This is a genomic window from Streptomyces malaysiensis subsp. samsunensis (genome assembly GCF_024519315.1).
GTDB classification, from domain to species: domain Bacteria; phylum Actinomycetota; class Actinomycetes; order Streptomycetales; family Streptomycetaceae; genus Streptomyces; species Streptomyces malaysiensis.
The window spans coordinates 1-47,614 of the sequence record NZ_JANIIC010000071.1 but is presented as its reverse complement, the minus strand read 5'-3'; the positions used below and the strand labels follow the sequence as shown (position 1 = coordinate 47,614).

Below are 47,614 nucleotides of genomic sequence, written 5' to 3'. Positions count from 1 at the left end.
CGCCGGAGTGCTGGCCGAGCACCTCGGAGAGCGCGCCACCCGGGTGCCCACACGGGAGCTGAGCGACGAAGAGACGCGTGCGGTCGCCGGCTCCGACCCGTCGGTGCGGGAAGCGGCGGGGCAGGCGGGGAGCGTACCGATCCTGCGCACCGAGAAGGCGCGTTCCGTGTTCGGCTGGACCCCACGTGACACGGAGACGACCATCCTCGACACCGCGGAGAGCCGGTTCCGCCTGGGCCTGGTGCAGGGCTGACCCGCCCCAGGTCCATACCGCCCCGCCGTCCGTCGGTTCTTCCGCCGCCACCGGCTCCTGTCCCGGGCCACCGGCTCCTGTCCCGGTGGGGGCGGTAAGCTCACCGTCATGGAGTGATGACCCGGCACACCGATCCGCAGCGACGCCGTACGAGCCCGTGCTCCGGCGTCCGCTCGGTGTGCCCGCCGCATCCGTCATCCACTTCACACGATCGGATCCGTATGACCGACGACGTGTTTCCCGACACGACCGACGATGTGTTTCCCCGCATGACCGACGCCACGTTTCTCGACGATGTCGCCGAGCGGCTCGCCGCCCTGCCCGCCGTACACGCCGTCACCCTCGGTGGCTCGCGTGCGCAAGGCACCCACACCCCGGAGAGCGACTGGGACCTCGCCCTGTACTACCGGGGTGGTTTCGACCCGGCCGACCTGCGGGCGGTCGGCTGGGAGGGTGAGGTCTCCGAGATCGGCGAATGGGGCGGTGGTGTCTTCAACGGGGGCGCCTGGCTGACGATCGACGGACGGCGCGTGGATGTCCACTACCGCGACCTCGATGTGGTGGGACACGAACTCGCCGAGTCGCGGCAGGGCCGCTTCCACTGGGAGCCGCTGATGTTCCACCTCGCGGGCATCCCCAGCTATCTGGTGGTGGCCGAGCTCGCGCTCAACCAGGTGCTGCGGGGTGCCCTGCCCCGCCCCGAGTACCCGGAGGCGCTGCGTGAGGCGGCGCCCCCGGTGTGGCGGGGGCGCGCGGCCCTGACATTGGAGTACGCCTCGGCCGCGTACGCGGGACGTGGCCAGGCCACCGAGGTCGCGGGGGCGGTGGCGACGGCCGCCCTGCAATCGGCGCACGCGGTGCTCGCGGCGCGCGGTGAGTGGGTCACCAACGAGAAGCGCCTCCTCCAGCGGGCGGGCCTGCGCGAGATCGACACGATCGTGGCGGGACTGCGGCCGGAGCCCGCCGCCCTGGCCGGGGCGATCGCCGACGCGGAGGCGTTGGTCGAGGGCGCGGGCCGAGCGAGGGGCCCGGGGGGGGGGGGGGCCCCGCCGTATCCGCGCCCGGAGCGCGTCGATGCGGGCGTTGGCCCGTACGGCGGCGAAGGCGGCGTCCCGCCAGCACTCGGCGGCCTGCTTGGCGTTCAACTGCTGCCTGCGCAGCTCGGCCTGGGCCTCGGCGGCGCGGATGGCGGCGGCCGCGAGCACCTGCGCCCCGGCCATGGTGGCGCGGCCCACGAGCAGCGCCCCGCTGAGCGAGCCGAGGCCGATCAGGGCGGGCACCATCAGGTCGTGCAGCTGGTCCATGGCCGCGTTCACAGCGTGGCCGCCGGCGTTGTGCACGGCGTCGGCGATGTGCTGGCCGGTCTGTGTGCCCAGGTGGTCCGACAGTCCGGTGCCCTGGACCGCCTGGTGCGGCGCTCCGGTGTTCTGGACGGTGTCCTGCACCGTGCTCTGAACGGTGTGCTGGATGGTCTCGGTGGTCGGAGGCGGGGGGAAGTACACATCCGGCATCACATCGCCGATGCTGGGAATCGCCTGTCCCGAACTCATACGGCCCTCCCTGACGTCGGCGGGGCGGCCGCCCTCCGGCCGCCGGGGTGGAGTCGTCCGCGCAGCTCCGCCACATAGCGGCGCCAGCACCGCGTCCGGTGCCAGGTCCACCAGAGCAGGGCCGCCACCGTGGCCACCGGCCACACCCAGGGCGCGTAGGCCACGGTGGCCCACAACACGGCGATGACCGGGAGGATCAGCAGGCCCTGGACGGGGAAACGGGAGCCGGGGCGGCGGATGAACCGGGCCACGGGGAGCGCACGGTCGATCAGCAGCCCGGCCAGGGAGCGGTCCGGATGGTAGCCGGGGCTGCCGATGCGATACGCGGTCCACAGCTCAAGTGCCAGGACGGCGGCGGCCGCCGGGACGGCCAGCATCCACGCCGTCACCACGGCGCGCTGGGCGGGCCAGCCCACCAGATCGCCCAGGCCGATCACGAAGATCCACGGGAAGACGAGGCCGACGGCTCCGCCGAGGGCCCAGCCGAGGGTGGGCAGCATGTCCTGTCTGCGCACCCACAGCGTGGCCACGTCCAGATCGCGCTCCTGGCGGAGCAGGGCGCGCTCGTCGTCCAGCCGGCCCTGTGTCTCCGAGGACTCCTGCTCGGCGAATCCGGTCAGCCATTCGGCCAGTTGCGTCCGCACCAGGTCATCGGGGTCGCGCACCAGCCTGCCGTACCAGGCCACCTGCTGTGGCAGCGTGTCCTGAACACGGGCGATCCGCTCCTGGAGCCTGCGCCGGTGCGCGGTGGGGGCCGCGGCGAGCGACAGCAGGACGGCGAGCCGGGAGCGGTCGAGCCGGGTGGCGGCGCGCACCTCGGCACGGCGGTCGCGCAGCCAGGGCGAGGCGTGGAGCACCTCGTCGACGGTGTGCTGCCAGCGGGAGCGGGCCGTCAGCCAGCGCTGCTGCACCTCGGCGAGCCCCTCGCCGCCGGGCCGTGCGTCCAGCAGCGGCAGGATGGTGTGGTCCCGCAGGTCCGCCACGACGGAGAGGGCGAACTCGTCCCCGCGCGCGGCCTCCCGCAGCAGGTCCCCCAGCCCCGCGTGGTCCATCGGCACCCCGCGGTAGGACGCGTCGAGGGTGGGGCCGAGCCAGGAGATCAGCCGCACCATCGTGGCCGGCTTCGGCTCACGCGGCGGAGCCGCGGCGTGCTGCGGCTCCAGGAGGGCGAGCAGCGCCGTCAGTTCCTCGCCGTCGCGGTCCGGAGCATTCTCGAACTGCCGTAGCCAGCGGGTGAATTCGCCGCGGCCGCGCCGCCGGGAGAGAAGCTGCCGGGCGGGCCGCCAGTTCTCGCTGAACGCCCTGGCCAGCTGCCTCGGCCGGGTGTAACGCTCATCGAGGAAGGCGAACGGCTCGATGTCCGGGTCGCCCGCCGGGTCCGAGGCACCGGGGGCCGTGCCCGGCTCCCAGGGCGCGGCCGGCGGCGAGCCGCCCACCAGCCACTGCGCCACCTCGTCGGTTCCCCAGCGGTGGTCGGGGTCCCGGGTGAGCAGCCCCCAGCACAGCAGCCGCAGCCGGTGGTCGGTGACCAGGGACAGATCCGGGGCGCGCGAGCTGATCTCCTCCCGGACGAAGTCGTTGTCGGTGAACCGGATGGGGTGACGCCCGCCGGCCATCTCGGCGACGATCATGCCGAGCGACCACCAGTCGGCGGGCGGGTGGATCAGCTGGTGGCGCAGTGACGCCTGCGGGGACATGTAGAGGGCGGTGCCGACCCAGCGCTCGTCCCGGGTGTAGCGCTCGGCGGGCTCATGGGCGGAGACGGCGAAGTCGACGAGGGCCAGGTCCGGGGCGGCCGGGTCGAGGCTGCCGAGCACGATGTTGGCCGGGCTGATGTCCCGGTGGACGATGTCCAGTTCGTGCAGGGTGGTGAGGGCCTCGTGCATCTGCCGTACGACGCTGTGGATGAGCACGGGGTCGGCCGGGCCCGGGTTGTCCCGCAGATATCCGGCGAGGTCGGTCTCGCCGTAGGAGGGCGCCAGGTCGTACGGATGGCCGTCGGCCCCGGTGTCGCTGGTCTCGGTGAAGTGGGTGAGATGGCGGCGCGGCCGGTCCCGCAGCCGCTCCCACACCCGGCGGTCCGGGGCGTGGCCGCGGTGGTACCACTTGAGGATGTGGCTGCCGCTGTCGTCCTCGACGCGGTAGACGGCCGCCTGGTGCGGATGGTCGGGGCGGCGCAGCACGGCCCTCAGCCGGAATCTGCCGCGCAGCGAGACCGGCAGCGTTCCGGTGTCCCCGCGCAGGTCGCGACCCCCGTCCGCGGCCTGCGCGGAGGCCGCCGAGGGGATCTCGTCCTCGGTGGGCCCGGCAGTCGAGGCGCCCGCCGACGGGGGCGGCTCCTCGTGTTCGGTGGGCGGCGGCCCGGTGTCATGGGCGCGCCGCGGCTCTTCGGGCTCCCCGTGGTTGTGGTGGTCCCCGTGGTCCCCGTGGTCCCTGTGGTTCTGGTGGTCCCGGTGTTCCCCTTGGCCTTCGTGAGGCGTGTCGTTCCCGCGGTTCGCCGCGTGGTCGTCGTGGGTCGCGTATTGCCCGTTACCCCCGTAAACCCCGTAGTCCTCGTCGTCCTCGGATTCCGTGGGGGGCGGTTGCTGGTGCGGCTGGGTCACAAAGGTCACCTCGTAGGCGTGCGGGCGGTGTTGGCTTCATCCCGGCGATGACGGCGACCGCGGTCGCCGGGCCGTGGATCAAGAAAGCGGAGCCATGGAAATCGGAAATCTGTTCCAGCATGGGCGAATTACCGGCGGTACAAAGCCCGGCAGGGTGCGGCCGCCGGAGACCGATTTCCTCTTTCCCGGCCGGTCGCTAGCCTGGTGACCATGAGTCAGGAGCCATTTGCGTCAAATTTGCCCACATACGATCAACTCCTGGAAGAACTCAAAAGCATACGCAGACCCGGACTCCCGGATCTGCGCAGAACCGATCGGCCGACGCTGCGCGCCGCGGCCGCGGCGGCCGGCCTCTGCGATGGCTCCGACGACGCCCCGGCCGGTATCGAGGCGCTGCTCAAGGAGGCGGTACGACGGCTCGGCGAGCGGGATCTGCTCGGCCAGGCCGCGGCCCATACCTTCGGGCTGCTCCCCGACCGCCGGGGCGCCCCCGCCCATGACCGCCGTAAGATGGCCGCCGCCGTGTACGGAGTCACCTCCGAGCGGTTCCGCAAACAGCAGGAACCGCAGGTCATCCAGCAGCTCGCCGAGGCCGTACTGACCGTCCTGCGGGAGCCGCCGCCCTTCGCGGGAGGAGGCGGCTCGACGGGGCGGAGCCCCGGACCGGACACCGGAGCACGGAGCTCCGGCGGGCCGAACGCGGCGGGGCCGAGCACGATCGCGCCGAGCGGCCGGATCGGCCAGGAACCTCCGCTGCGGGTCGAGGCCGTACCGGTGGACGCACGGAGCACGTTCACCCTCCATGTCTCGCCCATCGAACTGCTCCGGGACATCGAGGTGCTGGTCTCCTCGGAGAACGTCTACCTGGAGATGTCCAAGACCTTCCGCCCCACCGTCTCCGGCGCGCTGCGCCTGGCCGCCGCCGTACGCGACCCCGCCGGGGAGATCGTCGACGATGTGCTCGCCCGCGAACTGGCCGCGTGGCTGCGCGCCCACGGCCGCCCGGGGCTGCCGATCCGGCCGGGCACGGTGGTGCCCACCTCGCCGGGAGCGCTCGCCGCACGCGGCGTCCGGCGGATCTACCACGCCGCGGTGGCCACACCGCGGGACGATACGTACGAGGTCCGCCCGGAGAGCATCGCCCGCGCGGTCAGCGCGTGCTTCGCGCTCGCCCGCACGGAGCGCGACCGTTACGAGCCCGCCCTGTCCTCGATCTGCTTTCCGCTGCTCGGCGCGGGCCGGGGCGGTCTGGCACCGGCGGTGAGCGCGACCTGGCTGCGCTGGGCGATCCGCGACGAACTCGCCCGGGACTCCCGCTGGCGGGTGCATCTGGTGGTCCGCAACCGGGAGATAGCCGAGGCCGTCGGCGCGCTGTGACCGCGACCGCAGAGGCCACCGCCGCAGGGACCACCGCCGCAGAGACCCCACCCATACAAACCACAACCACCGAGGCCACCGCCGCCGAGCACCCAGCCATAGGCACCACAGCCGCCGCGGCCACCGCCACAGGGTCCTCTGCCACAGGGGCCCCTGCCGCACAGATCGCAGCCGCCGAGGCCACGGCTTCCGGGGCCGCGGCGCGCCCTGCCGCCCGAGCGGGCGCCCCCGCTCAGGGGCGCCAGCTCGCACCGGTGAGGGCGATCCCCGCCCGCCGCAACCGACGCTCCAGCTCGGCCAGTTCGCCGCGCCGCGGCACTCCGTAGAGCCGCACATCGCCCTCCCCCTCGACCACCTGTAGACGCGGCCCGCTCTCCGTCCGGGCCAGATGCTCCTGGTAGCGCGCCCACCCGCGCGCCGTACGCGGCCGTATGCGCTGGTTCGCCGAGCCGCGCCACACCAGCGCGGTGGGCTCGGCCACCCGGAAGCGTCCGGTCACCAGCGCATCGGCGTGGCGGACGGCGGCGGAGCGCGCCGCGTCACGCTCCACTTCGTCCTCCTCGTACCCCGTGTAGAGGAGGATGTCGATCTCGCGGTCCGCCGCCGGGCCGCCCGGTGCCACCGCCTCCGCACGGGCCCGCACCGCCCCGGCCAGCAGGGCCTCCAGAGCGGCGGGCTGGTCGAGCGGCTCCCCACCGCTGACCGTCAGCCCGTCCGCGCCGCGCGCCAACGCCTCGCGCCACAGCCCGAGCAGGGACGACACCGTACGAGAGGCGCCGCCCCGTGGATCCCAGGTGTGCCGGGACATACAGCCGGCGCAGGCCAGTCCGCACCCCTGCGACCAGATGGCCAGGCGCCGCCCCGGACCCAGGGTCTCCACCGGGAAGTGTGTCTGACTGATCCGGAGCGTGGGCTCTGCGCACTCTGGGACGTTCTCCACCGACCCATCTCCTATTCCCCCGAGGTCGTGTTCCGAGATCCATGATCAAAGACACCAGGTCCCCGGAACCGTTCCAGTATGACCCGGCGTCAGGCATCTACGAGGGCGTTCTCCGGTTGACTTCCGGGCGTTTTCAGGAGCGGGCCCTATGGGGAGCATTCCCGGGTACCACCTCACCGATACGGTCTGACAGAGAATCCAATCGACATCCACATCGGCATCGACATCGACATCGACATCGGCTACATCGGCCGCGAACCCTTTGCGGGAGAAAGCGGAATACCACTGTCCGCAATGCGGCTGTCCGGTGCGCGAATTTCCGCACCGGGGAAATCGGGGGATCCATTTCCATGATCACATCTGACAGTGTCAACGGGGTGGTGCGCCGGGGCAGGCTCGGCCGTACCGCCCGCTTCGCGGCCCGCTGGCGGGGCAAGCGCGACGGCGCGCGCGGCGTCCCCCGCATCGTGCTCCCGGAGCCGTCCGGGGAACAGCGGAGCAAAACGCCGCCACCCATCGAGCCACCCGCTCCCGAACTGCTGATCACCCCTTACGTGATGGAGGTGCGGACCGGCGTCCGCCGGACCACCGAGCAGATGCGCTCCGCCCTCATCGGGCGGGAGCACGCCCTGCTCAGCAGGTTGCGCGCCGAGTCGGTGCGCGTGGTCACCCAGTACGACGTCCGCGAGGACCCCCGGCCCGCGGCGCTCGCGCGCTACGGCCACTGGGTGGGTCAGTGGCGCACCAGCGTGGACCGGTGCCGATCGCATGCCCATGCCGTGGTGGACCAGGCCAATCAGCGACTCGCCTGCTACTGGGACGCGGTGCGCGAGACCCACCCCCAGCTCTCCCGCCTCCCCCGGCGCCCGCCCGGGGACTGGCTGCCCGGCCGGGTGGAGCTGGACCGGTCCTGGTACCAGCCCGACGTCTGGCTGCTGGCCGACGACGACAGCACGCGGACGGCCACCTCCCGGGCGCTGCACATACTCGAACGGCAGAACACCGACCGCGTCGACGGGAGGACCGCGTGATGACCGTCCACACTCCCGCTCCGGAGCGCCCGGCCGCCCGGCGGCACGGAAACCGGCGGCGCGCGCTGCCCGCCGCGCTGGTGCTCGCTCTCGCGGCGGCCGCCACGGCCTGCGGCTCCGACGAGCCGTCACGCTACTCGCAGACATGTGGTGTCGTGGTCGACGGCTCCGGTTCGGCCGACGCCTCCCGGACCGGCTTCGACGCGGAGGCCAAGCTCAAGGCCACCCTCCAGACGTTCCTGTCGGACAAGAAGTGCCGCAAGACGTCCTTCGCTCCCATCACCAAGGTTTCCGAGGCGTCGAAGTGCCAGGTCAGCCCGCTCGACCTGGACCCGGACACCTCGAAGACCGCCGACCGCGAGCGGACCCGCACCGCCATGCGTGCCGTCGCCCTCTCCAACGCCCTGAAGCTGCTGCGCTGCGCCCAGAAGGAGGAGCCCGGCTCCGATGTGCTCGGCGGGCTGTCGCGCATCGCGCTGTCCAAGCCGAGCGGTGACGACGCGTCGTTCGACGTCCTGGTGGTCAGCGACTTCGACCAGGGCGACACCGACTTCCGGCTCGGGCGGCAGGACCTGTCCACCGCCAGCAGCCGCCGGAGCGTCATCGACGGCTTTCTCAAGTCGCACGGCAAACCGAAACTGTCCGGCGCCGATGTCTACCCGGTGGGCTACGGCATGAAGTACCACACCGACACCTCCCGGTACGAGCAGTTCAACGCCTTCTGGACGGAGCTTCTGGAAGGGAGGGTCAAGGCACATGTCAACACCACCTATCGCCGGTGACGACCAGACGCCGCGCCGGCTGAGGCTGCGCCGCCGCAGGACCGACGCCGACCGCGGGCGCCGGGGCGGGCGGGCGTCCGCACGGCGGTTCCCCGATGGCGCCCTGCCGCAGCCCGAGCCCGTCGCGTCGGATGTCATCCGGGCCGGTGACAGCACCTGGCTCCGGGATCGGGCACGCAAGCACGGCGCGTCGGCGGCCACCCGGAAGGTCTTCGACCCCTGGGTCCTGGCCGCCCCGGACCGGGTGCCCTACTTCGCCGAACTGGCCAGTCTGCGCAACCGGGTCAAGCACCGGCTCGCCGAGGAGCATGCGCGAGCCGAGGAGGACGGCGCGCTGGAGGCGAGCCGGGTCAAGGCGGCCGCCACCGCGGCCGGAGAGCGGCTGGAGCGGGCCGGGCAGCGGCGGGTCGTCCTGGAGCGGCAGCAGACGGTCACCACCGCCCAGCTGGACCGGCTGGCGCGGCGGGCCGACCGGTGGCAGACCTTCCGCGACACCGTACGGGGCGGTTTCGAGCGCCGGTGGCTGCGCGCCCGTATGCCTGCCGACGGCAGCGACGGGACCGACCCCGGACGGCAGGGCGCCACCCGGCGCGAGGACGAGCCGGAGACCACCGGCCACGCCAGCTGGCAGGCGGTGTCCGAACCCGATCCGGTGGCGGAGGCGGACGCGGCCGACCGCGCCCTGGCCACCAGGGCGGCGTGGGAGGGCGCGGCGGCGCGCCCCGGTATGCCGCGCTGGATGAAGCTCGGTGTGCTGGCCGCGCTGGTCGTGGTGGAACTGCCCGTCTACTACTCGGTGTTCGAGAATCTGCACGGTGTCGGGCGCTTCGCCGATCTGCTCTCCTACAGCCTCATGGTGGCCGTCGCGGTGGCGATGATCCTCGCCCCGCATATCGCGGGCTGGATACTGCGGCGGCGCTCCGCCACCGGTGCGGTCCGGCTGTCGGCCGTGCCCGCCCTCGCCCTGCTGGGCGTCTGGGCGTACGGCGCCTGGGCGCTGGGGGATCTGCGGGCCAAGGTGGCGTTCCGGGAGGAGCCTCCGCTGGATCTGCCGCCCGATGTGGCCGCGGACGTGGGCGACAGCGTGCGCAACCCGCCGAGCCTCCTGGAGTCCCTGCATCTGGACGCGCAGAGCGTGACCTGGATGTTCGTCGCGCTGCTGCTGCTCTCCGGCGGGATCGCCTTCCTGATCGGGCTGGGCGAGGAGCATCCGTATCTCGCGGCGTACCGGACCACGGCCGAGCGGCTGCGGGAGCTGGAGCGGGACATGGAGACGGATCTCGCGGGTTCCGAGCGTGCCAAGGAGGCCGAGGCCACCCTGGGTGCCCGCGCGGAGGCCCGCCGCGCGGCCCATGAGGCGCGGCTCTACGCGGTCGACGATCTGCACGAAGCCGCGGCCCACGCCTATCTGGACGGGGTGGCCATGGAGTCCAGCGATCCGGCGGTCACGGAGGCCGCCATGCGGCTGTCCAAGCAGTGGCCGCTGCTGCCGCGCTGAGCGCGTGCGGCACACCGGAAGCACACGGAAGACCCACGGGGGTGGCGATGGAGCCGGCGGCACCGGCGCAGTACGTACTGATCACTCAGTGCTTGCAGAACGACTTCTTCCTCAACCTGGACTGCCAGTTGTCCCTGCCGGACAGCGCCGTCTCCAAGCTGCTGCTGGACAGCGAGAGCGGTGCGTCCCTCCACACGGAGGGCCACCGCAGGGTCCTGTCCGAGTCGGAGCTGCGCCGTTCGCCGCTGGCCCGTTTCCTCGACGCCACCGTGGGCTCCCGTACGCGCGGACACGGGGACGGGGTTCTGCATCTGATCAACATCCGTGACTGGCATGTCCCGGGAGAGACGTACGACCTGGAGCGCAGGCAGTACGGGGCCCACTGCGAGGCCGACACCTGGGGGGCGGCGTACGTCGACGGGCTCACGGACCTGCTGGCCCCGGATGAGTGCGCGCCCGCGGACGGCGAGGGCGGCTGGGGCGGGAAACTCCATGTCCACCATGTGCGGTCCAACACCCTCTTCGACTTCCAGCACAGCGCCGGCGGACGTCCCGACCTCAGCGAACCGGCGCCGCTGACCACACTGCTGGACGGTCTGCTGGGCGATGGACGTCAGGAGACGACGCATGTCGCGGTGGTCGGCGTCCTCACCGATATCAAGGTCCAGCTGCTGCTGACCGGTATCCGCTCCCGCTACGACGTGCGGCAGCTCGTCGTCTCCGACGCGCTCACCGCCAGCAGGACCCTGGAGCGCCATCTGACGGCGCTGGACTTCTGCCAGCGTGTGCTGCGCACCGAGGTGATGATCGGCCTGGCGGAGCTGGCCCGTTTCCTGGGCTCCCGGCCGGACGACGACCGGCTGTCCCGTGGCGGGGACGAGGAGTTCGTGGGCTACTCCTCATACATCCAGGACAAGCAGGGCATCCTGTCGTACGAGGACGCCAGGATGCGGGACTATCGCATCCAGACCTCGGAACGCCTCCGGCGGACGCAGCACACGGTCGGCTTCGCCAGCAAGTTCCTGCTGGGGCTGGGCACCTGTCTGCTGGTCAGCGCCCTCGTGCTGTCGCTCGTCGGCGTCTTCCTCCCGGGCCGTATCGGCTGGCAGAGCCCCGCCGTGCTCGGGGCGCTCGGGGTGGGGCAGATCGTCACGTTGTTCTTCACCCGGCCGGTCAGATCGGTGCAGGACGCGCTGGCGGAGGAGACCATCTACCGGATGATCCTGGAGAGCCGCAGCCTGAAGGTGGCCCTGGCGCGGTTCCACATCACCACGGCCACCGCGCTCCGACGGCATGACGATGCGAACGGCCAATCCGACGCCCTGGCACGGCAGTTGGAGATCCTGGAGAAGATCGACACGGCCGACTTCGAACGGCTGAAACAGCTGGGGGTGACCCCGCGGGCCGAATCGTCCGGGACGGGGCGGCCCCGCAGAAGAATCCGCTCACAGGTTTCCTGAACACGTCGGCCTGCCGGGCGGGCGCGTGTGAAGCGGGCGCCTTCCGCGCGGGCGTCTCCCGAGCGGGCGCCTTCCGCGCGGGCGTCTCCCGAGCCGACGCCTTCCGAGCGGACTTCTTCCGAGCGGGCGGGCCCGTGTGCGCGGGCCCGCCCGCCCGTCCCTCCGCCGCGGCCCCGCCGTCAGACCTGGACCACCGGTGTCTGGAGTTCCGTGACCCACTCCGCACGGTTCTCCGGGCACTCCAGGGTGATCTCCCGGGGGTAGCCGGTCGACCGGTAGCCGTTGCCGTCGATCCAATGGGCCAGGGCCTGGGCCGTGGGCACCACGGCGTCCATCGGGCCGCGGTGGACGATGGTGGCGGCGTGGTCGATGGGCGGCAGATCGAGGATCCGAAGGTCATCGCCGTCCCGTGGCGGGGCGGACACCTGGACGGCGGCGTGCACACTGATGGCGCCGCCGCCTTCCGGGGCGTCCTCGTAGTACGCGACACCGGGGCCCGTCGGGGTGATGCCCACAGCGTCGAGGCGCCGGAACAGCTCTTCGTAGAGGGGTGTGATGACCGGGCCGATGTCCTGCGGATCGAAGCTGGCGGCGGTCGCGGTGAGCTCCGCCACCCGCACCGCGGGGACCCTCTTGATGACGACGTCGTCGGTGGGCATGTGCCCCTCGCTTTCGATCGACCGGAGCCTCGCCTCGACCTGCACCAGCCGTGCCGCCACGGCTTCCACCGTGGCTTCCAGCTCGGCCCGGCGCAACCGCAGCATGCCGCGCAGCTCCTCGGTGCCGACCTTCTCGTCCACGATGTCCCGCACCTGCTGGAGGGTGAAGCCGAGCTCTTTGAGCGCGATGACCCGGTTCAGGCGGCTGAGCTGGGCGGCCGAGTAGTGGCGGTAGCCGGTGGCGGGGTCGACATGGGCCGGGCGCAGCAGTCCGATGGCGTCGTAGTGGCGCAGCATCCGGACCGAGACACGGCCGTGCCGGGCGAAGTCTCCGATGGTGAACATGATGTCTCCGAGTGCAGCGCCTGACACGGTGTGAGGGTCAAACCCCGTTCGGGTTCTACATTCGACGACGGGGAACTCCCGGTCAAAGCCCCCAGCGGTCGCCACGGGCGCCGACCGGGACGGAGGCGGCCACCTGGTATGCCCCCGCCACCCCACCGGCCGGACCAGCAGCCGCCGATCAGTCCGGCAGTCCCCTGGCCAGCAGCACGGCGCCGTGCAGTGAGGACAGCCCGCCCAGTCGCGCGGGCCGGACCGGTGGCGGTGGATGGCCAGGGCGCCCCAGCTCCGCCGTCCGCTCGGCCACCATCGCCACCAGCTCCGGAATCGCCGCGGCAAACCCTCCGCCGATCAGCACGAGCGAGGGATGGAGCAGTTCGTATACGCCGGTCACGGCCGCGGCCAGGGCCCTGCCGCTCTCCCGCAGCGACGCCACCGCCCACGGCTTTCCGCCGCGCACCGCCTGGCGCAGCTCGGTGAAGGTCACCTCCTCGCCCCGCCTCCGCGCCGCCCTGCGCAGGGTCGCCGGGCCCGAGGCCGCCGCCTGGACGCAGCCGCGCCGGCCGCAGTCGCACAGCGGTCCGTCGCGGTCCACGACCAGGTGGCCGACTTCGCAGGAGCCGCGGCCCACACCGGGCACGGGTTTCCCGTTCAGCACGATGCCACCGCCGATCCCGGTGCCGACGCCGAGATAAAGCAGGTCGGGGCAGCGGGCTTCGTGTGCTTCGGCGAGGGCGGCCAGATCGCCGTCGTCGGCACAGCGCACCTCGGCGTGGCCGAAGAGGGCGGACAGCGCGCCGCGCAGATCCACTCCGGCCCAGCTGGGACGGCCGGGCCAGGTGGTGACCGTGCCGGTGGCGTCGAGGGTGGCGGGCATCGCGACACCGACACCGGTGAGCCGCTCGGGTCGGCCCGCACACAGCTCCCTGATGTGGCGCGCCAGCAGGTCCAGATCGCGGGTGGCGCCACCGGACGTCATGGCGTCCGTACCGTCCGGCTCGGGCCAGCGGAAGGAGGATTCGCTGATGCCGAGGTCGTCGTGTTCGAGGCGCAGCGCCACTTTGGTGCCGCCGACGTCGATTCCCAGATGACCGATGGTCGCCTCCCGGCTCGTCAGCCTTGGCTCGTCAGCCCTCGCGGTGTGGGGTGGCAGTGGCGGGCGCTCAGTCCGGCACCTTGTCGAGCAGGGCGCGGGCGGCGAGCCGGTAGCCCAGGGCGCCGAGCCCGAAGATGACACCCGCGGCCAACGGCCCGGTCACCGACTCATGGCGGAACTGCTCACGGGCCCAGACATTCGACAGATGCACTTCCATCCAGGGTCGCGGATAGTTCGCCAGTGCGTCCCGAAGACCCCATCCGGCCATCATGAGCGCGGCCGGATTGATGATGGCACCGACCGTGTCGTAGTTCCCCTGAATGGTCTGGATGATCTCCGCTTCGCCATCGAACTGGTAGGAATCCACTTTCCAGCCGCGCTCCGCGACCTCTTCTCCGACCCAGCGCTCGATGTCCTGAAGCGTATCCGTGCCGTAGATCTCGGGCTGGCGCTTCCCGAGTATGCCGAGATTCGGTCCGTTCACCAACAACAGCCTGCTCAATGGGCACCTCACCCTGTGGGGTCGGCTGAATTACAGCGGCTCATCACGGAAGTGCATTTATAGCACGGCGCCCTTGGCCTCGACATGATGACTTCGTCAACCGCGTTTTTAAGGGGGATATAGGGGGGCCCTGAGGGGGAATGACGTTTCCCCCACCGTCCGGTTAGCGTGCTAATGCGTCCGCCGCGGACCCGCCTCCATAACGAATTAAGGGAGCAGGGAAATCATGAGCAATGATGTGCGACTGCGATCCGAGCTGCCCGCATGGCCGCAGTACGGCGACGAGGAGCGCGAGGCCCTCATCCGGGCTCTGGATCAGGGGCAATGGTGGCGTATCGGGGGCGGTGAGGTCGACGCCTTCGAGGCGGAGTTCGCCGCGGCCCATGGAAGCGAGCACGCCCTGGCGGTCACCAACGGGACGCACGCGCTGGAGCTCGCCCTCGAAGTGCTCGGGGTCGGCGCCGACTCCGAGGTGATCGTTCCCGCGTTCACCTTCATCTCGTCCTCGCAGGCGGCGCAGCGGCTGGGCGCGGTGGCCGTGCCGGTGGACGTGGACCCGGACACGTACTGCATCGATCCCTCGGCGGTCGAGGCGGCCATCGGCCCGAAAACCCGCGCGATCATGCCGGTGCACATGGCGGGCCAGATGTGCGACATGGACGCGCTGGGCAAGCTGTCCGCCGACTCGGGGGTGCCGCTGATCCAGGACGCGGCCCATGCGCACGGTGCGCGGTGGCGCGGTCAGAAGGTCGGTGAGCTGGGCTCGGTCGCCGCGTTCAGCTTCCAGAACGGAAAGCTGATGACGGCCGGTGAGGGCGGCGCCGTGCTCTTCCCCGATGCCGAGATGTACGAGAGGGGCTTCGTCCGGCACAGCTGTGGACGTCCGCGCACCGACCGCGGCTACTTCCACCGCACCTCGGGCTCCAACTTCCGGCTGAACGAGTTCTCCGCATCCGTACTGCGCGCCCAACTCGCCCGCCTGGACGGCCAGATCACCACGCGTGAGCAGCGCTGGCCGGTGCTGAGCCGGCTGCTCGCCGAGATCCCCGGTGTCGTACCGCAGTCGCGCGACGACCGCGGTGACCGCAATCCGCACTACATGGCGATGTTCCGGGTGCCGGGCATCACCGAGGAGCGCCGCGCGAAGGTCGTCGACACCCTCATCGAGCGCGGAGTGCCCGCGTTCGTCGCCTTCCGCGCGGTCTACCGTACGGACGCCTTCTGGGAGGTCGCGGCGCCGGATCTGACGGTGGACGAACTCGCCCGCCGCTGCCCGCACTCCGAGGCGCTCACCCGCGACTGCCTTTGGCTGCACCACCGGGTGCTGCTGGGCAGCGAGGAGCAGATACACGAAGTGGCCGCCGTCGTCGCCGATGTGCTCGCGGGCGCATGAGCGCCCCGTCCATCGGCGAGCCGCCGATCAGGACCGCCGTGGTGGGGCTGGGATGGGCGGCCCGCTCGATCTGGCTGCCCCGGCTCCGCCACAACCCCGCCTTCACCGTGACCGCCGCGGTGGATCCCGACGAGCGCGGCCGCGCGGCCGTCGCCGAGGCGGAGGGCATGGACCGGCTGCCGGTACTGGCGGCGGTCCATGACCTCGATCCCGCCGAGGTGGACCTGGCGGTGGTCGCGGTGCCCAACCATCTGCACTGTGCGGTCGCCGCCGAGCTGCTGGCCAAGGGCATTCCGGTGTTCCTGGAGAAGCCGGTGTGCCTGACCTCCGAGGAGGCCGAGCGGCTGGCCGAAGCGGAGCGCTCCGGCGGCGCGATGCTGCTGGCCGGCAGCGCGGCGCGGTACCGCGCCGATGTGCGCGGGCTGTACCGGATCGCCGCCCGGCTGGGCCATATCCGCCATGTCGAGCTCGCCTGGGTGCGGTCGCGCGGTGTGCCCGACCGGGGCGGCTGGTTCACCCAGCGGTCGCTCGCGGGCGGCGGGGCGCTGGTCGACCTGGGCTGGCATCTGTTCGACATCGCGGTTCCGCTGCTGGGCACCGCCGCATTCCGGCACGCCATCGGGACCGTGTCCTCCGACTTCATCGTCCAGCGGTCCTCCCGGGCCGCGTGGCGCGGCGACGACGGCGACGGCCCGGCGCTCCTGGGCGCCAACGGGGGTGCCACCGATGTCGAGGACACCGCGCGCGGATTCCTCATCACCGACGACGGCCGTTCGGTCGTGCTGCACGCGAGCTGGGCCTCGCACGAGGAACTGGACACCACCCGGGTGACGATCGACGGCAGCGCGGGCAGCGCCACCCTGCGCTGCACCTTCGGATTCAGCCCGAACCGCCTCGAGAAGTCCACCCTGACCCGCACCGTCGACGGTACGACCCGGCCGGTGGCCGTACCCACCGAACCGGTCGGCACCGAGTACGACCGGCAGCTCGACATGCTTCCCGCGCAACTGCGCGACCCGGCCGGGCGGGGCCGGGTGATCGATGAGGTCCGCCGGACCATCGGCGCCATCGAACGGGTCTACGCCTCGGCGCGGATCCCCCGGAAGGTCCGGGAGTCGGCGTCGGTGTGACCGCACCGGCCGACCGCCCCGCCGCACCGGCTCCGCTCCCATTCGCCCCTTCCCTTCCCTCGCCATCCCTTTCGTCGTCCTCCCCTTCTCCGGACCGCGTTCTTTCGGACCGCGTTCTTCGGACCGCACCCGAGACCCGGACCGGCGGTCCGCCGTACCGGCCCGCACCACGGGAGTGCTCAATGAACACCCATCCGATCAGTCATGGCGGCCCGCTCTCCGGCGCGGGTGTCGCCCCCATCACCTCGGTGGTCTTCGACCTCGACGGTGTCCTCGTCAACAGCTTCGCGGTGATGCGCGAGGCGTTCACCCTCGCCTACGCCGAGGTCGTCGGCGACGGTGAGCCACCCTTCGAGGAGTACAACCGGCATCTGGGCCGCTACTTCCCCGACATCATGCGGATCATGGGTCTTCCGCTGGAGATGGAGGGCCCGTTCGTCCGCGAGAGCTACCGGCTCGCCCACCTGGTGGAGATGTTCGACGGTGTGCCAGAGCTGCTGTCGGAGCTGCGCCACCGCGGGTTACGACTGGCCGTGGCCACCGGGAAGAGCGGACCCCGGGCGCGTTCGCTGCTCGACACCCTCGGCATCCGTGGGCAGTTCCACGTGGTCCTCGGCTCGGACGAGGTGGCCCGGCCCAAGCCCGCGCCGGACATCGTGCTGAAGGCGATGGACATGATGGACGCGGACCCCGACCGGACCGTGATGGTCGGGGACGCGGTGACCGACCTGGCCAGCGCGCGGGGGGCCGGGATCACCGCCGTGGCCGCGATGTGGGGTGAGACCGACGAGAAGACCCTGCTCGCGGCGGAGCCCGATGTGATCCTGCACAAGCCGGCGGAACTGCTGTCGCTGTGCCCCGAGGTGACGGTTCCATAGTCCCGTGCCACGTCCGGATCGATGTCCGTCCCCGCCGTCTCCCGGCGGTGTGGCCGATCGCTGATACGGGGCGTGGCAGGCGACGGCCACCGATGGGCCGCCGCCCGCCACGCCCCGGAACACCGTTGGGCTCAGCCCGCCAACGGCACCGGACCCGCGGCCTTCTCGGCCGCGGCCAGCAGCGCGGAGATGTCCTCACGGGCGCGGGCCACGCGCGAGCGTACGGTGCCGATGGGGCAGCCGGTCGCGGTCGCGGCGTCCGCGTACGGCAGGCCGAGCACCTTGGTGAGGAGAAACATCTCACGGCGTGCCGGGGCGAGCGCCGCCAGCAGGTCCATCAGCGCCACCCCCTCGTCGAACCCGGGGAGCCCGGCGGGCTGCGCCCGTTCGGCCGCCTCCTGCCAGTCGTCCGCGTCCAACGTACGGGGACGGGCGGCGGCCGTGCGGTAGCGGTCGACGACCACACGCCGGGCGATCGACAGCAGCCACGTCCGGGCCGATGAGCGACCGGCGAAGCGCGGCAGCCCGGTCAGCGCCCGCAGATACGTTTCCTGGGCCAGGTCCTCACAACCATGCGGATCGGCGCTGAGGTGGAGCACGAAACGGCGCACATCGCGGTAGGTGGCACGGATGAAGTGGTCGACCGCCTCGCGGTCGCCGTCCCGGGCGGCCAGCGCCCATTCGGTGACCTGGTGGTCGTTCGCCGCGGTGGCAAGGCCGTGCACGGCTCTTATCGGTGCGGCGGGCAGCGTGGCAGAAGGCATCGTCAAAACGTCCTTCGGAAGGCGGTGAGCGGCACACCGGCACGCGCCACCGGCCGCGCGAGTGTGCGGCGGGGCGACGAGGGCCGACGGTGCCGATGGGTGGGGGGCGACGCCGCGCTGGCGCCGGTACTCCGCCCGTCACCGGTGCTCACCCCAGGTCGGGGCGGGGGAAGGACGGGCGGTTCAGCGGATGGCGAACCGCCTCGGTGGCCCTCTGCGCAGGATGACGTGCCGTAGCAGGACTCCGCGCGGCCGGCGGGCGACGGCCGGTGCGGAGGGCCATGCGGGCGGCGGAGTGACACCCGCGCCCAGGATGCGCAGGGCGAGGACGAGCGGGACGAACAGCAGGGCCGCGAGCGCGCGACCGAGCCGGAAGGCGGCCCGTTCGCCGCGCCACAGCCACAGCCCGCAGATCAGGGCGGCGAGCAGGTGGGCCGTGGCCATGCCCGCCCCGCCCGGACCCGCCCAGGGCCACGGCAGATGGCTCATGGACGGCGCGGCGGAGGAGATCGCGTCCGCGCCATGGCGCATATGGCCCATGCCATCGTGCATATGACCCATGGCGGCGCCGCTCATCGGGGCGGCGCCCATGCCGCCCCGCATGCCGGACGTCCCGTCGCCCATGGCGCTTCCCGCCGCTGGGGCGACTGCCGTCTCCGCGAACCGGAAGGCCATATGGAGGCCGAATTGCGCGACCACCGTCGCCCCGGTCACGGCCAGCGCTCCGCGCTCGCGCCCCGCAACCCACCACGCACCGGCCGCCGTTCCGGCGAAGGCGGCGGCCACGGCCCACACCGGCAGCGTGTCACCGGACATCAGCACGTGTCCGAGCGCCGTCACCACGACGCACATCGCCGCGAACACGGCGGCTCGTGCGAGACGGAAGGGCGGCCCGGCGGACATGGCAGCCATGGTGCCAGCCGTTGCCGGTATGCGTGACGATGGCTCAATCTTCATCACGCCGATGACAAGCGCGGCTCGTGGACCGCCACCACATGGCCCCATGTGAGCCAGTTCACAGAAAATGCCCGGAACTCGGCGATGCCCGCATCCGACGACTCAACCGGCGCGCGTCCGCCTGCCGCCGTTGCCCCGAGCCAGGAGTCGTCCATGTCCGCTGAACCCCTCGCCCCGGCCACCCCGTGGCGCATGGCGACGGGTGCCGCTGTACGTCCTCGTCCCGCTGGCCGCGGCCATCGCCGTGATCGGCTACTACCTGCCCCTGCTCGGCATCCCCCTCGCCGCGTTCCTGGCCGTCGACATCGCCGTGAGCGAGATCGCCCGCCGCCGCGCCACCACCCCGGCCGCCTGACCCCGGTTGCCATCTCGGCAATATATTTTGCCCCCGTGCAGGGTGGGCTCGCATGGTTGCCGTGGAGGTGGTCAAGGTGGCCGATGAGCTGAAGAACGCCTATGACGTGGTGGTGATCGGCGGTGGCGCCGCTGGGCTGAGCGGGGCGCTGATGCTGGCCCGGTCGCGGCGTTCGGTGGTGGTGATCGACGCGGGCGCCCCGCGCAACGCCCCGGCCTCGGGGGTGCACGGACTGCTGGCCCGGGACGGGATGCCTCCGGCCGAGTTGGTTGCGCGGGGCCGGGCCGAGGTCCGCGGCTACGGCGGTCAGGTGGTGTCCGGCGAGGTGGGCGCCGTGACCCGGGAGGAGTCCGGCGGCTTCCAGGTGGCCCTGGCCGATGGCCGGACCGTGCGTGCGCGCCGGTTGCTGCTGGCCACCGGGCTGGTCGACGAGTTGCCGGACATCCCGGGGCTGCGGTCCCGGTGGGGCCGGGATGTGCTGCACTGTCCTTACTGCCACGGCTGGGAGGTCCGCGACCAGGCCATCGGCGTACTGGGGAGCGGGCCGCTGTCGGTACACCAGGCGCTGCTGTTCCGTCAGTGGAGCGACGATGTCACCTTCTTCCCCCACACCCTGCCGTCGCCGTCCGGCGAGGAGGCGGAGCAGCTGGCCGCCCGCGGCATCCGTGTGGTGGACGGTGAGGTGGCGTCCCTGGAGATCGTCGAGGACCGCCTCGTCGGCGTGCGGCTGGGCGACGGCGGCGTGGTCGAGCGCGAGGCGCTGGCCGTCGCGCCGCGGATGGTGGCGCACGCCGGTCTCCTGGCGGGGCTCGGGCTGCGGCCGGTGGAGCATCCGAGCGGTGGCGGTGAGCACATCCCGTCCGACGCGACCGGGCGCACCGAGGTGTCCGGGGTGTGGGTCGCGGGCAATGTCACCGATCTGGCGGCCCAGGTGGGCAGCGCCGCGGCGGCGGGGGCGACCGCGGCCGCCCATATCAACGCGGACCTGATCGCCGAGGAGACCCGGCAGGCCGTCGCCGCCCGGGCCCGCGGCGAGATGCCGTTCTCCCCGGAGATGGAATCGCGGGTCTGTGAAGCGGTGTTGGGCGGCCGCCGCCACGGCCTGTGACGGCACCCGGCCCGGCGACGCGTCACCCGGCGGCCCGACCCGGCGAGGCGCCACGCGACGGCCCGACCCGGCGACACGCCACGCGGCGGCTCGGTCGGGCAGCGTGCCATGGGGCGGCCCGGCCCGGCGAGGCATCGCACGGCGGCCCGGCCACGCGACGCGCCACGAGACCATCACGGCCGGTAGGCCGTGTCAGTAGACGGTGAGGCCGTAGGCGCTCAGCACCTCCTGGATCGGCTGGTAGAAGGTGGTGCCTCCGGTCGCGCAGTCCCCGGAGCCGCCCGAGAGAATGCCGATGATCTTGTCGCCCGCGTAGAGCGGACCGCCGCTGTCGCCCGGGACACCACCGCGCTGCGGGTGCTGTCCGACCGGGCCGAGCAGGCCGGTGAGCGGCTGAAGCTGCTGTCCGACGCCGGGGTGCGGATCAGCTCCAGCCTGGAGCTGACGGGCACCGCGGAGAAGCTGGTGGACGTGGCCGTCCCCCGGTTCGCCGACATCGTCTCCGTCGAACTGCTGGAGCCCGTGCTGCGCGGCGAGGAGCCCGAGCCGCCGTACGAGCCACTGGCGCCGCACCGGACCGCCGTCGGCGGAGATCCCCCCGACGGCCTCGTCTTCCGCGTGGGCGAGCGAGTCGTCTACGCACCCTCCACACCGCAGAGCCGGGCCGTGAAGGCCGGAGCCGCCGTCCTCCTGGCCGATCTGACGGGCCCCGCCGAGTCGCCGATCGGCCACTCCGCCCCGTACCAGGCCCCCGGGCAATCGGCCACGTACAGTGCCGAGACCCGGCGCCTCCTCGACCACGGGGTCCACTCGCTGATCACCGTCCCGCTGCGGTTCCGCGGGGTCACCCTCGGCCTGGCCACCTTCTGGCGGACCCGGCCCGGTGAGCCGTTCGACGAAGCGGATCTGGCGATCGCCGGGGAGCTGGCCGTGCGCACCGCCGTATGTGTCGACAACGCCCGCCGCTACGCCCGCGAACACACCATGGTCACCACCTTGCAGCGCACCCTCCTCCCCAGCGGCCTGCCCGATCAGGACGCCGTGCGGGTGGCGTCCCGCTATCTGCCCGCACAGGGGGAGGCGGGCGGATCCTGGTTCGATGTGATCCCTCTCCCCGGCGCCCGGGTCGCGCTGGTCGTCGGGAAGGTGGCCGGGCAGGGCCTGCACACCGCGGCCACGATGGGGCGGCTGCGCACCGCGGTGCAGAACTTCTCGGCCCTGGACGTGCCCCCGGATGAGCTCCTCTCCCATCTGGACGAGCTGGTCACCCGTCTCGACCTGGAGCGCGAGGCCGATTCGGACGACGTCCGGATCACGGGCGCCACCTGCCTGTACGCGATCCACGACTCGGTGTCCGGCCATTGCGCCATGGCCCGGGCCGGCGATCCGGGCATCGCCGTGACCCACCCGGACGGCACCGTGGACATCCCCGCGGTGCCCATCGGCCCGGCCCTGGGCATGGGCGGGGAGCCGTTCGAGGCGGTCGGCCTCTCGCTGCCCGCCGCAAGCCGGCTGGTGCTGTACACCAACGGCCTCCTCGAAGGCGAAGGCCAAGCCGCCGACACCGGCCTCGACCTGCTGCGCCGCACCCTCGCGGCCGAGCCGGACCTCGGCCCGGACGAGACCTGCCGGAGCCTTTTCGACACCGTGCTTCCGGCCCACCCGAGCGACGATGTGGCGCTGCTGGTGGCCCGAACCCGCCTGCTCGCCCCGGAGAACGTGGCCGAGTGGGATGTGCCGTTCGACCTGGCGGCGGTCGCCCCGCTGCGCGCCACCTGCACCCGGAAACTGCGGGCGTGGGGCCTGGAGGACGCCGCGTACACCGCCGAGCTGATCATCAGTGAACTGATCACCAACGCCCTGCGGTACGGCTCCCCGCCCGTACGCATACGGCTGCTGCGCGGCCGCAGCCTGATCTTCGAGGTCTCCGACGGCAGCAGCACCGCACCCCATCTGCGGCGGGCCGCGATCACCGACGAGGGCGGACGCGGGTTGTTCCTCGTCGCCCAGTTCGCCCAGCGCTGGGGCACCCGCTACACCCCGCACGGCAAGGTCATCTGGGCCGAGGCGGCCCTGGACGGCGCCCTCTGAGCGGACGTGTGCGGGGCTCGGCGGCAGTGCTGAGCGACGCAACCCCCCACCGGGAGCAAGGAGTTCACCGAACGCGGCGGGCAGGCAGCGGGGCCGGGCCTGGCTTTCCCCGGCCGCGTCATCGAGACTGTGATCATGCACGAGGGACAGGGCCACCAGGAGTACATCGTCACGTCCGACCCCGAGGCGGTGGCCCGTGTCCGGGCCTCCTTGCTGCGCACCCTGCCGGTGGCCGCATGGGCCGGAGTGGCCAGTGCCGTGGTCATCGTCTCGGCCGTGGCCCTCGTCCTCTTCGCCCTCGGCCACAGCGCCTCCCGGCTGTGGGTCCTGGTGTTCGCCTGGCCCGCGGCGTTCCTCGGCTACGACGCCAGGCGCCGATTCGCCGATATACGGCGGCTGAAGCGGACCTGGGCGGCGACAGAGGTGTCCCCGGTGGCGATGCGCCTCTCCGCCGAGGGCCTGCGCTGCGCCATCGACTCCGCCCCGGAGCCCGTTTTCCTCCCCTGGTCCGCGATCACCCAGGTGCGGGTGACGGGCCAGGGCCTCAGCACGGTGCGGGTCGATCTCGCCCCCGGCATGTCCGCCGCCACCCCCGGGGTCAGCGGACTGGAGCAGCCCGAGGCCCGGATGCGCATGCGGCGCACCTGGAACGGCGGGATGCGGCTGTGCTTCACCGTCTACGCCCTCCGCCAGCCGATCAGCGAGATCGACCAGGCTCTCGGCCACTTCTCGAACGGGCGGATCGGTATCCGCTGACGCGGGGCGCCCGAAACGCCATGTCCGAATCCCGCCAGCTTTCCGTGTCCGAAAGACGCATGCTGGGAGCAACGCACCACAGAACGGCGAGAAGAAGAGAGAGACCACAGCCATGACGGTCCACACGACGATCGACAGCCCGCTCGGCGAGCTGCTGCTGGTGGGCGAGGAGTCCGCCACCGCGCCCGGGGGCACCGCACTCGTCTCCCTGTCCGTGCCCGGCCAGAAGGGCGGGGCCGTCGTCCAGGACGGTTGGAGCGAGGATGCCGAGGCGTTCACCGAGATCGTCTCCCAGTTGCACTCCTACTTCGACGGCGAGCGCACCCGCTTCGACATCGAGTGCGTCGAGGGCGGTACGGACTTCCAGCGCAGGGTCTGGCAGGCGCTGGAGGCCATTCCGTACGGCACCACCGTCAGCTACGGCGACATCGCCCGGCAGATCGGCGCCCCGCGCACGGCCGTCCGCTCCGTCGGCACCGCGATCGGCCGCAATCCACTGCTGGTCGTACGGCCCTGCCACCGGGTCATCGGCGCCACCGGCGCACTGACCGGCTATGCGGGCGGACTGGAGCGCAAGCAGCGGCTCCTCGTTCACGAGGGCGCCCTCCAGACCGCCTGAGCGCGGGCCTCGCACCGCCCGGTGCCGGGGCCCGCACCGCAGACTTCCCGGATCCCGGAGAACACCGATGAGCACCACGAACGACACCGCACGCATCCACCAGCGCGTGGCCGCGGCCGACTGGCCACAGCTGGCCGAGGAGCTGGACACCTACGGGTGCGCGCTCACTCCACGGCTGCTGACCCCCGCCCAGTGCGCCCGCATCGCCGGGCTGTACGGGCGGGATGAGCAGTTCAGGAACACGATCGACATGGCCCGCCACCGCTTCGGCTCCGGTCAGTACCGCTACTTCACCCATGACCTGCCCGAACCGGTGGCCGAGCTGCGCGCCGCGCTCTATCCGCGGCTGCTGACCATCGCGCGTGACTGGGCGGAGCGGCTCGGCCGCCCGGCGCCCTGGCCGGACAGCCTCGAGAAGTGGCTGGCCATGTGTCATGAGGCCGGACAGGACCGCTCCGCACAGATCCTGCTGCGCTACGGCCCCGGCGACTGGAACGCCCTGCACCGGGACGTCTTCGGCGACATGCTCTTCCCGCTCCAGGTGGTGATCGGGCTCGACGCGTACGGCACGGACTACACGGGCGGGGAGTTCCTGCTGGTCGAGCAGCGCCCCCGCGCCCAGTCCCGGGGCACCACGACCGTCCTCCAGCAGGGCCACGGCCTGATCTTCACCACCCGTGACCGTCCCGTGGCCACCAAGCGCGGCTGGTCGGCCGGTGTGATGCGGCACGGGGTCAGCACGGTGCGCTCCGGGCGCCGCCACGCATTGGGGCTGGTCTTCCACGACGCCGCCTGACGTCACCGTCCGGCATCCTGGCATGGCAGCCCTCCACCCGCCCGCGGAGAAGGCGGAGAACGCGGAGAACTCCGTATGAACGCCCTGATCCCCCGTCCACGCCTCGAGGTGGCCCCCGGCGCCGTCCATGTGCCGGGCTGGCTCACCCTCGAACAACAGCGGGAGCTGGTCGTCGCCTGCCGGGGCTGGGCCACCGGCCCGGTCCCGATCCGGCACACCAAGCTGCCGCGCGGGGGCGTCATGTCGGTGCGCACGGTGTGCGTCGGATGGCACTGGCGGCCCTATGCGTACACCCGCACCGCCGACGATGTGAACGGCGCCCGGGTCGCCGAATTCCCCGACTGGATGGTCGAGTTGGGCCGTCGCGCCCTGGTCGACGCGTACGACGACGAGACGGCCGGTGAGGGGTACACCCCCGACACCGCGCTCATCAACTTCTACGACGCCCAGGCGAAGCTCGGCATGCACCAGGACAAGGACGAGAGGTCATCCGCTCCGGTGGTCTCGCTCACCATCGGCGACAGCTGTGTCTTCCGCTTCGGCAACACCGAGACCCGTACCAAGCCGTACACCGACCTCGAACTCGCCTCCGGGGATCTGTTCGTCTTCGGAGGCCCCTCCCGCTACGCCTATCACGCCGTCCCCAGGATCCTGCCCGGAACCGGTGACCCGGCCACCGGGCTGAAGTCCGGGCGGCTGAACATCACCTTGCGGGTCACCGGTCTGGCCGATCCCCGGTCGTCAGTTGTCCCGTGATCACCCTGCCACGGGCTGCTGAGCCTCGAACTCGACGGGCAGCGCGGTCAGCGAGCGGATGAACGGGTTCTTGCTGTGGCTGATCTCGGAGGCGGGAACGCTCAGCCGAAGCCCGGGGAACCGCCGCACCAGGCTCTCCAGGGCGATCTGCCCCTCCACCCTGGCCAGTGGCGCGCCGATGCAGTAGTGGATGCCGTGGCCGAACTGGAGGTGTATGGCCGAGTCCCTCGTGAGGTCCAGCCGCTCGCCGTCGGTGAAGTGCGCCGGGTCGGAGTGTGCGGCGTCCATGTCCAGGAGCACCTGGTCGCCGGCGCGGATGGATACGGAGCCGATCTCCACGTCCTCGTTGGCGAAACGCACGATGAGAATGCCCGGCCCGGCGTGCCGGAGCAGCTCCTCCAGACCACGCCCGGCCAGCTCGGGGTCCTTGCGCAGCAGCTCCATCTGGTCCGGGCTGGGACAGCAGCGAGAAAACCGCGTTGCTGATGAAGCTGCCGGTCAGCTCGTACCCGGCGATCAGCATCATCCGGGCGGTGGCGACCACCTCGCGGTGGCTGAGCCGGTCGTCCTCGTGTGCGGACATCAGATCGCTGATCAGGTCGTCCTCCGGGGCCTTCCGCCTGGCCTCGGCGAGGTCCTCCATATACGTCCACAGCTTGGCGGAGGCGTCCTGGGAACGCGCGGCGGTGTCCGGGTCCAGCGGGGGCGTGAGCATCAGATCGGCCCACTGGTGGAATTCGGTGCGGTCGGCGATGGGCACACCGAGGAGTTCGCAGATCACCTGCATGGGCAGCGGAATGGCCAGCGCGCTGACGAGGTCGGCCCGGCCGTCAGCGGCGATCCGGTCCAGCAGTGTGTCGGTGATCTCCTGCACCCGTGGCCGCAGGCTCTCCACTCTGCGCGCCGTGAACGCCTTGGCCAGCAGCCTGCGCAGCCGGGTGTGCTGGGGCGGATTGGTACCGGCCACCGTGTCCTCGAACAGCCCGCTCACCGGATTGGTCTGGCCCTGGGAGGCGGCGTAGGCGGCGGCCGGGCTCATTCCGGAGTGTCCGAGACAATCCCGGACCTCCTCGTACCGGGAGACGAGCCACGCCGTGGTGCCGTGCATCGTGATCTGCCGAGGCGGGCCGTGCGGAGTTCTTCTTCGGGGGTGTCAGCCATGGGGTACCGCGTTCTCCTTGGTCGAAGTGGCACCCGGACGCGCGGGATGTCAGCTCTGGCTCCGGGCGGGGATGATGTAGTCGGGGTCGGCCGTCCGTGGCGGCTCGCGCCGTGCCATGGCGGCGTCGATGGCGGGCTGGAGCCGGGCCGTCTTCAGCCGTACGGCGGCCTCATCGCGCTCCTTGAACTCGGGCATCACCTCGTTGGCGAAGAGCTCCAGAGATTCGCGGATGTGCTCGTGCCGGGTGCCACCGCCCTGGACGAGGAAGATCGCCTGGTCCAGTCCGGCCTCCTCGTGCAGCCGCAGGAAGTCGCGTATCTGGTGCGGAGTACCCACCGCGCCCCGGGCCGGATTGCCCAGCGGCATTCCGGGCTTGCCGAAGGAGGAGCCGCCCATGCCGTGCTTGTCGCGGTCGCGCTGGAACTCCTCCCACAGCCGGGTGCGGGCCGGTGCGGCGGTACCGAAGCCCGCGTAGAAGCCGAGGCCGAAGTTGAAGAACTGGACGCCGTCGACGGCACGTTCCACGGCCGTGGTCTCGTCCCGGTGGCAGAACATCGGGATGGTCGCGGCGATCTGTGCGTTGACGGCGAACGCGGCGGGCACACAGTCCGCCGACTCGATGCCCGAGTAGTAGGCGTCGACCCACTTCTTGGTCTCCGCCGGCCCGAAGAAGGAGAAGTTCAGCGCGCCGAGCCCCTTGGCGGCCGCGGTGCGGATCGCGTCCCGGTTCCCGCAGGCCATCCACATCGGCGGATGTGGCTTCTGCCGCGTCTTGGGCAGCACATTGCGGATCGGGGCGGACACGTACTTGCCCTCGTATCCGGCGAAGGGCTCCTCGACGAACATCCGGGCGACGGCGTCCACCGCCTCTGCCCACTGGTCCCGTTTCACGGAGCGCTCCACGCCGAATCCGCCCAGCTCGGTGGGGGTGGTGGACTCGCCCGTGCCGAAGTCCACCCGGCCGTCGGAGAGCAGATCCAGCGTGGCGATCCGCTCGGCGACCCGTGCCGTCGGATTGAACGCCGGAGGCATCAGGGCCACCGCGTGGCCGATGCGGATGCGGCTGGTGCGCTGGCTGACCGCGCCGAGGAACGCCTCCGGCGCGGACATGTGCGAGTACTCCTCCAGGAAGTGGTGCTCAGGACACCACACATGGTCGAAGCCCAGCCGGTCGGCCAGCTCGATCTCGTCCAACATCTCGTTGAACAGGCGGTGTTCGGAGTCCTGGGTCCAGGGTCGGGGCAGCTGCGCCCCGTACAGCAAACCGAATTTCATGGCGCATCACTCTCATCTGCTGGTCGTCGGCCACGGGCCGGGACGGGGATGGCGGCACCGGCTCGGTCAGTCGCGACCGTCCCAGTACGTGTCGAACACCTGGGCGCGCCGTTCCGGATCGACGAGGAGGGTGACCTTCTCATGGCCGTTCTCCACGATCGTGAACATGTTGTTGGTGAGGAAGACCTGCCCCTTGTCGATGGCGCGCCTGCGCCGGCGCATCGCCGCCAGGATGGCCGGGCCATTGCCCTCGCCGACCCCGGCCCAGGCGTCATAGGTCCTGGGCTGGGTGGTGAAGCGGTAGGTGGTGCGCCAGTCGTGGTCCAGGGTCTTGGCCAGGAGCACGAGATAGCCATCCCGCCGGATCAGCCGGAACGCACAGCCGTACTGCCACTGCACCTCCTCGGACAGGCGCAGCGGCTCGGTGAAACAGAGACCGGCGTGCCCCACATCGGCCAGCCACTCCTGCCCCTCGATACGGACGAGCATCAGCATGTGCTCGGGGTCGGGGGCGAAGATGTCACCGGGCAGATACGTGCCTCCGCTGATGACGTCCAGGTCATAGCCCAGCTCGCGGAGCAACTGGGCGAACAGGGTGTTCAGCTCCAGACACATGCCACCGGCGCCGGTCGGCACGATGGCCTCGAATGCCTTGTCGATATCGATGTCGGCCATGTTCTCCGCGCTGAGGCGGTGGGTGTGGTTGGTGTCGTAAGGGACCGCCATCAGATGGCCGCGGTGCAACTGCCGGAGGTTCGGCAGGGTGGGGGCGGGCGGCTGGGAAAGCCCCAGATGCGCCAGGTACGTGTCCGTGCTGAACATGTGCGATCCCTTTCTTGCCGCTTCGGTCGGTGCCGGTCTGCCGAGTGGAGTTGTGCTGGGCTGGGCAGGGCTCACTCCTGGGCGGCTCCGGAGGGCGGGGTGGGAGCGGGTGGCAGGGTGGCTCCGACCGAGTGGGCCAGTTTCCGCAGCCCGGTGTGGAGGGGGTACGCCATCGCCGCCCAGTTCGTCAGGGGGCGGAGGTCCTCGGTTCCAGGGCCGATGCCCTGGTGGGCGCGGGTGCGCAGGGCGTCGAGCAGGGCGGTCAGCTCATCGAGCGCACCGGCCCGGACCAGGCCGAGCACCAGTTCGGAGACCTCCCGCCGGTCCAGGTGGCCCGCGGTGAAGTCGCCTAACTGGGGGCGGAGATGACGGACGGCGACCTGCGGTTTCAGCTGCCACTCCAGCCGGCTGAGCCGGGCGCGGATCCGTGCCGCGGTGGGGGCGTCGGCCCGGGTGCGCTGAGCGAGGTCCAGACAGCTGAGCGCGGTGCCCACATCGCCGGTCGCCAACGCCTCGTCGGAGGCCGCCACCAGCACCTCGGTGGCGCAGTCGGCATCGGGGTCCCCGGCGGCCATCAGCTGCCCGGCCACCGTCAGCGCGGGCGCTCCGGCCTCGTGCAGCAGCTCGGCGGCGGCGCGGTGCAGTGCGGCCCGGCTGTCGGCGGGCATGTCGTCCAGTACGGCGGTGGCGGCCACCGGATGGCGGAACGCGTGGCCCTGGGTGAGCAGTCCGGCGCTGACCAGGGCGTGCAGGGCCCAGCCGGTCACCGTGGCGTCCACTCCGGCCAGCCGGGCCACGTCCGCCACCGGCGCCGCACCGCCGAGCACGGCGAGGGCGCGTACCACGGCCGGCATCGACGGCCGGGAGTGCGCCACGAGGTCGAGCAGTGCCTGTCCGTAGCCTTCGGGGTAGCATGCGCCACCCGCCTGCTGATCAATGATCAGGGCCTGGACGGCCAGCGGATTGCCGCCACTGACGCGGTGGAGCTCGGCGGTGAGCCGGGGGGAGGCGGTGTGCGGTCCGAGCAGCCGGATGGCCAGGGCGTCGACTCCGCGGCGGCTCAGGGGGCGCACGGCGATCCGGTGTGCGTTGGGGCTCTGCGAGAGCAGCCCGGCCAGCAGGGGTGAACGCGGCCACCGCAGGGTGTGGTCATCGGTGATCAGCAGCAGGATACGGGCGGAGTGCAGCCATGGGACGAGCCCGGCGAGGAAGTGCAGGGAGGGCGGGTCCAGGTAGTGGGCGTTGTCGACACAGATCACCAAGGGGGTGGTCTCGGACAGATGGGCCAGCTCCATGGTGAGCTTCTGGAAGGCGTCGACGACCTGCACCTCCCAGTCGCCGTCGGTTAACTCCCCTTCGATGACGGTTTGTTCGACCGCCGAGGCGAGCAGCTCGCGCACCCGGTCCCGGCCGGGCGGCGGAATCGTCATGCCGTGGAAGAGCTGGGTCACCACACCGAACGGCAGCAGGTGCTCCCGGAGCGAGGCGGTGGCCCTCAGAACGCGGACGCCGCCCGGTTCCAGGGCTTCGAGGAACTCGTGCACCAGCCTGCTCTTGCCAGTGCCCAGCGGCCCGTCCACGACGGCCAGCTGCCCCTTGCCCCTCGACGCGTCGGCGAGCAGCCGGCCCAGACCGGCCAGGATGTTGTCACGCTCGACAAGGTCGGGCGGTGACCCGCCGGGCCCGCGACCCCCCTCGCCTCCCCGGTCCTCCTGGTCCCTCCGGAAACCGATCGCCGGCCGACCGGCGCCGGCCGTGGAATCGTGGCATTCCATCAAGCTCACAGGCACCCCAGCTTTCTGCGATTCCTCCATCCGCGCGGCCGCGCACAGCGGCGTGTCTCCGCGCGAAAGCCCATGACGAACAGGCAGAACTCCTCGGCGGCGCAGGTGCGTTGCCCATCCTCAATGCCCATGACAGAGGCCGGGAGAGAATGGATGGGAGAAAGACGCGAGCCGGGTAGGAGCCTTGTGTATCAACAGCATGTAAACAGCGTGTGGCTGCGGCATGCACCGGATAGGGCACTCTCGGGTCCTACGCGTAGATCCCGGCGCGCCGCACTGTCAAGCGAATGAGTCGTACATCACGAAACGATCACGCCGTGTCCTTCGACCGATATGGCGCGGCCCTCGTGGCCATGGGAACGGACCGTACGGACGACGTGGGCAAGGGCGTGGGGGCCGGTGATTGGGCCGAAAGTCGACGGTCCTCGGTGGACCCCGCACAGGGGGGCTCGGCGCACTGTCGCCGGAGGTGGCCGGCGGCGAGGGTTCGCCGCCCGGCGCGGAGAGGGATCCGGTCACCGCGTATGAAGTGGCCTGATCCCATGAATGTGGACGCCTTACATCACCCCACTGTGGTCAGACCAGCTGTACCGCCTGCTCGTACGAGGGGCGCGGCAGCCGCTCCCGGAAGGCTTCGGCGCCCGGGTAGCCGATGTTGACCAGCAGAATCGACCGCCACCTGCCATCGGGAAAGAACTCCTTGTCCACCGCCTCGGCGTTGAAACCCTTCATCGGTCCTGCGGCCAGCCCCGCCGCGCGGACGGCCAGCACGAAGTAGCCTGCCTGGAGCGTCGAGTTGAAGTCCCCGTGGGACTCGCGCAGCTCCTGGTTGGCCTCCAGCATCGGCCGTAACTGCGGGTTGGACGGGGCGAGGAGCGGCACATATTCCGGGTATCCGGTGTCCAGGGCCAGCACCGCGGTGACCGGGGCCGAGGCGGTCTGCTCCTGATTGGGCTGTGCCACCCCGGTCAGCAGCCGCTGCTTTCCTTCCTCGGTGCGCACATACAAAATCCGCAGCGGATTGATATTCGCCGACGTCGGGGCCCATTTGAACAGTTCGTAGATGGCCCGCAGACGGTCATCGCCCACCGGCTTGTCGCTGAAATCGTACGCCGTCTTGGCCTCGGTGAAGAGAAGTTTCCGCCCTTCGGGAGAGAGCGCGTACAGGGCCTGATCGCTATCGGGGGCCAGGGTGCTGTCCGTCACGGCCGTTCCAACTCCATACTCACGTATGGCGATACGCGCGTATGGCGATCGCGGAACTCAGCGTACGCTTACGAGGTGTGCGGTGGCCGGGGACTCGGTCAGGTGGGCCGGTGGTGTGGTCTACCGCCGCGTGGTCTACCGCCGCGAGGATCATGTGTGGCACGCTCTTGGCATGGTGCTGGCGGCGCTTCCCCCCGCGATGCAGGTGTTCCGTTGAGGGCCGCCGTGCTGACGGAGCCGGGTGCGCTGTCCGTGGTGTCCGTGCCGGAGCCGTCCTGCGGCCCGGAGGACGTGCTGATCCGTATGCGGGGCACGGGGCTGTGCGGCTCGGATCTCGCCGTGCACGCGGGACACCGGCGGCCACCGAACCTGCCCTGGATCCTGGGCCACGAGGGGACGGGGCGGATCGTCGGGCTGGGCAGCCGGGTCAGCGGTCTGCGCACCGGCCAGGACGTGGTCATCGAACCGGACTACTGCTGTCTGACCTGCGCCCCCTGCCGGGCCGGGCGGACCTCGGCCTGCGAAGGCCGGGCCGCCGTGGGACTGACCGTTCCCGGTCTGCTGAGCGAGTACGTCGTGGCACCGGCCGCGTTCGTGTGGCCCGTCGCCCGGCGACTGCCCGTGGCGGATCTGGTCTGTGTGGAGCCCGCCACCGTGGCCCGGGCGGCGATGCGGCGCTCGGGCATCGTGCCCGGGCAGAGCTGCCTGGTGACCGGGGCCGGTTCCCAAGGGCTGCTGCTGTGCCAGGCGCTGGTGGACCACGGTGTGACGGTGTTCGTCCAGGAGCCCAACGAGGCACGGCTGGACCGCGCGTGTGCCCTCGGCGCGACGGCCCTGCCACCGGACGCGGACGGGCTCCCCTGTCTCTTCGAGACCTCCGGAGCCCCCGGCGTCGTCGAGCAGGGGCTGCGACGGCTCGCCAAACACGGCACCGCCGTGCTGATCGGGATGGACACCTCCCCGCTCGGGGTCTCGCCGCGCGATCTGGTGGCGGGGCAGATCACCCTCATCGGCAGCATGATCTACGACCATCCGGTGGACTTCGCACGGACCGTCGGCGCCCTGGAGTCGCGGACGCCACCCCGGCTCGGCGCGGTGGTCAGCGACGGCTACGCCCTGGAGGACGTCCAGGAGGCGTTCACCGCCGCGTACACCGCGTCGGGAAAGGTGTGGGTGGACCTCTCCTGAGCCACCGCTCCGGCCGTGTCTCACCCGGCGGGCGCGGTCAGCCGCAGCACACTCCCCTCCCCGTTGGCCGATACGAGGAGGGCCCCGTCCGGGGCCACGGCGAGCCCGGCGAACTGGCGCGGGCGGCCGGGGACTCCGGGAATCGGCTCGGGTTCGGTGCGCGTGATCCCGGGCGGCAGGCCGACCGCCAGCTGCTCGGCGTCGATCCTGCTCGCCCCCGTGGCCAGGGAGATCGCCCGCAGCCGCCGGTGCTCGACCTCCACCGTGAACAGCTCGTCACCGCGCACGGCCAGCCCCTGCGGTGCGCCCAGCCCGTCCGCGACGACCACCGCCTCGCCGTCCTCCAGCCGGAGCACCGCGCCACGCCGGTCGTCGCTGACGTAGCAGCGCCGCCGGCCGTCGAAGGCGACGTCCAGGGGGTGGTCGAGCCCCTCGGCGAGCACACTGACGGTGTCGGCGTCGTCGATGCGCAGAACGCGGCCGGCCCCGGTCTCGGCGACCACGAGAGCGCCGTCCGGGGCGACGGCGATCCCGGTGGGCTGGTCCAGCCCGGTGGCGCGTACCCGTGTGGTCCGGTGGACGGGGTCGTGGGTGCGCACATCGCCGAGTTGTGAGGTGAGGTGCAGCAGACCGTCGTCGGCGGTGACGTTGTGCACGGCGTACATCAGCTCGTGGGTGACGACACCGGGCTCATGACCGTCCTCTACGGCGCCGGGGCCCGAATCGACGGCGGCACCGGAAGCGGTACCGGAGCCGGGGACAGCCGGGCTCGCCAGGCTGAAGTGGTCGGCGGCGTACACCGTGCCGCCGAGGTCGACCGTGATGCCGAAGGGCCCGTCGAACCCCTGGGGGACCACCACCCGGGTCCTGCCGTCGGTGTCCACCTCCGCGATCCCGCCACTGGCGAAGCTGGAGACGAACATCCGGTTCTCATGGTCGAACGCGGCGTTGTCCAGCCCCACGATGCCGGTGGCGACGACCGACCGGGCCCCGGTGGCCAGATCGATGCGGGTCACCAGCCCGGCCATGCCACGGGACAGGACGACGAGGGCGCCGCCCCGGTCGAACCGCACCGCGACCGGGTCGTCCACCTCCTCGGCGACCAGCTCGGGCACCCCTCCGTCGGGCGGGATCCGCCAGACCTCGTTGCGCATCATCTGCGGGTAGTACAGACATCCGTCGGGGCCGAGTTGCATCGCGTTGCCCAGGGCCAGCCCGTCGGTCAGCACCGCCGGGTCGCCACCGCCCGGGAACAGTTCCATCAGGCGGCCGTTCATCTTCATCTCGTTGACGAAGAGGCGGTCGCCGACGCAGGTGATGCCGTTGGGCACCGACACCTGGTCGGAGACGAGGGTGTACTCACCCCCGGGGCCACGCCGCCACACCCGGCCGGGCGTCAGATCGGCGATGTACATCGAGCCGTCCGCCCCGAAGGCCAGGTCGTCCGGGGCCTCCACCGGGCCGTCGAGCGGCACCACCACCTCGATGTCACGCGAGACGGGGTCCACGGCACTGATCTGCCCGGCGAGGAACTGCGCCACGTACAGCCGCCCGTCCGGGCCGAATGTGACGCCGTTGGAACCCCACAGCCGGTTCGCCCTGGTGAGTCGGCGCACCTCCAGACGGTCGCTCGTGGTCCGTGTGCGGCCGGTGTCGTCGAACCGGCTTGGGTACATCGTCGCTCCTCGGGCATGGGTGGCACATCTGTCGGCACAGCGCACAGCAGCACGGCGGCGGATCGGTCTCAGACGACCAGCACATCGTCCATGCCGCCGTCCGCGCGCCAGCGCCTGAGCAGTTCATGGAAGGCGATCGGCCCGTCGCCGAAGGACTCGCTGCGCTCCCGTGGCATGCCCTCGTTGTTGTAGTAGCCGGGGGTGCACTCGGCCTGGAAGTCGTACAGGTCAGCCGCCTTCTCACGGATGGTGGCGCGCCAGGCCGCCTCGGCCTCGACCGTCGGTTCGACATACCGGGCCCGGCGCCTGCGTGCCTCGGCGAGCACCTCGGCGACATGGATCGCCTGCTCATCGAGGATGTGCACATAGTTGACCGAGCTGGCGTTCTGGAGCGGGCCGAGCTGGAAGAGGTTGGGGAAGCCATGGCTGTAGAAGCCGTGGAGGGTCTTCGGGCCGTCGCGCCAGGCTTCGGTCAGGGTGACACCGCCCCGGCCGTGGACCGGGAGGAACCCTGAGGTGACCCCGGAGACGCCGACCTCGAAGCCGGTGGCGAAGATGACGCAGTCGACCTCGTACTCGACACCGCCGACCACGACGGCGTTCTCGGTGATGCGCTCGACACCCCCGTGGTCGGCCGTGTCCACCAGCGTGACATTGGGCCGGTTGAAGGTGTCCAGATAGGTGTCGCTGAAGGTGGGGCGCTTGCACATGTAGCGGTACCAGGGCTTGAGCGCCTCGGCGGTCGCGGTGTCCCCGACGGTGGAGTCCACTCGGTCGCGGATCCCGTTCATCTTCTGGAAGTCGGCGATCTCGTAGAGGCGTTCGCGCTCCTGGGGCGGGAGGTCCGCGTAGCTGTCGCTCGGGATGAGCTTCTGCTGGAGCCGCGCGGTGCTGGTCCAGCCGTCGTTCACCAGGTCCTCGTCCGCCTGGCCACCGGTGACGATGGTGAGGAAGTTGTCCCTGCGGCGCCGCTGCCAGCCGGGTGCCAGCGAGGCGGCCCACCCGGGGTCGGTGGGGCGGTTGCCGCGCACATCGACCGAGGACGGTGTGCGCTGGAACACATACAGCCGCTCGGCGTCCCGGCCCAGATGTGGCACGACCTGGATGGCGGTGGCGCCGGTGCCGATGAGGGCCACGCGCTTGTCGGCGAGTCGGTGCAGACCGCCGCCGGCGTCGCCGCCGGTGTAGTCGTAGTCCCAGCGGCTGGTGTGGAACGTATGGCCCTTGAAGGTCTCGATCCCGGGGATGCCGGGGAGTTTCGCCCGGCTGAGTGTGCCGCTGGAGATCACCACATGGCGCGCCCGGATCCGGTCGTCCCGGTCGGTGTGTACGGCCCACTCCAACTCGGTGTCGTCCCAGCGGAGTTCGGTCACCTGGGTCTGGAAGCAGACATCGCGGTAGAGGTCGAAGTGGCGCCCGATCGCCCGTGCGTGCTGCCGGATCTCCTCGCCCGGCGCGTAGCGCCACCGCGGCACGTAGCCGATCTCTTCGAGCAGGGGCAGATAGACGTAGGACTCGATATCGCACTGGACACCGGGATAGCGGTTCCAGTACCACGTGCCGCCGAAGTCCCCGCCCTGTTCGATCATGCGGATATCCCGCACACCTGCCTGCCGCAGCCGGGCGCCGGCGAGCAGTCCGCCGAATCCGCCCCCGATGACCAGCACCTCGACCCGGTCGTGCAGCGGCTCCCGGGTGAACTCCGGCTCCACGTACGGGTCCTGGGCGTAGGAGTCGAGGTCCCCGGCGATGCGCCGGTACTGCTTCTTGCCGTCGGGGCGGATCCGGCGGTCACGCTCGGCCCGGTACTTCGCGCGCAGGGCGTCCGGATCGAATCCCAGCTCCTCGGGGTCCATGGACGTGGCGGAGGTGGGCGGGTGGTGGGAAGTGGGCATGGGGGGGTCCTTGTGCCTCTGGCGTCGGAAGGGTCCGGAAAGGGGCGGAAGGTCTATGGGTTCGGATGCCGCCCGGGGTCCGTTGATCGGCGGCGCGGGCTCAGCCTCACAGAAAACGTTCCCAATGCGCAACCTTTCCCAGTGGGCAAGAATCAGCCTTCTCGCGTATGCTCATCCGCGATGACTACCGGCCTGCGTGAGCGCAAGAAGGCGGCGACCCGCCAGTCACTGCACGACGCCGCCGTGCGCCTCGCCGCCGAGCACGGCGTCGAGCACCTCACGGTGGAGGCCATCGCCGATGCCGCCACCGTCTCCCGGCGCACCTTCTCCAACTACTTCACCAGCAAGGAGCAGGCGCTGCTGCACCGCGACAGGGCGCACACGGTCCGGCTGGTCGAGCTCATCCGCGCCCGCCCGGCGCGGGAGTCCCTGATGACGGCGGTCATCGGCGCCGCCGAGCAGCACTCCGCCGAGTTCGCCACCGATCCGGCGCAGGAGGAGGGCTACCGGAGCCTGCGTCTGCATCCGGCGCTGCTGCCCGAACTGGTCGCCACCTACGCCGCCGCCGAACGCGACCTCGCCGAGGCCGTCGAAGAGCGTCTCCCCGCCGGACCGGACACCCCGCTGCGGGCCCAGATCCTCGCCGCGACCCTCCTGGCCACCTTCCGCGTCGTCGGGCAGACGGCTCTCGAGCGGCGTGAACGCGATGCCGTGGACCTCCTCCGCCAGGCCATCACGATCACCCGCGAGGGCTTCCACTGACCGTTTTTCCCTGACCGCTTTCCCTGGCCGCGTGGACGGCGAGGTCAAGCCTGGCCTGATCTGTGCGGTCCTCGATAGCCAGGGCCTATTGAGATGATCAGAATCATATCTTGGCCCTTTTGACCCGCCCGGTTCTAACGTCGTGTCCATGGCATTGACAACGCGGCCGGAGCAGCGTCCGACGCAGGCGGAGCGGCGGCCGTCCATAGCGCTCTCATTCTGGCAATCGACCCTCGGCAAGAAGATCGTCATGGGCGTGACCGGTCTGATCATGATCGGTTACCTCTGCGTCCACATGCTCGGGAACACGAAGATCTTCTTCGGCCCGGAGGAGTTCAACGCCTACGGACACTGGCTGCGCGTCATGGGGGCGCCCGTTCTGCACCATCAGTGGGGCCTGTGGATCGCCCGTGTGGTCCTTCTCGCCTCGGTGATCCTGCACGGTGTGTCCGCCTACCAGCTGAGCAGGCGGGACATCAAGGCCCGCCCGCAGAAGTACGTCCACACCAAGCCACGGATGAGCTATGCGACCCGGACCATGCGCTGGGGCGGGGTGATCCTGGGTCTGTTCATCGTCTGGCACGTCCTGGACCTCACCACCGGCACCACGCACTCCGGCGGATTCCAGGAGGGCCATCCGTACCAGAACGTGGTGGACACCTTCTCCACCTGGTACGGGAACGTCATCTACATCGTGGCGATGCTGGCCATGGGCCTGCACGTCCGGCATGGCTTCTGGAGCGCCGCACAGACCCTCGGCGCGGGCAACCGCACCCGTGACCGTGCCCTCAAGGCCATCGCCAACGCCCTGGCGATCGTTCTGACCGTCGGGTTCATCTCCGTGCCCGTCGGTGTCATGACCGGAGTGGTGAGCTGACCATGCCCTCGTACAGCGAATACACCGAGTACGCCGAATACACTGTCGGCGAGCCGATCAAGGACGAGCGGGCCCCCGCCGGGCCGGTCAACGAGCGCTGGGACACCCGCCGCTTCGAGGCCAAGCTGGTCAACCCCGCCAACCGCCGCAAGCACACCATCATCGTGGTGGGCACCGGTCTGGCCGGTGGCGCCGCCGGCGCCACCCTGGCCGAACAGGGCTACCACGTGGTCCAGTTCTGCTACCAGGACTCGCCGCGCCGGGCCCACTCCATCGCCGCCCAGGGCGGGATCAACGCGGCGAAGAACTACCGCAACGACGGCGACTCCATCCACCGGCTGTTCTACGACACCGTCAAGGGCGGCGACTTCCGCGCCCGCGAGTCCAATGTCCACCGCCTGGCGCAGATCTCGGTGGAGATCATCGACCAGTGTGTGGCCCAGGGTGTGCCCTTCGCCCGGGAGTACGGCGGTCTGCTGGACACCCGCTCCTTCGGCGGTGTGCAGGTCTCGCGCACCTTCTACGCCCGTGGCCAGACGGGCCAGCAGCTGCTGCTCGGCGCCTACCAGGCGCTGTCCCGCCAGATCGCGGCGGGCAATGTGGAGATGCACGCCCGCACCGAGATGCTGGACCTGATCATGGTCGACGGCCGGGCACGTGGCATCGTCGCCCGCGATCTGGTGACGGGCGAGATCTCCACGTACTTCGCCGACGCGGTGGTGCTGGCCAGCGGCGGCTACGGCAACGTCTTCTACCTCTCGACGAACGCCATGAACTCCAATGCCACCGCCATCTGGCGGGCGCACCGGCGCGGCGCGTACTTCGCCAACCCCTGCTTCACCCAGATCCACCCGACCTGCATCCCGCGCTCCGGGGACCACCAGTCCAAGCTGACGCTGATGAGCGAGTCGCTGCGCAACGACGGCCGGATCTGGGTGCCCAAGGCGAAGGGCGATACCCGTCCCGCGGCGGAGATCCCCGAGGAGGAGCGCGACTACTACCTGGAGCGGATCTATCCGTCGTTCGGCAATCTGGTGCCGCGCGATATCGCCTCCCGCGCCGCGAAGAACGTCTGCGACGAGGGCCGCGGGGTCGGACCCGGTGGCCAGGGCGTCTATCTGGACTTCGCCGACGCCATCGCCCGGATGGGCCGCAAGGCGGTCGAGGAGAAGTACGGCAACCTCTTCGACATGTACGAGCGGATCACGGCGGAGAACCCGTACGAGGTCCCGATGCGCATCTACCCCGCGATCCACTACACGATGGGCGGGCTGTGGGTCGACTACGACCTTCAGACCACCGTGCCGGGGCTGTTCGCGATCGGCGAGGCCAACTTCTCCGACCACGGCGCCAACCGGCTCGGCGCCTCCGCGCTGATGCAGGGCCTGGCCGACGGCTACTTCGTCCTGCCGTCGACGATCAACGACTACCTGGCCCGCAACCCGCACAAGGACGAGGTCGACGCCTCGCACCCGGCGGCCGTGGAGGCGGTACGGGAGACCGAGGACCGGCTGACCAGGCTGCTGGCCGTGGACGGCGACCGCACCCCCGACTCCTTCCACCGCGAGATCGGCGAGCTGGTCTGGGAGTTCTGCGGCATGGCCCGCACCGACGAGGGGCTGCGCAAGGCACTGGACCGCCTCCCGCAGATCCGCGAGGAGTTCTGGCGGCGGATCAAGGTGCCGGGCACCGGCGAGGAGTTCAACCAGTCGCTGGAGAAGGCCAACCGGATCGTGGACTATCTGGAGCTGGCCGAGCTGATGTGCCTGGACGCCCTGCACCGGGCCGAGTCCTGCGGCGGCCACTTCCGCGAGGAGTCCCAGACCCCCGACGGCGAGGCCGCCCGCGAGGACGAGGAGTTCTCCTACGCCGCGGCCTGGGAGTTCACCGACACCGGCGCCGCCCCCGTGCTCCACAAGGAGCAGCTGACCTTTGAGTACGTCCATCCCACTCAGCGGAGCTACGCATGAAGCTCACCCTGCGCGTCTGGCGCCAGCAGAACGCCGACTCCCCCGGCGCCATGGCCACCTACCAGGTCGACGACGTCTCCCAGGACATGTCCTTCCTGGAGATGCTCGACGTCCTCAACGAGGAACTCATCCTCAAGGGCGAGGAGCCGGTGGCCTTCGACCACGACTGCCGTGAGGGCATCTGCGGTGCGTGCAGCCTGGTGATCAACGGTGACGCCCACGGTCCGGAGCGCACCACCACCTGCCAGCTCCATATGCGGTCCTTCCAGGACGGCGACACCATCGACATCGAGCCATGGCGCGCCGCCGCCTTCCCGGTCATCAAGGACCTGGTGGTGGACCGCTCCGCGTTCGACCGGGTGATCCAGGCGGGTGGCTACATCACCGCCCCGACCGGCTCCGCGCCGGAAGCACACGCCACTCCGGTGCCCAAGGCGGACGCGGACTACGCCTTCGAGCACGCCGAGTGCATCGGCTGCGGCGCCTGCGTGGCGGCCTGCCCCAACGGTGCGGCGATGCTGTTCACCTCGGCCAAGGTCAACCATCTCAATGTGCTGCCCCAGGGCTCTCCGGAGCGGGAGACCCGGGTGCTGGACATGGTGTCCCAGATGGACGCGGAGGGCTTCGGCGGCTGCACCCTCACCGGTGAGTGCGCCACGGCCTGTCCCAAGGGCATCCCCCTGTTCTCCATCACCGCGATGAACAAGGAGTGGCTGCGGGCGTCCCGCAAGGTCAAGCGCTGATCGCACTCCCCCAGGAACGGCACCCCTCGACAACGCTCCGTGGACGGGTGCCCCGGTGGCGGAGGTCTTACGGACGCAAGACCTCCGCCACCGCTCGGCCGAACCGCGGCGGTGATTCCGGTGCCACCGGCTCATCCGCCCACCGCCCGGCCGCTAGGTTGAGCACATGTATGCCATGCGAGTCTCCCGGCGTGTGAACGCCCCGCGCCCGGCCGTCTACCGGGCGCTCCTCGATGCGAGCGCCATCGCGACCTGGCGGGTGCCCGACGGCATGACCTGCCGGGTGCATGAGTTCGAGCCCCGCGAAGGGGGCGCCTTCCGCATCTCGCTCAGCTACGACGACCCGGCGGGCACCGGCAAGTCGGGCGCCCATACGGACACCTACCACGGCCGTTTCACCCGGCTGGTGCCGGATGAGCAGGTGGTCGAGGTGTCCGAGTTCGAGACCACGGATGCCGCCCTCCGCTCCACGATGACCATCACGACCACGCTCACCGACGCGGAGGGCGGTGGTACGGACGTCCTCATCGTGCACGAGGGGATCCCCGACGTGGTCCCGGTCGCCGACAACGAGCTGGGGACCCGCATGTCCCTGGACAAGCTGGCCGCGCTCGTGGAGACGGGCCTTTAGGCCACACCGGCCGGGGCCTCGAATCCACCGCACGGCGAACGCGCTGCCCGCCGTCGCCGGGCACGACTTCCGCGGGCTCATACGGGCCGATCGTCATCGTCGCCGAAGGAGTCCAGATGGGCGGTGAGGTCGTCGACGAAGCGCGCGAGCAGGCGGCCGAAGACCTCGCGGTCCTGCGGGCTCCAGCCGGCGAGGGCGTCGCTGAACCATCCGAGGACCGTCCGCATATAGCGTTCGGTCGCCGCCGCCCCCTCGGCGGTCGGCTCGATGAGCCGAGCGCGCTGATCGTCCGGATCGGTGACCCGGCGGACCAGGCCGCGCCGCGCCAACTCGTTAACCTGCCGGGTGACATGGGGCCCGACGACCTGCATCCGTGCGGCGATCTCCCCCACGCGCAGCGGGCCGCCCGCCACATGCAGGGAGACGAGGACCGACATCGCGGGCCGGTCCACGGCCACACCGGCGGCCTCCATGGCGCGCTCGGTCAGCCGGCCCCGGTTCACGGCGCCGCTGAGCTGCGTCAGCCGGGGCAGCATGGCCAGCAGATCGTGTTCGCCGTCGCCGCCCTGCCCGGCCTCCGGTCCCTCGGCGGTCATCTCCCGCCCTCCACATCTACCTAAGTTAGGTATATAGTCGTGCTCATCGGCTCTGCACCCAGAGCCTTTCACGCCATCAAAAAGGATACCTGAGTTAGGTATACATCAGGCCCTCCTCAGGGGAGGGCCGGAGAGGAACGCCCATGGGCGGCCTGAACACCGCGTCGAAACGCACGGTCCTGGTCGCCGGCGCCAGCATCGCCGGCCCCGCGCTGGCCTACTGGCTCCGCCGGTACGGCTTCGCGGTCACACTCGTCGAGAAGGCGCCCGCCCTGCGCGGGGGCGGCTACCCCATCGACATCCGCGGCACCGCGGTCGAGGTCGTCCGGCGCATGGGGGTGCTCCCCCGGCTCCGGGAGGCCCATGTCGGCGTCCGTCGGATCTCCTTCCTCGACGAGAAGGGCCACCCGATAGCCGCCATCCGGCCCGAAACCATCTCCGGCGGCGAGGAGGGCCATGACCTCGAAATCCCCCGCGGTGAGCTGGCCGAGATCCTCTACGGTGCGATCGGCGACGACGTCGAGCTCCTCTTCAACGACTCCATCGCCACCCTCCATGACCACGACGGCGGGGTGGACGTGGCCTTCCGCGGCGGCGCCCGGCGCACCTTCGACCTGGTCATCGGCGCCGACGGAATCCACTCGCACACCAGGAGCCTGGCCTTCGGCCCCGAGGAGCGCTACCACCGCTACCTCGACTACTGCTTCGCCGGCTTCACCATGCCCAACCATCTGGGGCTCGCACACGAGGGTCTCACCTGGAACGTCCCGGGCCGGACCGCCGTCCTCTACGCACCCCGCGACGGCGACCGGGTCCACGCCTTCCTCAGCTTCCTGCGCACCGAGCCGCCCTTCGACGCCTTCCGCGACCCCGCCGCCCAACGCGACCTCGTGGCCGGGGTGTTCTCCGGATACGGCTGGGAGGTGCCGCGTATGGTCGCCGCCATGCGGGACAGCGACGACCTCTTCTTCGACGTGGTCAGCCAGATCCATATGCCACGGTGGTCCGCGGGCCGGGTCGCCCTGGTGGGCGACGCCGCCTACGCACCGTCGTTCTTCTCCGGCCAGGGGTCGAGCCTGGCGCTGGTCGGCGCGTACGTCCTCGCCGGTGAACTGGCCGCGGGACTGGCCGCGGGCGCCCACCACGGCGACGCCTTCGAAGGCTATGAGCGCACCGTGCGGTCCTTCGTGGAGATGAACCAGGCGCTCGCCACCGAAGGAAGCGCGGGTCTGTCCCCGCGCACCGCCGAGGACCTGGCCCGGCGCAACGAGGCGCTGCGCGACCCGTCCGCCGTGTTCAGCGGCGCGGGCCGGCATGCGCACTCGGCGCTGACCCTCCCCGGCTACGACGGCCACGACAGGCAAGACGGCCACGAGGCCGGGTGAGGGCGTGGCGCGCCGCCCCGCCTCGTCAGCCGGTGGTGCCGATGGCCGAGGTGGGGCCCGAGCCGGAGCTCACGATGGACGGCACCCGGTCGGCGGGGTCGAGGGAGTAGGAGTAGTACGCCTTCGGGTCGAAGGCGGTGCCACCGCTCTCGTTGCGGCCACTGGTGTTGACGAAGAGGTTGCCGCGCTGGACCAGGGTGGCCGTGCTGTCCTTGATGACGGGGTTCTTGAAGCCCTGGAAGTAGCTGTTCTCCAGCACCATCTTGGTGTCCCCCCGGGCGTAGTTGCCATAGGAGGAGTTGATGTCCGTGCCGGGGTCGTCCTGTAGGTAGTTGTTGTACAGATGCGCATGGGCGATGTTGTCGGCGGACGGGTTGCGGGGTAGGTCGACTCGATGTGGTTCCACACCTCGCCCAGCGGCTGCACCAGGTTCGTGGGCGGGTTCCAGTCGTCCGCGGCGCGCGAGGGGGCGGCCGTCGCGACACCGGGCGCGGCGACCAGCGCGGCCAAGGCGGCCAGCACGGTGGCCAGGCGCGCGAGGAATGAGCGCACTGTGAACTCCCTTGGATAGCTGACAGGTTGTCAGCCTCAGGTCGCCGCCACCGCCGCTCGGGTTGCCGGCCGTGGGTCCACGATCCACCGTGAGCAAGCAGTCCGCCATACGCCCGCGATCCGCCGCGTACCGCGTGGGGCTCACACCGGCCGGGTGGCCACCACCAGCCGGCAGCGGGGGCTGCCGTCCGCCCGTCGGCCGAGTTCCTCCAGTGCCCGCAGCTCGACCTCGAACCCGGTCCGGATCAGCTCCTCCCGTACCTCGGCGAGCCGGAAGGTCCGGTAGTACATCACGAAACGCGGCCACCACAGCGCGTTACGCACCCGCATCGCGGTGTCGAACGCCAGGAGCGACCAGTAGGGCCGGGACCCGGGGCGGGCCGGTGCCACGATCGGGAAGGCGAACCGGCCGCCCGGCCGGAGCGCGGAGTGGACCTGGGCGAAGAGTCCCGGGCGCTCCCGGGGCAGGAAGTGGCCGAACGCCCCGAAGCTCACCGCCAGGTCGAAGACCGGCCCGAACGGGAGGGCGCGCGCGTCGGCGCGTACCCAGTCCGGGTGCGGGGCGCCTGGCACCTCCGGCGTACGGGCCCGGGCGACGGCCAGCATGCCCGCGCTGAAGTCGACGCCGGTGATCCGCTCCCGGCACACCTGCCGCAGCGCCCCCATCCCCGCGCCGGTTCCGCAGCACACGTCGAGGCCGCGGTCGAAGGGGCCGAGCCCGCGCAGGGCACCCGCCACGGAGTCCAGCACCGCCGCCGGGGTCCGGTACGCGGTGTGGTCGAACTTCGGGGCCAGCAGGTCGTAGCCATGCTCGACGGAGGACAGCGCCTGGACGACGAGCTCGCGACAGGTGGGGCCCTGGGGTGCGGACATCGCGCTCAGCATAGAGCCCATGGCGGCAAGGCGGTCTGCCGAACTCCTGGACAGCGCGCCGGTGGCGTGCTGTGATGCGCGACAACGATGTCAGGCACGACCCGTCTTCCTCGGCACTCCACCGACAGGAGCCGCACGATGCCCCTCGACCGACGTCGCTTCCTCCGCACCGGCGCCCTCACCCTCGGCGCCCCCGCGCTCGCCGGACACCTGGCCCCGGCCGCCGTGGCGTCCACGGCCCGGCGGCCGAGGGCCCCGCTCCCCGACTCCTTCGACCGGCTGCCGTCCGGGAGCGTCAGCCCGCGCGGCTGGCTGGCCGAGCAGCTGCGTCTCCAACTCCACGGACTCTGCGGCCGGTACGAGGAGCGCTCGCACTTCCTCGACTTCGACACCACCGGATGGACCCATCCGGACCGGGGCGGCTGGGAGGAGGTGCCCTACTGGCTGCGTGGCTATGTCCCGCTGGCCGTGGCCACCCGTGACCAGGCCGCGCTCGCGAACTCCCGCAAATGGATCGACGCCATCCTCGCCACCCAGCAGAGCGACGGCTTCTTCGGGCCGCGCTCCCTGCGCACACAGCTTAACGGCGGCCCCGACTTCTGGCCGTTCCTCCCCCTGCTCATGGCCCTGCGCACGCATGAGGAATTCACCGGCGACGAGCGTGTGGTCCCCTTCCTCACCCGCTTCCTGAGCTTCATGAACGCGCAGGGGCCGGGCGCCTTCGACTCCAGCTGGGTCTCCTACCGCTGGGGCGACGGGCTCGACACGGCCATATGGCTGTACCGCCGCACCGGCGAGGCGTTCCTCCTCGACCTCGCCCGCAAGATGCATACGTACGGCGCCAATTGGGTCGACAACCTGCCGAGCCCGCACAACGTCAACATCGCCCAGGGCTTCCGCGAGCCGACCCAGTACGCCCAGCTGACCGGCTCCGCCGAGCTCAGACAGGCGACCTATCGCACCTATGCGTCGGTGCTCGGCGCATACGGCCAGTTCCCGGGCGGTGGCTTCGCGGGGGACGAGAACTACCGGCCGGGTTTCGGCGACCCCCGGCAGGGCTTCGAGACCTGCGGCATCGTCGAGTTCATGGCCAGCCATGAACTGCTGACGCGGATCACCGGCGACCCGGTGTGGGCGGACCGCTGCGAGGACCTGGCGTTCAACATGCTGCCCGCCGCCCTCGACCCACAGGGCACCGGCACCCACTACATCACCAGCGCGAACACCATCGATCTGAACAACGCGGTGAAGTCCCAGGGGCAGTTCCAGAACGGCTTCGCGATGCAGTCCTACCAGCCGGGCGTCGACCAGTACCGCTGCTGTCCGCACAACTACGGCATGGGCTGGCCGTACTGCGGGACATGCGCGCCTACCTCGGCCACCTCGACGAGGGCGCGCAGGGCGCCGCCCCACTGCGCGACCTCTTCCGGCGCAACGCGGAGCGCCTGGAGCGGGAGATGGCCCTCATGGAGGTCCGGCTGCGCTATCTGCGGCTCAAGGCGGACATGTGGGACGCGCGCGAGCGCGGCGACCCCGACGCTGAGCGCCGGGCGGTCGAAGAGGTCACGGACGTCATGGACGCACTGTGAGAAGCAACCGGCCAGTTCAAAGAAATCCACAGCGGTCCATGGAAGGCAAGACGATCCCCGTGTCCACTGACGCCGATATCAACAACGACACCAAAATCAACAACAACGATTCCGACGGTGGCGAACTCGTCCTGGTCACCGGAGGCAATGGCTATGTCGGCACCCATGTGATCAGCCGTCTGCTGCGGAGCGGCCATCGGGTCCGCACCACCGTCCGTTCGCACGGCCGGGCCGCGAGCGCCGAAGCGAGCGTACGGTCGGGCCGCGAGCGCCGAAGCGAGCGTACGGTCGGCCATAGCGGCCGCCGGTGTCGATCCCGGCGGGCGGCTCGATGTCGTCAGCGCCGATCTGACCTCGGATGACGGCTGGGACGACGCGGTGGCGGACTGTACCCGCGTCCTTCATGTCGCGTCACCGTTCCCCTCCGTCCAGCCGGAGAACGCGGACGACCTGATCGTCCCCGCACGGGACGGCACCCTTCGTGTGCTGAGGGCCGCACGGGACCACGGTGTGAAGAGGGTCGTGATGACGTCCTCGTTCGCGGCGGTGGGATACAGCGCGAAGGATGGGAACGAGTACGACGAGAGCGACTGGACCGACCCCGCAGACGACAACGCCCCCTACATCCGGTCGAAGACCATCGCGGAACTGGCCGCCTGGGAATTCGCGGAGAAGGAGGGGGACGGCCTCGAATTCACGGTGATCAACCCGACCGGGATCTTCGGCCCGACGCTCGGCCCCCGGCTGTCCGCCTCGACGGAGCTCGTGCGGGCGATGCTGGCGGGAGAGATGTCCGCCGTCCCCCGTACGCACTTCGGCGTGGTGGACGTGCGCGATGTGGCCGACCTCCATCTGCGGGCCATGGCCCATCCCGCGGCGGCGGGACAGCGCTTCCTCGCCAGCGGCGACCGGGCCGTCAGCTTCCTGTGGAT

Annotated in this window: 39 protein-coding genes and 7 pseudogenes; 28 read left to right on the top strand and 18 right to left on the bottom strand. The window is 71.0% G+C overall.

Features of this window, described 5'->3' with window-relative positions; translation table 11 throughout:
• Both NQU54_RS40635 and NQU54_RS40630 read left to right on the top strand, forming a co-directional pair.
• A pseudogene (locus NQU54_RS40635) lies at positions 1 to 253 on the top strand (aldehyde reductase); the annotation flags it as partial.
• Positions 254 to 522: 269 nt separating this feature from the next.
• A pseudogene (locus tag NQU54_RS40630) lies at positions 523 to 1,266 on the top strand (nucleotidyltransferase domain-containing protein); the annotation flags it as partial.
• Between the two features lie 533 nt (positions 1,267 to 1,799).
• Here the strand turns inward: NQU54_RS40630 and NQU54_RS40625 are convergent.
• Positions 1,800 to 4,406, bottom strand: coding sequence for a protein kinase domain-containing protein (locus NQU54_RS40625; protein WP_257635369.1), 2,607 nt, complete (start codon positions 4,404 to 4,406; stop codon positions 1,800 to 1,802).
• A 237-nt stretch (positions 4,407 to 4,643) separates the two neighbouring features.
• Between NQU54_RS40625 and NQU54_RS40620 the strand changes: the two genes are divergently transcribed.
• On the top strand, positions 4,644 to 5,783 hold the full coding sequence (locus NQU54_RS40620; RefSeq protein ID WP_257635368.1) for a macro domain-containing protein: 1,140 nt from the start codon (positions 4,644 to 4,646) through the stop codon (positions 5,781 to 5,783).
• A 232-nt stretch (positions 5,784 to 6,015) separates the two neighbouring features.
• Here NQU54_RS40620 and NQU54_RS40615 read toward each other — a convergent pair whose 3' ends face one another.
• Positions 6,016 to 6,723 carry a 4Fe-4S cluster-binding domain-containing protein gene (locus tag NQU54_RS40615; RefSeq protein ID WP_257635367.1) on the bottom strand — a complete coding sequence of 236 codons (708 nt, stop codon included), beginning with the start codon at positions 6,721 to 6,723 and terminating at the stop codon, positions 6,016 to 6,018.
• 350 nt (positions 6,724 to 7,073) lie between these two features.
• Here NQU54_RS40615 and NQU54_RS40610 point away from each other — a divergent pair, with 350 nt between their 5' ends.
• Genes NQU54_RS40610 through NQU54_RS40595 form a run of 4 tightly spaced genes read left to right on the top strand, consistent with a single transcriptional unit; the run spans position 7,074 to position 11,494 of the window.
• Positions 7,074 to 7,754 carry a hypothetical protein gene (locus NQU54_RS40610; protein WP_069867638.1) on the top strand — a complete coding sequence of 227 codons (681 nt, stop codon included), beginning with the start codon at positions 7,074 to 7,076 and terminating at the stop codon, positions 7,752 to 7,754.
• On the top strand, positions 7,754 to 8,536 hold the full coding sequence (locus tag NQU54_RS40605; RefSeq protein ID WP_257635366.1) for a hypothetical protein: 783 nt from the start codon (positions 7,754 to 7,756) through the stop codon (positions 8,534 to 8,536). Before NQU54_RS40610 ends, NQU54_RS40605 begins: the two co-directional genes overlap by 1 nt.
• The gene (locus NQU54_RS40600; RefSeq protein WP_257635365.1) at positions 8,511 to 10,034 is read left to right on the top strand and encodes a hypothetical protein; all 1,524 of its coding nucleotides are present in this window, start codon (positions 8,511 to 8,513) and stop codon (positions 10,032 to 10,034) included. Before NQU54_RS40605 ends, NQU54_RS40600 begins: the two co-directional genes overlap by 26 nt.
• Before the next feature lie 41 nt (positions 10,035 to 10,075).
• Positions 10,076 to 11,494 (top strand): hypothetical protein, encoded by a 1,419-nt coding sequence (locus tag NQU54_RS40595; RefSeq protein ID WP_257635364.1) that lies wholly within the window; start codon positions 10,076 to 10,078, stop codon positions 11,492 to 11,494.
• Positions 11,495 to 11,673: 179 nt separating this feature from the next.
• Here NQU54_RS40595 and NQU54_RS40585 read toward each other — a convergent pair whose 3' ends face one another.
• The 3 genes from NQU54_RS40585 to NQU54_RS40575 form a co-directional block, all read right to left on the bottom strand.
• Positions 11,674 to 12,498 carry a MerR family transcriptional regulator gene (locus NQU54_RS40585; protein ID WP_257635363.1) on the bottom strand — a complete coding sequence of 275 codons (825 nt, stop codon included), beginning with the start codon at positions 12,496 to 12,498 and terminating at the stop codon, positions 11,674 to 11,676.
• A 178-nt stretch (positions 12,499 to 12,676) separates the two neighbouring features.
• Entirely contained in the window at positions 12,677 to 13,576 is a 900-nt protein-coding gene (locus NQU54_RS40580; RefSeq protein ID WP_308408532.1) for an ROK family protein, read from the bottom strand.
• Positions 13,577 to 13,658: 82 nt separating this feature from the next.
• Complete coding sequence (locus NQU54_RS40575) at positions 13,659 to 14,093, bottom strand: type II 3-dehydroquinate dehydratase (RefSeq protein WP_257635361.1); 435 nt, start codon at positions 14,091 to 14,093, stop codon at positions 13,659 to 13,661.
• Between the two features lie 226 nt (positions 14,094 to 14,319).
• On the opposite strand from NQU54_RS40575, the gene NQU54_RS40570 reads away from it, so the two are divergent.
• The 3 genes from NQU54_RS40570 to NQU54_RS40560 all read left to right on the top strand — a co-directional run bounded on the left by NQU54_RS40570 (position 14,320) and on the right by NQU54_RS40560 (position 17,494).
• Positions 14,320 to 15,486, top strand: a complete 1,167-nt coding sequence (locus NQU54_RS40570) for a DegT/DnrJ/EryC1/StrS family aminotransferase (RefSeq protein ID WP_257635360.1) — start codon at positions 14,320 to 14,322, stop codon at positions 15,484 to 15,486.
• On the top strand, positions 15,483 to 16,616 hold the full coding sequence (locus NQU54_RS40565) for a Gfo/Idh/MocA family protein (protein ID WP_257635359.1): 1,134 nt from the start codon (positions 15,483 to 15,485) through the stop codon (positions 16,614 to 16,616). The genes NQU54_RS40570 and NQU54_RS40565 overlap by 4 nt, the downstream gene beginning before the upstream one ends.
• Before the next feature lie 182 nt (positions 16,617 to 16,798).
• Positions 16,799 to 17,494 (top strand): HAD-IA family hydrolase, encoded by a 696-nt coding sequence (locus NQU54_RS40560; RefSeq protein WP_087684153.1) that lies wholly within the window; start codon positions 16,799 to 16,801, stop codon positions 17,492 to 17,494.
• A 131-nt stretch (positions 17,495 to 17,625) separates the two neighbouring features.
• Here NQU54_RS40560 and NQU54_RS40555 read toward each other — a convergent pair whose 3' ends face one another.
• Together NQU54_RS40555 and NQU54_RS40550 are read right to left on the bottom strand one after the other, a co-directional pair.
• Positions 17,626 to 18,258 (bottom strand): sigma-70 family RNA polymerase sigma factor, encoded by a 633-nt coding sequence (locus NQU54_RS40555; RefSeq protein WP_099012600.1) that lies wholly within the window; start codon positions 18,256 to 18,258, stop codon positions 17,626 to 17,628.
• A 183-nt stretch (positions 18,259 to 18,441) separates the two neighbouring features.
• Positions 18,442 to 19,161 carry a hypothetical protein gene (locus NQU54_RS40550; RefSeq protein WP_257635358.1) on the bottom strand — a complete coding sequence of 240 codons (720 nt, stop codon included), beginning with the start codon at positions 19,159 to 19,161 and terminating at the stop codon, positions 18,442 to 18,444.
• 235 nt (positions 19,162 to 19,396) lie between these two features.
• On the opposite strand from NQU54_RS40550, the pseudogene NQU54_RS40545 reads away from it, so the two are divergent.
• A pseudogene (locus NQU54_RS40545) lies at positions 19,397 to 19,570 on the top strand (PepSY domain-containing protein); the annotation flags it as partial.
• Between the two features lie 52 nt (positions 19,571 to 19,622).
• A complete protein-coding gene (locus NQU54_RS40540) occupies positions 19,623 to 20,678 on the top strand; it encodes an NAD(P)/FAD-dependent oxidoreductase (protein ID WP_257635357.1) in 1,056 nt (351 codons plus the stop codon).
• A 192-nt stretch (positions 20,679 to 20,870) separates the two neighbouring features.
• On the opposite strand, the pseudogene NQU54_RS40535 reads toward NQU54_RS40540, so the two are convergent.
• Positions 20,871 to 21,017: pseudogene (locus NQU54_RS40535) on the bottom strand (trypsin-like serine protease); the annotation flags it as partial.
• Between NQU54_RS40535 and NQU54_RS40530 the strand changes: the two are divergent.
• The 5 genes and pseudogenes from NQU54_RS40530 to NQU54_RS40510 all read left to right on the top strand — a co-directional run.
• Positions 21,012 to 22,769, top strand: a pseudogene (locus tag NQU54_RS40530) (ATP-binding SpoIIE family protein phosphatase); the annotation flags it as partial. The pseudogenes NQU54_RS40535 and NQU54_RS40530 sit on opposite strands and share 6 nt — an antisense overlap.
• Positions 22,770 to 22,904: 135 nt before the next feature.
• Complete coding sequence (locus tag NQU54_RS40525; protein WP_257635356.1) at positions 22,905 to 23,525, top strand: hypothetical protein; 621 nt, start codon at positions 22,905 to 22,907, stop codon at positions 23,523 to 23,525.
• A gap of 112 nt (positions 23,526 to 23,637) precedes the next feature.
• On the top strand, positions 23,638 to 24,144 hold the full coding sequence (locus tag NQU54_RS40520) for a methylated-DNA--[protein]-cysteine S-methyltransferase (RefSeq protein WP_257635355.1): 507 nt from the start codon (positions 23,638 to 23,640) through the stop codon (positions 24,142 to 24,144).
• A gap of 67 nt (positions 24,145 to 24,211) precedes the next feature.
• On the top strand, positions 24,212 to 24,940 hold the full coding sequence (locus tag NQU54_RS40515) for a 2OG-Fe(II) oxygenase (RefSeq protein ID WP_147965203.1): 729 nt from the start codon (positions 24,212 to 24,214) through the stop codon (positions 24,938 to 24,940).
• Between the two features lie 75 nt (positions 24,941 to 25,015).
• Complete coding sequence (locus tag NQU54_RS40510; protein ID WP_257635354.1) at positions 25,016 to 25,696, top strand: alpha-ketoglutarate-dependent dioxygenase AlkB family protein; 681 nt, start codon at positions 25,016 to 25,018, stop codon at positions 25,694 to 25,696.
• Here the strand turns inward: NQU54_RS40510 and NQU54_RS40505 are convergent, their stop codons facing one another.
• The gene (locus tag NQU54_RS40505) at positions 25,697 to 26,140 is read right to left on the bottom strand and encodes a cytochrome P450 (protein WP_257635353.1); all 444 of its coding nucleotides are present in this window, start codon (positions 26,138 to 26,140) and stop codon (positions 25,697 to 25,699) included.
• Between the two features lie 41 nt (positions 26,141 to 26,181).
• On the opposite strand from NQU54_RS40505, the gene NQU54_RS40500 reads away from it, so the two are divergent.
• The gene (locus tag NQU54_RS40500; protein ID WP_257635352.1) at positions 26,182 to 26,718 is read left to right on the top strand and encodes a hypothetical protein; all 537 of its coding nucleotides are present in this window, start codon (positions 26,182 to 26,184) and stop codon (positions 26,716 to 26,718) included.
• A gap of 188 nt (positions 26,719 to 26,906) precedes the next feature.
• On the opposite strand, the gene NQU54_RS40495 is transcribed toward NQU54_RS40500, so the two are convergent.
• The 4 genes from NQU54_RS40495 to NQU54_RS40480 all read right to left on the bottom strand — a co-directional run bounded on the left by NQU54_RS40495 (position 26,907) and on the right by NQU54_RS40480 (position 31,945).
• Positions 26,907 to 28,133, bottom strand: a complete 1,227-nt coding sequence (locus NQU54_RS40495) for an LLM class flavin-dependent oxidoreductase (RefSeq protein ID WP_257635351.1) — start codon at positions 28,131 to 28,133, stop codon at positions 26,907 to 26,909.
• A gap of 66 nt (positions 28,134 to 28,199) precedes the next feature.
• Positions 28,200 to 28,955, bottom strand: coding sequence for an arylamine N-acetyltransferase family protein (locus tag NQU54_RS40490; RefSeq protein ID WP_257635350.1), 756 nt, complete (start codon positions 28,953 to 28,955; stop codon positions 28,200 to 28,202).
• A gap of 71 nt (positions 28,956 to 29,026) precedes the next feature.
• Positions 29,027 to 30,745 carry an ATP-binding protein gene (locus NQU54_RS40485; protein WP_257635349.1) on the bottom strand — a complete coding sequence of 573 codons (1,719 nt, stop codon included), beginning with the start codon at positions 30,743 to 30,745 and terminating at the stop codon, positions 29,027 to 29,029.
• Between the two features lie 570 nt (positions 30,746 to 31,315).
• Entirely contained in the window at positions 31,316 to 31,945 is a 630-nt protein-coding gene (locus NQU54_RS40480; protein WP_257635348.1) for a malonic semialdehyde reductase, read from the bottom strand.
• A gap of 225 nt (positions 31,946 to 32,170) precedes the next feature.
• Between NQU54_RS40480 and NQU54_RS40475 the strand changes: the two genes are divergently transcribed.
• Positions 32,171 to 33,133: a zinc-dependent alcohol dehydrogenase gene (locus NQU54_RS40475; protein WP_257635347.1), complete on the top strand. Its 963-nt coding sequence runs from the start codon at positions 32,171 to 32,173 to the stop codon at positions 33,131 to 33,133.
• A 20-nt stretch (positions 33,134 to 33,153) separates the two neighbouring features.
• On the opposite strand, the gene NQU54_RS40470 is transcribed toward NQU54_RS40475, so the two are convergent.
• Both NQU54_RS40470 and NQU54_RS40465 read right to left on the bottom strand, forming a co-directional pair.
• Positions 33,154 to 34,809, bottom strand: coding sequence for an NHL repeat-containing protein (locus tag NQU54_RS40470; RefSeq protein WP_257635346.1), 1,656 nt, complete (start codon positions 34,807 to 34,809; stop codon positions 33,154 to 33,156).
• Positions 34,810 to 34,877: 68 nt separating this feature from the next.
• Positions 34,878 to 36,704 (bottom strand): flavin-containing monooxygenase, encoded by a 1,827-nt coding sequence (locus tag NQU54_RS40465; RefSeq protein WP_257635345.1) that lies wholly within the window; start codon positions 36,702 to 36,704, stop codon positions 34,878 to 34,880.
• Between the two features lie 180 nt (positions 36,705 to 36,884).
• On the opposite strand from NQU54_RS40465, the gene NQU54_RS40460 reads away from it, so the two are divergent.
• The 5 genes from NQU54_RS40460 (at position 36,885) to NQU54_RS40440 (ending at position 41,687) form a co-directional block, all read left to right on the top strand.
• Positions 36,885 to 37,466, top strand: coding sequence for a TetR/AcrR family transcriptional regulator (locus tag NQU54_RS40460; RefSeq protein WP_257635344.1), 582 nt, complete (start codon positions 36,885 to 36,887; stop codon positions 37,464 to 37,466).
• A 148-nt stretch (positions 37,467 to 37,614) separates the two neighbouring features.
• Positions 37,615 to 38,343 carry a succinate dehydrogenase gene (locus tag NQU54_RS40455; protein WP_257635343.1) on the top strand — a complete coding sequence of 243 codons (729 nt, stop codon included), beginning with the start codon at positions 37,615 to 37,617 and terminating at the stop codon, positions 38,341 to 38,343.
• Between the two features lie 2 nt (positions 38,344 to 38,345).
• Entirely contained in the window at positions 38,346 to 40,313 is a 1,968-nt protein-coding gene (locus tag NQU54_RS40450) for a fumarate reductase/succinate dehydrogenase flavoprotein subunit (RefSeq protein ID WP_257635342.1), read from the top strand.
• Positions 40,310 to 41,056 (top strand): succinate dehydrogenase/fumarate reductase iron-sulfur subunit, encoded by a 747-nt coding sequence (locus NQU54_RS40445; RefSeq protein WP_093701238.1) that lies wholly within the window; start codon positions 40,310 to 40,312, stop codon positions 41,054 to 41,056. Before NQU54_RS40450 ends, NQU54_RS40445 begins: the two co-directional genes overlap by 4 nt.
• Before the next feature lie 166 nt (positions 41,057 to 41,222).
• A complete protein-coding gene (locus NQU54_RS40440) occupies positions 41,223 to 41,687 on the top strand; it encodes an SRPBCC domain-containing protein (RefSeq protein WP_257635341.1) in 465 nt (154 codons plus the stop codon).
• A gap of 77 nt (positions 41,688 to 41,764) precedes the next feature.
• On the opposite strand, the gene NQU54_RS40435 is transcribed toward NQU54_RS40440, so the two are convergent.
• Positions 41,765 to 42,283: a MarR family winged helix-turn-helix transcriptional regulator gene (locus NQU54_RS40435; protein WP_257635340.1), complete on the bottom strand. Its 519-nt coding sequence runs from the start codon at positions 42,281 to 42,283 to the stop codon at positions 41,765 to 41,767.
• Between the two features lie 143 nt (positions 42,284 to 42,426).
• On the opposite strand from NQU54_RS40435, the gene NQU54_RS40430 reads away from it, so the two are divergent.
• Positions 42,427 to 43,668, top strand: a complete 1,242-nt coding sequence (locus NQU54_RS40430; RefSeq protein ID WP_257635339.1) for an FAD-dependent monooxygenase — start codon at positions 42,427 to 42,429, stop codon at positions 43,666 to 43,668.
• A gap of 31 nt (positions 43,669 to 43,699) precedes the next feature.
• Here the strand turns inward: NQU54_RS40430 and NQU54_RS40425 are convergent.
• Positions 43,700 to 44,047, bottom strand: a pseudogene (locus NQU54_RS40425) (pectate lyase family protein); the annotation flags it as partial.
• 314 nt (positions 44,048 to 44,361) lie between these two features.
• Positions 44,362 to 45,093, bottom strand: coding sequence for a class I SAM-dependent methyltransferase (locus NQU54_RS40420; protein ID WP_257635338.1), 732 nt, complete (start codon positions 45,091 to 45,093; stop codon positions 44,362 to 44,364).
• 138 nt (positions 45,094 to 45,231) lie between these two features.
• Here NQU54_RS40420 and NQU54_RS40415 point away from each other — a divergent pair.
• The 3 genes and pseudogenes from NQU54_RS40415 to NQU54_RS40405 all read left to right on the top strand — a co-directional run.
• Positions 45,232 to 46,446 (top strand): annotated as a pseudogene (locus NQU54_RS40415) (beta-L-arabinofuranosidase domain-containing protein); the annotation flags it as partial.
• A 295-nt stretch (positions 46,447 to 46,741) separates the two neighbouring features.
• Positions 46,742 to 47,044, top strand: a complete 303-nt coding sequence (locus tag NQU54_RS40410) for an NAD-dependent epimerase/dehydratase family protein (protein ID WP_257635337.1) — start codon at positions 46,742 to 46,744, stop codon at positions 47,042 to 47,044.
• On the top strand, positions 46,977 to 47,614 hold a 638-nt coding region (locus NQU54_RS40405; protein WP_257635370.1), incomplete at its 3' end, for an NAD-dependent epimerase/dehydratase family protein. The genes NQU54_RS40410 and NQU54_RS40405, both read left to right, overlap by 68 nt.

Coding starts and splice junctions, on each gene's coding strand:
- NQU54_RS40520 (WP_257635355.1), top strand. CDS start 23,638: ATGACGGTCCACACGACGATCGACAGCCCGCTCGGCGAGCTGCTGCTG.
- NQU54_RS40455 (WP_257635343.1), top strand. CDS start 37,615: ATGGCATTGACAACGCGGCCGGAGCAGCGTCCGACGCAGGCGGAGCGG.
- NQU54_RS40505 (WP_257635353.1), bottom strand. CDS start 26,140: ATGGAGCTGCTGCGCAAGGACCCCGAGCTGGCCGGGCGTGGTCTGGAG.
- NQU54_RS40430 (WP_257635339.1), top strand. CDS start 42,427: ATGGGCGGCCTGAACACCGCGTCGAAACGCACGGTCCTGGTCGCCGGC.
- NQU54_RS40525 (WP_257635356.1), top strand. CDS start 22,905: ATGCACGAGGGACAGGGCCACCAGGAGTACATCGTCACGTCCGACCCC.
- NQU54_RS40605 (WP_257635366.1), top strand. CDS start 7,754: ATGACCGTCCACACTCCCGCTCCGGAGCGCCCGGCCGCCCGGCGGCAC.
- NQU54_RS40560 (WP_087684153.1), top strand. CDS start 16,799: ATGAACACCCATCCGATCAGTCATGGCGGCCCGCTCTCCGGCGCGGGT.
- NQU54_RS40465 (WP_257635345.1), bottom strand. CDS start 36,704: ATGCCCACTTCCCACCACCCGCCCACCTCCGCCACGTCCATGGACCCC.
- NQU54_RS40555 (WP_099012600.1), bottom strand. CDS start 18,258: ATGCCTTCTGCCACGCTGCCCGCCGCACCGATAAGAGCCGTGCACGGC.
- NQU54_RS40420 (WP_257635338.1), bottom strand. CDS start 45,093: ATGTCCGCACCCCAGGGCCCCACCTGTCGCGAGCTCGTCGTCCAGGCG.
- NQU54_RS40490 (WP_257635350.1), bottom strand. CDS start 28,955: ATGTTCAGCACGGACACGTACCTGGCGCATCTGGGGCTTTCCCAGCCG.
- NQU54_RS40565 (WP_257635359.1), top strand. CDS start 15,483: ATGAGCGCCCCGTCCATCGGCGAGCCGCCGATCAGGACCGCCGTGGTG.
- NQU54_RS40510 (WP_257635354.1), top strand. CDS start 25,016: ATGAACGCCCTGATCCCCCGTCCACGCCTCGAGGTGGCCCCCGGCGCC.
- NQU54_RS40570 (WP_257635360.1), top strand. CDS start 14,320: ATGAGCAATGATGTGCGACTGCGATCCGAGCTGCCCGCATGGCCGCAG.
- NQU54_RS40540 (WP_257635357.1), top strand. CDS start 19,623: ATGGTTGCCGTGGAGGTGGTCAAGGTGGCCGATGAGCTGAAGAACGCC.
- NQU54_RS40435 (WP_257635340.1), bottom strand. CDS start 42,283: ATGACCGCCGAGGGACCGGAGGCCGGGCAGGGCGGCGACGGCGAACAC.
- NQU54_RS40600 (WP_257635365.1), top strand. CDS start 8,511: ATGTCAACACCACCTATCGCCGGTGACGACCAGACGCCGCGCCGGCTG.
- NQU54_RS40445 (WP_093701238.1), top strand. CDS start 40,310: ATGAAGCTCACCCTGCGCGTCTGGCGCCAGCAGAACGCCGACTCCCCC.
- NQU54_RS40460 (WP_257635344.1), top strand. CDS start 36,885: ATGACTACCGGCCTGCGTGAGCGCAAGAAGGCGGCGACCCGCCAGTCA.
- NQU54_RS40515 (WP_147965203.1), top strand. CDS start 24,212: ATGAGCACCACGAACGACACCGCACGCATCCACCAGCGCGTGGCCGCG.
- NQU54_RS40610 (WP_069867638.1), top strand. CDS start 7,074: ATGATCACATCTGACAGTGTCAACGGGGTGGTGCGCCGGGGCAGGCTC.
- NQU54_RS40585 (WP_257635363.1), bottom strand. CDS start 12,498: ATGTTCACCATCGGAGACTTCGCCCGGCACGGCCGTGTCTCGGTCCGG.
- NQU54_RS40550 (WP_257635358.1), bottom strand. CDS start 19,161: ATGTCCGCCGGGCCGCCCTTCCGTCTCGCACGAGCCGCCGTGTTCGCG.
- NQU54_RS40495 (WP_257635351.1), bottom strand. CDS start 28,133: ATGAAATTCGGTTTGCTGTACGGGGCGCAGCTGCCCCGACCCTGGACC.
- NQU54_RS40470 (WP_257635346.1), bottom strand. CDS start 34,809: ATGTACCCAAGCCGGTTCGACGACACCGGCCGCACACGGACCACGAGC.
- NQU54_RS40500 (WP_257635352.1), top strand. CDS start 26,182: ATGAAGCTGCCGGTCAGCTCGTACCCGGCGATCAGCATCATCCGGGCG.
- NQU54_RS40440 (WP_257635341.1), top strand. CDS start 41,223: ATGTATGCCATGCGAGTCTCCCGGCGTGTGAACGCCCCGCGCCCGGCC.
- NQU54_RS40450 (WP_257635342.1), top strand. CDS start 38,346: ATGCCCTCGTACAGCGAATACACCGAGTACGCCGAATACACTGTCGGC.